42 protein-coding genes are annotated in these 43,166 nt (G+C 29.2%); 16 read left to right on the top strand and 26 right to left on the bottom strand.

The genetic code is table 11. The features are described from left to right. Nucleotides 1–102: 102 nt before the first annotated feature. From L8W68_RS05965 to L8W68_RS05940, 6 genes are all read right to left on the bottom strand, one after another. Nucleotides 103–2,211: a polyribonucleotide nucleotidyltransferase gene (locus tag L8W68_RS05965; RefSeq protein ID WP_263675370.1), complete on the bottom strand. Its 2,109-nt coding sequence runs from the start codon at nucleotides 2,209–2,211 to the stop codon at nucleotides 103–105. A 133-nt stretch (nucleotides 2,212–2,344) separates the two neighbouring features. Further along, on the bottom strand, nucleotides 2,345–3,001 hold the full coding sequence (locus L8W68_RS05960) for a phosphoribosyltransferase family protein (RefSeq protein ID WP_263675368.1): 657 nt from the start codon (nucleotides 2,999–3,001) through the stop codon (nucleotides 2,345–2,347). Beyond that, the gene (locus L8W68_RS05955; RefSeq protein ID WP_263675376.1) at nucleotides 3,001–5,037 is read right to left on the bottom strand and encodes an LPS-assembly protein LptD; all 2,037 of its coding nucleotides are present in this window, start codon (nucleotides 5,035–5,037) and stop codon (nucleotides 3,001–3,003) included. Before L8W68_RS05955 ends, L8W68_RS05960 begins: the two co-directional genes overlap by 1 nt. Next, nucleotides 5,027–5,485 (bottom strand): RDD family protein, encoded by a 459-nt coding sequence (locus tag L8W68_RS05950; protein WP_039617840.1) that lies wholly within the window; start codon nucleotides 5,483–5,485, stop codon nucleotides 5,027–5,029. The genes L8W68_RS05955 and L8W68_RS05950 overlap by 11 nt, the downstream gene beginning before the upstream one ends. Next, nucleotides 5,482–6,732, bottom strand: a complete 1,251-nt coding sequence (purD, locus tag L8W68_RS05945) for a phosphoribosylamine--glycine ligase (protein WP_263675367.1) — start codon at nucleotides 6,730–6,732, stop codon at nucleotides 5,482–5,484. The genes L8W68_RS05950 and purD overlap by 4 nt, the downstream gene beginning before the upstream one ends. 262 nt (nucleotides 6,733–6,994) lie before the next feature. Next, on the bottom strand, nucleotides 6,995–8,434 hold the full coding sequence (locus L8W68_RS05940) for a hypothetical protein (RefSeq protein ID WP_263675365.1): 1,440 nt from the start codon (nucleotides 8,432–8,434) through the stop codon (nucleotides 6,995–6,997). A gap of 112 nt (nucleotides 8,435–8,546) precedes the next feature. Between L8W68_RS05940 and L8W68_RS05935 the strand changes: the two genes are divergently transcribed. Beyond that, nucleotides 8,547–9,098 carry a class I SAM-dependent methyltransferase gene (locus L8W68_RS05935; RefSeq protein ID WP_263675364.1) on the top strand — a complete coding sequence of 184 codons (552 nt, stop codon included), beginning with the start codon at nucleotides 8,547–8,549 and terminating at the stop codon, nucleotides 9,096–9,098. Here L8W68_RS05935 and guaA read toward each other — a convergent pair whose 3' ends face one another. Continuing rightward, nucleotides 9,099–10,634 carry a glutamine-hydrolyzing GMP synthase gene (guaA, locus tag L8W68_RS05930; RefSeq protein WP_263675363.1) on the bottom strand — a complete coding sequence of 512 codons (1,536 nt, stop codon included), beginning with the start codon at nucleotides 10,632–10,634 and terminating at the stop codon, nucleotides 9,099–9,101. A 9-nt stretch (nucleotides 10,635–10,643) separates the two neighbouring features. Further along, on the bottom strand, nucleotides 10,644–12,002 hold the full coding sequence (nhaD, locus tag L8W68_RS05925) for a sodium:proton antiporter NhaD (protein ID WP_263675362.1): 1,359 nt from the start codon (nucleotides 12,000–12,002) through the stop codon (nucleotides 10,644–10,646). 134 nt (nucleotides 12,003–12,136) lie between these two features. Between nhaD and L8W68_RS05920 the strand changes: the two genes are divergently transcribed. The 3 genes from L8W68_RS05920 to L8W68_RS05910 are packed head-to-tail and all read left to right on the top strand — an operon-like array spanning nucleotide 12,137 to nucleotide 15,415. Beyond that, nucleotides 12,137–12,610 carry a hypothetical protein gene (locus L8W68_RS05920; RefSeq protein WP_263675361.1) on the top strand — a complete coding sequence of 158 codons (474 nt, stop codon included), beginning with the start codon at nucleotides 12,137–12,139 and terminating at the stop codon, nucleotides 12,608–12,610. Continuing rightward, the gene (uvrC, locus tag L8W68_RS05915; RefSeq protein WP_263675360.1) at nucleotides 12,603–14,396 is read left to right on the top strand and encodes an excinuclease ABC subunit UvrC; all 1,794 of its coding nucleotides are present in this window, start codon (nucleotides 12,603–12,605) and stop codon (nucleotides 14,394–14,396) included. The genes L8W68_RS05920 and uvrC overlap by 8 nt, the downstream gene beginning before the upstream one ends. Next, complete coding sequence (locus L8W68_RS05910; RefSeq protein ID WP_263675359.1) at nucleotides 14,393–15,415, top strand: hypothetical protein; 1,023 nt, start codon at nucleotides 14,393–14,395, stop codon at nucleotides 15,413–15,415. Before uvrC ends, L8W68_RS05910 begins: the two co-directional genes overlap by 4 nt. On the opposite strand, the gene L8W68_RS05905 is transcribed toward L8W68_RS05910, so the two are convergent. Genes L8W68_RS05905 through L8W68_RS05895 form a run of 3 tightly spaced genes read right to left on the bottom strand, consistent with a single transcriptional unit; the run spans nucleotide 15,402 to nucleotide 17,877 of the window. Further along, nucleotides 15,402–15,977 (bottom strand): recombination protein RecR, encoded by a 576-nt coding sequence (locus L8W68_RS05905; RefSeq protein ID WP_263675375.1) that lies wholly within the window; start codon nucleotides 15,975–15,977, stop codon nucleotides 15,402–15,404. The genes L8W68_RS05910 and L8W68_RS05905 overlap by 14 nt on opposite strands. Further along, nucleotides 15,977–17,209, bottom strand: coding sequence for an ArsS family sensor histidine kinase (locus tag L8W68_RS05900; RefSeq protein WP_263675358.1), 1,233 nt, complete (start codon nucleotides 17,207–17,209; stop codon nucleotides 15,977–15,979). Before L8W68_RS05900 ends, L8W68_RS05905 begins: the two co-directional genes overlap by 1 nt. Beyond that, the gene (locus L8W68_RS05895; protein WP_039617824.1) at nucleotides 17,206–17,877 is read right to left on the bottom strand and encodes a response regulator transcription factor; all 672 of its coding nucleotides are present in this window, start codon (nucleotides 17,875–17,877) and stop codon (nucleotides 17,206–17,208) included. Before L8W68_RS05895 ends, L8W68_RS05900 begins: the two co-directional genes overlap by 4 nt. 113 nt (nucleotides 17,878–17,990) lie before the next feature. Here L8W68_RS05895 and dnaJ point away from each other — a divergent pair, with 113 nt between their 5' ends. After that, a complete protein-coding gene (dnaJ, locus tag L8W68_RS05890) occupies nucleotides 17,991–19,112 on the top strand; it encodes a molecular chaperone DnaJ (protein ID WP_263675357.1) in 1,122 nt (373 codons plus the stop codon). Here dnaJ and L8W68_RS05885 read toward each other — a convergent pair. Genes L8W68_RS05885 through gatC form a run of 8 tightly spaced genes read right to left on the bottom strand, consistent with a single transcriptional unit; the run spans nucleotide 19,109 to nucleotide 25,336 of the window. Further along, nucleotides 19,109–19,891, bottom strand: a complete 783-nt coding sequence (locus L8W68_RS05885) for a shikimate dehydrogenase (RefSeq protein WP_263675356.1) — start codon at nucleotides 19,889–19,891, stop codon at nucleotides 19,109–19,111. The two genes, dnaJ and L8W68_RS05885, sit on opposite strands and share 4 nt — an antisense overlap. Then, nucleotides 19,888–20,694: an SPOR domain-containing protein gene (locus L8W68_RS05880; RefSeq protein ID WP_263675354.1), complete on the bottom strand. Its 807-nt coding sequence runs from the start codon at nucleotides 20,692–20,694 to the stop codon at nucleotides 19,888–19,890. Before L8W68_RS05880 ends, L8W68_RS05885 begins: the two co-directional genes overlap by 4 nt. A gap of 20 nt (nucleotides 20,695–20,714) precedes the next feature. Beyond that, entirely contained in the window at nucleotides 20,715–21,260 is a 546-nt protein-coding gene (locus L8W68_RS05875; RefSeq protein WP_263675352.1) for a DUF1882 domain-containing protein, read from the bottom strand. Then, on the bottom strand, nucleotides 21,257–22,498 hold the full coding sequence (locus tag L8W68_RS05870) for a serine hydroxymethyltransferase (protein WP_263675350.1): 1,242 nt from the start codon (nucleotides 22,496–22,498) through the stop codon (nucleotides 21,257–21,259). The genes L8W68_RS05875 and L8W68_RS05870 overlap by 4 nt, the downstream gene beginning before the upstream one ends. Beyond that, nucleotides 22,499–24,001 (bottom strand): lysine--tRNA ligase, encoded by a 1,503-nt coding sequence (lysS, locus tag L8W68_RS05865; protein WP_263675349.1) that lies wholly within the window; start codon nucleotides 23,999–24,001, stop codon nucleotides 22,499–22,501. A gap of 11 nt (nucleotides 24,002–24,012) precedes the next feature. Then, a complete protein-coding gene (locus tag L8W68_RS05860) occupies nucleotides 24,013–24,468 on the bottom strand; it encodes a Fur family transcriptional regulator (protein WP_043019516.1) in 456 nt (151 codons plus the stop codon). Next, a complete protein-coding gene (locus tag L8W68_RS05855; protein ID WP_263675348.1) occupies nucleotides 24,458–25,027 on the bottom strand; it encodes a CvpA family protein in 570 nt (189 codons plus the stop codon). The genes L8W68_RS05860 and L8W68_RS05855 overlap by 11 nt, the downstream gene beginning before the upstream one ends. A gap of 21 nt (nucleotides 25,028–25,048) precedes the next feature. Then, nucleotides 25,049–25,336, bottom strand: a complete 288-nt coding sequence (gene gatC, locus L8W68_RS05850) for an Asp-tRNA(Asn)/Glu-tRNA(Gln) amidotransferase subunit GatC (RefSeq protein WP_263662245.1) — start codon at nucleotides 25,334–25,336, stop codon at nucleotides 25,049–25,051. 151 nt (nucleotides 25,337–25,487) lie between these two features. Here gatC and L8W68_RS05845 point away from each other — a divergent pair, with 151 nt between their 5' ends. The 6 genes from L8W68_RS05845 (at nucleotide 25,488) to pyk (ending at nucleotide 30,889) form a co-directional block, all read left to right on the top strand. Further along, complete coding sequence (locus L8W68_RS05845) at nucleotides 25,488–26,033, top strand: hypothetical protein (protein WP_263675347.1); 546 nt, start codon at nucleotides 25,488–25,490, stop codon at nucleotides 26,031–26,033. Further along, nucleotides 26,030–27,025, top strand: coding sequence for a hypothetical protein (locus L8W68_RS05840; RefSeq protein ID WP_263675346.1), 996 nt, complete (start codon nucleotides 26,030–26,032; stop codon nucleotides 27,023–27,025). Before L8W68_RS05845 ends, L8W68_RS05840 begins: the two co-directional genes overlap by 4 nt. A gap of 1 nt (nucleotide 27,026) precedes the next feature. Then, nucleotides 27,027–27,359 carry a hypothetical protein gene (locus L8W68_RS05835; RefSeq protein ID WP_263675345.1) on the top strand — a complete coding sequence of 111 codons (333 nt, stop codon included), beginning with the start codon at nucleotides 27,027–27,029 and terminating at the stop codon, nucleotides 27,357–27,359. Continuing rightward, the gene (locus tag L8W68_RS05830; protein ID WP_263675344.1) at nucleotides 27,346–27,969 is read left to right on the top strand and encodes a type III pantothenate kinase; all 624 of its coding nucleotides are present in this window, start codon (nucleotides 27,346–27,348) and stop codon (nucleotides 27,967–27,969) included. The genes L8W68_RS05835 and L8W68_RS05830 overlap by 14 nt, the downstream gene beginning before the upstream one ends. A 109-nt stretch (nucleotides 27,970–28,078) precedes the next feature. Then, nucleotides 28,079–29,425 (top strand): FAD-dependent oxidoreductase, encoded by a 1,347-nt coding sequence (locus L8W68_RS05825; RefSeq protein WP_263675343.1) that lies wholly within the window; start codon nucleotides 28,079–28,081, stop codon nucleotides 29,423–29,425. Between the two features lie 12 nt (nucleotides 29,426–29,437). Then, entirely contained in the window at nucleotides 29,438–30,889 is a 1,452-nt protein-coding gene (pyk, locus tag L8W68_RS05820; RefSeq protein WP_263675342.1) for a pyruvate kinase, read from the top strand. A 7-nt stretch (nucleotides 30,890–30,896) separates the two neighbouring features. Here the strand turns inward: pyk and gmhA are convergent, their stop codons facing one another. Genes gmhA through L8W68_RS05800 form a run of 4 tightly spaced genes read right to left on the bottom strand, consistent with a single transcriptional unit; the run spans nucleotide 30,897 to nucleotide 34,278 of the window. Beyond that, entirely contained in the window at nucleotides 30,897–31,457 is a 561-nt protein-coding gene (gene gmhA, locus L8W68_RS05815; RefSeq protein ID WP_263675341.1) for a D-sedoheptulose 7-phosphate isomerase, read from the bottom strand. Further along, nucleotides 31,447–32,820, bottom strand: coding sequence for a D-glycero-beta-D-manno-heptose-7-phosphate kinase (gene rfaE1, locus L8W68_RS05810; protein ID WP_263675340.1), 1,374 nt, complete (start codon nucleotides 32,818–32,820; stop codon nucleotides 31,447–31,449). The genes gmhA and rfaE1 overlap by 11 nt, the downstream gene beginning before the upstream one ends. Continuing rightward, on the bottom strand, nucleotides 32,813–33,766 hold the full coding sequence (rfaD, locus tag L8W68_RS05805) for an ADP-glyceromanno-heptose 6-epimerase (protein WP_263675339.1): 954 nt from the start codon (nucleotides 33,764–33,766) through the stop codon (nucleotides 32,813–32,815). Before rfaD ends, rfaE1 begins: the two co-directional genes overlap by 8 nt. Beyond that, on the bottom strand, nucleotides 33,763–34,278 hold the full coding sequence (locus L8W68_RS05800) for a D-glycero-alpha-D-manno-heptose-1,7-bisphosphate 7-phosphatase (RefSeq protein WP_263675338.1): 516 nt from the start codon (nucleotides 34,276–34,278) through the stop codon (nucleotides 33,763–33,765). The genes rfaD and L8W68_RS05800 overlap by 4 nt, the downstream gene beginning before the upstream one ends. A gap of 129 nt (nucleotides 34,279–34,407) precedes the next feature. Between L8W68_RS05800 and L8W68_RS05795 the strand changes: the two genes are divergently transcribed. Further along, nucleotides 34,408–34,713: a c-type cytochrome gene (locus L8W68_RS05795; protein WP_087700117.1), complete on the top strand. Its 306-nt coding sequence runs from the start codon at nucleotides 34,408–34,410 to the stop codon at nucleotides 34,711–34,713. A gap of 11 nt (nucleotides 34,714–34,724) precedes the next feature. Here the strand turns inward: L8W68_RS05795 and ccoS are convergent, their stop codons facing one another. Both ccoS and L8W68_RS05785 read right to left on the bottom strand, forming a co-directional pair. Next, nucleotides 34,725–34,934: a cbb3-type cytochrome oxidase assembly protein CcoS gene (gene ccoS / locus L8W68_RS05790; protein ID WP_214099529.1), complete on the bottom strand. Its 210-nt coding sequence runs from the start codon at nucleotides 34,932–34,934 to the stop codon at nucleotides 34,725–34,727. Beyond that, nucleotides 34,931–37,276: a heavy metal translocating P-type ATPase gene (locus tag L8W68_RS05785; protein WP_263675374.1), complete on the bottom strand. Its 2,346-nt coding sequence runs from the start codon at nucleotides 37,274–37,276 to the stop codon at nucleotides 34,931–34,933. The genes ccoS and L8W68_RS05785 overlap by 4 nt, the downstream gene beginning before the upstream one ends. 174 nt (nucleotides 37,277–37,450) lie before the next feature. Between L8W68_RS05785 and rho the strand changes: the two genes are divergently transcribed. Continuing rightward, nucleotides 37,451–38,755, top strand: a complete 1,305-nt coding sequence (gene rho / locus L8W68_RS05780) for a transcription termination factor Rho (protein ID WP_039617780.1) — start codon at nucleotides 37,451–37,453, stop codon at nucleotides 38,753–38,755. A gap of 2 nt (nucleotides 38,756–38,757) precedes the next feature. Then, nucleotides 38,758–40,290, top strand: coding sequence for a DNA polymerase III subunit gamma/tau (locus L8W68_RS05775; protein WP_263675337.1), 1,533 nt, complete (start codon nucleotides 38,758–38,760; stop codon nucleotides 40,288–40,290). Here the strand turns inward: L8W68_RS05775 and L8W68_RS05770 are convergent. Further along, nucleotides 40,287–42,383 carry a TonB-dependent receptor domain-containing protein gene (locus L8W68_RS05770; RefSeq protein ID WP_263675336.1) on the bottom strand — a complete coding sequence of 699 codons (2,097 nt, stop codon included), beginning with the start codon at nucleotides 42,381–42,383 and terminating at the stop codon, nucleotides 40,287–40,289. The genes L8W68_RS05775 and L8W68_RS05770 overlap by 4 nt on opposite strands. A 158-nt stretch (nucleotides 42,384–42,541) precedes the next feature. Here L8W68_RS05770 and exbB point away from each other — a divergent pair, with 158 nt between their 5' ends. Then, nucleotides 42,542–42,973, top strand: a complete 432-nt coding sequence (gene exbB, locus L8W68_RS05765; RefSeq protein ID WP_263675372.1) for a TonB-system energizer ExbB — start codon at nucleotides 42,542–42,544, stop codon at nucleotides 42,971–42,973. Beyond that, nucleotides 42,966–43,166, top strand: a 201-nt coding sequence (locus L8W68_RS05760; protein ID WP_263675335.1) for a biopolymer transporter ExbD, incomplete at its 3' end; no start/stop codon positions are given. The genes exbB and L8W68_RS05760, both read left to right, overlap by 8 nt.

Below are 43,166 nucleotides of genomic sequence, written 5' to 3'. Positions count from 1 at the left end.
CTGAGCTAACGAGACAATCAAAAAATGAAATTATGCCAAAAGAATATTCTTTTGTCAAGATATAATATAAAATTTTGAGCATATTTTTTAATATGCTCAAAATTAGGCTAAATCTAAAGAAACTTTTCCATTTTTAATTTCTGCAACTTTAACTTTAATTTCATTGCCTACTTCTAACTTTTCTTTAATCTTAGAATTATGCAATAAACCATCCACGCCTTCTTTAAGTTCTACAAAAACTCCAAATTCTACAACTTTTTGAACTTTTCCTATAAATTCTTCTCCGATATCAAATTTAGACATTTCTTTTCTGTCGCGTTTTTTATTAGAACCCTTAGAATGGAGTAAATTTAATATATATTCTTTGCTTTGAGAAATTAAATCATGATTAATTCCTGCTATCTTAACTTCGCCTTTATCTCTATCTAAGTCGATATTAACTTCAAATTTTTCGATGATTTCTTTTATAGTTTTACCGCCTTGACCTATAATATCAGGGATTTTGTTTGGATCTACATTAAAGATCTCAATCTTTGGTAAAATAGCCTCATTAACAATGATATTTCTATCAGCTTCTTCCATTAGTTTTAAAATATACTCTCTAGCTTCTTTTGCTTGATACAAAGCTTCTTTTAAAACCTGTTGCTCTATACCACCAAGTTTTATATCCATCTGCAAAGCAGTGATTCCATCATAACTTCCTGCTACTTTAAAATCCATATCTCCATCATGATCTTCAAGCCCCATGATATCGGTTAAAATAGCATATTTTTCATCTTCAAAAACAAGCCCCATTGCCACACCTGCTACTAGTTTTTCACTTTTTACTCCTGCAGCTCTTAAAGCCAAAGCACCACCACAAACAGTAGCCATAGAACTAGAACCATTACTTTCTAAAATTTCAGATACCAAACGAATAGTATGAGCATAATCTACATCTACGCTAGGATGTAAAGCTCGTTTTGCTAAATTTCCATGCCCTAGCTCTCTTCTACCAGGAGCTTTTATAGGGCTAGCCTCACCTACAGAAAACCCCGGAAAATTATAATTAACCATAAATTTTTCACAAATTGGATTTTTTTCTGTTAGCAAATCTGACATTTGCGCATCATTATCATTTCCTAAAGTTGCAACAACTAAAGCTTGGGTTTGTCCTCTAGTAAAAAGACAAGATCCATGAGCGCTTGGTAAAATATTTGTTTCTATATCTATTTTCCTAACATCTTTCAAATCTCTACCATCTGCTCGTTTATTTTCATTAATAATTTGACTTCTAATAAGTTCTCTTTTACATACATGCAAAGCTTTTTCAATATCTTCAAATTTCCATTCATTTTCAATAGCTATTGCTTCACTTTCAATTTCTTTTGCAATTTGTAAAATTTCACTTGCCCTTTCACTTTTTGCCATTTGATTAATAGCAATTTTAAGTTTTGTCATATAAGTATTTTTTATATAGTCAATAATTTGAGCATTATCTAGCTCTATTTTAAACTCAAGTTTGGAATTTTTTCTATAAGCAGCAAATGTTTTTTCATATTCATTGGAGCCACGTAAAATTGCATTACCTGCAAAGTCTAAAGCTTTTAAAGTATCATCTTCACTTAACTCATTCATACAATGTTTATTGTTTTGCTTATTTGCCAAAGCTCTCATTTCTATCATTAAAAGCTCGTCTTTAACACCTGCTACATAAAGATCTAGGGTACTATTTTTTAGCTCACTGTTACTTGGATTTAAAACAAATTCATTATTTATACGACCTATTCTTACACCACAAACTGGCGCTTTAATAGGAATATCACTTAAATATAAAGCAACACTTGCGGCATTTAAGCTCATTACTTGTAAATCTACTTCAGGATCAGCAGAAAGAACCATAACTACAATTTGGGTTGGATAAGCATAGCCTTTTGGAAAAAGAGGTCTTAAGCTTCTATCTATAATCCTTGCACTTAAAGTTTCATTATCACCTGGTTTGGTTTCTCTTTTTACATAGCCACCTGGAATTTTACCTGCTGCATAGGCTTTTTCTATATATTGCACTGTAAGAGGTAAAAAATCCTCTTCTACCATTTTTTCTTCTCTTGCTACAGTTGCTAAGACTACTGCATTTTTTTCTTGCATTAAAACTGCACCTGCTGCTTGTTTTGCCACTTTATCGGTATCAAATATTTCAAGATGATTATTGATATTTATTTCATGTCGCATGATTTTTCCTTTAAATTTTTATCATAGACAAAACCAAATAAGCTTTTTAAATTTTAAAAATTAAAACTTAAAAAGCCTGTTTTTATTTTGCCTATAAATTTATATCTAAACAACAAATTGTCTAGATATAAATTTACTTTTTTAAAGGTAAATAATATTTACTTTCTTCTAAAATATCTAAAATTTCATAGGCTTGCAAAATCGTTTTATTTTTAAAATAGAACTCAATATTCACAAAATGATCAATCTTTTGCACACAATAAACCTCATCTACAAAAACACTAATATAATCATACACGTCACTTGGCATTAAGGCAGTGGCATAAATAATACTATTTACTTCTTCCTTTAGCAAACTTTTAATACATGAAGAAGCAGTAATTCCGCTTTCACAGCCCTCATGTAACATTAAAATATTTTTTCCTTTTAAGTCTTTTAAAAGATTTCCTTTTCTGTAACGATATACATTTTTTAAAATTTTTTCTTCATAAGTCCTGTTTGCCTCACCGTAAATATAATCTAAGCTTATATCAAAAGCTTTAACTAAAGCCTCATTATAAACAAGCTCCTTTGTCTCACTAATCATAGCTATTTGACACTCATCATTATTAGGAGCTTTAATTTGCTCTGTAAATAAAAAATCATACGGAATTTCTAATTTTTGTGCTAGCGCATCAACAAAAATTATAGATTTTAAAGAAGGTGTAATAATAATATAATCTTTTAATTTATTTAGTGGTAATATATCATACAATCTAGCAAGCGCATCTTTTTCATCTTCAAAAAGCATTATATGGACCTTTCATTTTCTTCTAGAGAAAAATCATAAGAAACTCCGCCCAACGGATAAAAATTAAACATAAAATATACACCGCTTTGATCTTTAGCGCTAATCCCTCCACTAGTAAGCTTAGGTGAAATATCCTTACGATACATCAAAGAATAATTCCAACATTTTCTTTGATAGGTATAACCTACTTCCCATTTTTCAGGATCTTTGTTTAAATCAAACCACAAACCACCAAATATTTGATAGTTAGTATTTATATCATACTGAGCTTTAGTTCCTAAAAAATTATATTTTTCATTTTCATAAATTCTATAAGCATGGTTTAGACTAACTTTCCACTCACCATAATCAAACAAAGCCTCACTAAATACTTTATCAAAGCGATTATCCACCCCTGAATATTCTGCTTCATTTCTCAAGCTTATATAATCATTGTAAAAATATTCTATAACATTATCAAAACCGCCAAAACTACCTTTCTTGGTGAAATATTTAGCCTTTAAACTATGATATAGCTTTTTTTTACCTAAAGTATTGTAAAAATACTGATACACTGAAAAATTAAACTGCTCAGGATCATTTTTTAATTCTATAAAATCTTCAGTAATTTTACCTGATTTGGCTCCAGGTATAAAATAATTAGCACCTAAATATAAAGTGTGATAAAAATTTTCATATGGCTTAGAAAGATCTGTATATAAAGAAAAATTATGTGAATTTTGAAACAAATGTTCTTGATTTTTAGCATCTGTATTAGAATAATTAACAAAATTTGCATATACTCTTTCAGTAAAAGTAAAATTTAAAAAATCATCCATAAAACTCGTATGATAGATTAAAGGCAGATCAAAATCTAATGTTTTAGCATAAATACCTGTATGTCTATAATACCTATGAAAAGAAGCGTCTAAACTATATTGTATATAATTATCAAAAAAACCATTTAAATATCTATGATATTGAAAAGATGGATATTCTTGCATGGTATCTTTATTGCTAATTTTAGAAGTGTCTATATAATACTTTGCATAAGCACCATAATAATTATCATCATCAGATAAAAAATAATTTATTTTTGAGGTAACTAAAGAAGCTTCAGTTTTTGCACTAGAACTTAAATTCATATAATCCACATCATTTAAATAAGTAGCATCAACCCACAAGCCTTCTTGAAACTCATCGCTCAAAAGACTTTTAAACAAAGCTTCACTTGAATATTTGATTTCTAAACCATAATGTTCTTTGTTTTTTAAATTTTCCTCTCTTTTGTAGCTTGATTTTTCTCCAAAAATACCACCGCTAATTTCACCTTGAGAATAAGGACCATCAATAAATCTTAAAGTTGAGTATAATCCATAACCTCTTTTTGTTCTAATCTGAGGCTCAAATTGAATATCTGCATTATCATCAATAACATAATAAATTGGCTGGTTGTAATACAGCCCTTCACTTTGCTTTAAAACTACCTGAGGGATTAACAAACCACTTTTTCTTTTAGTATCTACACTAAAACCAAAATAAGGTAAATACATCACAGGAGTATTTTTTACATACAATCTTGCATTATAAAGATGTAAAAAATTACTTTCTTTATTTAATTTTCCTTCATCAAAACGAATTTCCCAATCAGGATTTTCTACATTACAACTAGAAACAACTGACTTTTTAGTTGTAACAAATTTATCATTTAAATCAGCTTGATGACATTGCAACCAAACCTCTAAATCGTTATTTGAAAAAAATAAATTTTTAAAAGCTGTTGTGTTATCTTTAAGATTAATTTTAGTATAAGTAGAATTGGTTCTTTCTTTTTGCCCTCGTAAGATATTTACATCACCAAATAATTCTAAATCTTTAGTTGTTTCATTAAATTTAGCCTCACTTGCGGTGATTAAATACAAATCAGAAACTACAACTACATTATTTTTTGCTTCTATAATATCATTTTTTTTTACAACATCTAAAGCATAAATGTCTACCTTAGAAGCATACAAACTCCCTACGCAAGCTAAAGAAAGTAATATTTTACGCAAGATCTATCACCACTGTTTTTGCTGCATAGTCATGCCAAGTTTTCAAAACAATATTACTCAAAGCCCAAGCAAAACCTAAACCATACAACATATCGCTAATTTGTCTTACACCTGCCCTTAAAGCACTTTGGGTAAAATTTGGCTTATCTAGTAATTCTTGGTCAATCACCATAATTTTCAAAAGCATTTTCCCTAAAGTTGCACCGTATAAATAAGTAAATAAACTATGATAAGCAAACTGCAAAATCAAAATTCCACCAGCAAAGCGCATTAAAAGATTATGAATTTCATCATAAGTTTGCATAGAATTAATTTTATCAAGCAAAATAATACTTACAATAGCTAAAATTACAAAACTATCAATAATATAAGCTAAAAATCTTTTTTTAAAACTTGCTATTTTTAGCTCTTCTTTTTCTAGTTTATCAAATAATTCTTGATTTGCACTCATTTAAGAACCTGAAAAGCAATATCTTTTCTATATTGTTTTCCTTTAAAATGAACATTTTCACAAAGCATATAAGCGTTTTTTTGAGCTTCCTCAATGCTTTTTCCAGTTCCCACACAAACTAATACACGACCACCACTAGCATACAATTCATCATCTTCCAAACTTACACCAGCATAAGAAATATGAGAATTTTGCGGGACATTATCTATCTCGATCAAGGCTTTTGGTGAGTCCTTGTAAGGATAATTTTTACTTGCACAAACCACACCCACAGCAAATTCATTTTTAATTTTTATATGAGTATTAGCAAGATTTTTGTTCACGCATGCTAAAAATAAATCCAAAGGATTTTCTATCAAAGGCATCAAAACCTCACACTCAGGATCACCAAAACGCACATTATACTCTAAAACATAAGGTTTATTATTTACAACCATTAAACCTATAAACAACACTCCAACAAATTCAGCACCTTCTTCTTTCATACCTTTAAGAGTTGGTGCCACTATATCTTTTTTTACCTGCTCTAACAAATTCTCACTTGCTAAAGCACTTGGGGCATAAGCTCCCATGCCACCTGTATTAGGTCCTTTATCATTATCTAATAATCTTTTATGATCTTGTGCAGCAGGCAATAATATAAAATCATTTCCATCACAAACTGCAAATACACTTAACTCAAAGCCATCAAGATATTCTTCAATCACAACAATCTTTCCAGCTTCCCCAAAGCTTTCTCCACTTAGCATATTTTTAGTAGCTTCTAAAGCTTCCTCATGACTTTGAGCAATAATTACCCCTTTACCCGCACATAAGCCATCTGCTTTTACCACTATAGGAGGTGTTAAGGATGTAATAAATTTCTTAGCTTTTTCATAATCTGTTGTATTTAAAAATTTAGCTGTTTTAATTTTATATTTTTTTAAAAAGCTCTTCATATAAGATTTTGAGGCCTCTAGCATAGCAGCGGCTTTAGTAGGACCAAAAATAGCAATATTGTTTTCTTTAAAAAGATCTACTATACCCTCTGCTAAAAAATTTTCACTTCCAACTATACAAAGATCAATTTCAGATGCCTTTGCATAAGCTGTAATCACCTTAGGATCTTTCATATTAAGATTAGTTCCTATTTTAGCAGTAGCACCATTTCCTGGAGCAAAATAAAATTCTAAATTATCATTTGTTTTTTGAAGAGCCAAAGCGATAGAATACTCTCTTGCACCGCTTCCTAATATTAAAATTTTCATTATTTTCCTTAAAAGTGTTGCAAAAACCCAAATGGCCGGAGTATAAGTGTCTGACCCTCAAAAAGTCAAAGTATGCCATTAGGTGATTTTTAAAGGCTGCAGCTTCTCGCTTTTTTCAAAACTCAAACGAAGTCACAGAACACGGTAAATCACACATCACAGCTTATAATTAATGTGTTGGATCCTCTTTAATACCATATCGAACCATTTAGGCAATATAATTATAACTAAGAAAACTTAAAAATAGGGTTTAAAAGGATTTTTATAAAATTTTAAATTTAGTTTTAGAATCTTTTTTTAAGAAATATTTCCCTTCTAAGATAACATCAGCAACAGGTGCCCATATAGTCTTTTCATCTACATAAACTATATCAAATTCAGTATTTTTCATTAATCCTTGATAATTTACTTTTTTAGGTGCATGCTTAACTACATAATAAGGATTCATTGCAAAAATTTGAATCTTCATGCTAACATACAAATCAGGATTAGAAGTAACTACTAAAAAACTCTTTTCACATTCTTTTCGAACCTTTTTAACATAAGAAAGTAATAATTGATCATTTGGGTTTAATGCATGTTTATTTAGCCTATTTAAATAAAGCTCAGCAAAAGAAAGCGTGCAAAAAGAAATTTCACTTGCTGTTTTAAAATAAGAGTTTTTAATACTTGTTGATTTTAAAGATTTTTTCCAAATTTCTATATCTAATTTTGTAGCACAAATATTCAAACCTTGCTTAATTTTTTCAAAAAGCTTTTCTCTTGCCATATTAAAACTATTACTAAAAATAGTAAAATTTTTTTCATAAAAAGACTTTTTCATTGCCTCTAATTTTTCTACGCTTTTTGTAAAATAGTCAGCTTCATTTTTAATTTCTATTAATTTTTGTTTTTTACTTTGTATTAACTCTTCAAATTCTTGGCGTTTTTTACCATTTTCAGATTCTAATCTTGCTTGTTTTGATTTTATATCTGTAATTAAAGTACTCATCTGACGATCTAGTGCTAATTTTCTATTTTTCCTATTATCAATCGAAGCTAAAAGTGCTTGATAATGACATTGATGAGATAAAAACACCTCATCATACAAACGCTCCATATTGATATGTTTTTGCTTATCTTTCATATCTTTATATGCCATTTCAAGGTGCACTATGATATTTTTCATCGCAGAAAAATCAGCTTGATTAATAGTATTATCCGAAAATAATAAAGTATCTAAAGCCTTATACAAAAAACGCTTCATAGCAAAAAAATCAATAATATATGGCACCTCATCTGTGTTAATGTCTTTTACTGCATTAATTGACAAGGTTTCATTATAAAAATATCTTTGAATGGCTTGTGGGATAGTTAAATTTAATGTGATTTTATCAAGATTATCATAATCTGTTTCTCTATAAAGTTCTTGAACATAGGCATCACGTCTTGTCAGTCTTAAATCTTCTAATTCATCATCACTATCTGTTTTCCAAAAATCTCTTTCTTTGATAAAATCACTATCTGCAAATTCTTGAAATTTAGAAGGTCTTAAATCGGTAATATGCTTTCCATCGGATCTAAATTCAACAAACATACCAACTGTTGGCATGCTTCTTTTATCATGCCATGCATGTTTATTAAATTCAAAAAATGTTTTTGCTAGATTGATTACTGTTCCTCTTCCAGTAGCATCCACATAAACCATTATTTTTCCGTGCATATCCAAATCCTTGATCTAAAGAAAAATTCAATTCTTATTTTAACTTTGTTTTCATAAATTTACAATTATATTTTAAAATTTCACAAAATAAACATCTTTAGGTATTTTATTTATGTTTTTATATCAATATTTTAAAAACCCAAAACAAACAGGAGCATTTTGCGCAAGCTCCAAAAAATTAAGCAAACTTATAACTTCTCATGTTCAACATGCAAAAAATATCGTTGAAATAGGGCCTGGTACGGGAAGTTTTACAAAGTATATCCTCAAACAAAAAAGCCATAATGCAAGATTTTTTGCCGTTGAAATCAACCCTCACATGGCAAAAAAATTAAAGCAAAATATAAAAAATATAGATATAGAAGTTAATTCAGCAGAATTTTTACCAAATATGTTAGAAAAAAGAGCGATCAGCAGTGTTGATTTGATTATCTCAGGAATTCCTTGGGCTTTATTAAATTCCAAAGAGCAAGATTTACTGCTAAAATCTATTCATGATGCTTTAGAGGAAAACGGTTGTTTTGCAACATTTGCTTATATACTCCCAACACCAAAAGGAAGGGCTTTTAAGAAAAAACTTTTTGCTACTTTTAGCAAGGTAGAAATTTCACCTATCATTTGGCAAAATCTCCCTCCTGCTTTTGTTTATTTTTGTACTAAATAATCATTCCCATTCAATCGTTGCTGGTGGCTTGCTAGAAATATCATACACCACACGATTGATTCCTTCTACTTCATTAATAATACGGCGTGAAATATTTTCTAATAATTCATAAGGTAAATGAGAAAAAGTTGCAGTCATACCATCGCTTGCATTAACAACACGCACACAAACTGCATTATCATAGGTTCTATTATCTCCCATTACACCAACACTTTGCACGTTTAAAAGCACACAAAAAGCTTGCCATGTCTTATCATACCAACCACTGCTTTTTAATTCTTCAATCAAAATCACATCTGCTTTTTTTAAAAGCTCCAAGCTAGGCTCATTTACCTCGCCCATTATACGTATAGCAAGGCCTGGTCCTGGAAAAGGATGACGATAAACTACATCTTTACTTAAACCAAGCTCCATTCCTAAAGCTCTTACCTCATCTTTAAAAATTTCCTTTAAAGGCTCGATGAGTTTTAAATTCATCTTTTCAGGCAAACCACCCACATTGTGATGAGATTTTATAGTCTTACTAGCTCCTACAACCGAACTTTCGATAATATCAGTATACAAAGTCCCTTGTGCTAAATATTTTACATCTTTATGTTTTTTAGCTTCTTCTTCAAAAACTTCTATGAAGGTATTTCCTATGATTTTTCTCTTTTGCTCAGGATCTCTCACCCCCGCTAAACGACTTAAGAAAATTTCTCTAGCATCAATACTAATTAGATCAATACCCAAGGTGTGTCTAAACATATACTCAACTTGTTCTTTTTCTCCGCTTCTTAAAAGACCATTATCAACAAAAACAACTACTACTTGATCTTTTATCGCGCTTGCTAGCAATGCAGCCACTACGCTACTATCGACTCCACCACTTACTGCACAAAGTACTTTATCATTTCCTACTTCTTCTTTGATTTTTTGTGCTTGAGTTTTTGCAAAAGATCCCATATTCCATACACTATCACAATTACATGCGTATTTTGCGAAATTTTTTAAGATGCTTTTTCCAAACTCACTATGTTGAACTTCAGGATGAAATTGTAAAGCAAAAAATTTACGCTTCTCATCTCCAAATACGCAAAAAGGACTATTTTCACTAGTTGCTAAAACCTCAAAACCTTGTGGTAAATTCTCAACCTTGTCAGAATGGCTCATCCATACTGTTTGCTTTTTAGGTAAATTTTTAAACAAGTCGCTATCATTTTGAATATCTATAGTTGCTTTGCCATATTCTTTATGACCTGCTGGGGCAACATTTGCTCCAAAATGATGTGCCATAAGTTGCATACCATAACATATTCCTAAAACTGGTATATTTAAATCAAAAACACCCTTATCGCAAAAATAAGCATCATTTGCATATACACTAGCTGGCCCACCACTTAAAATAATACCTTTAGGCTCTTTAGCTTTAATCTCATCTAAGCTCACATTAAAAGGTAAAATTTCTGCATACACACCTTGCTCTCTTAATCTTCTAGCAATGAGTTGTGTATATTGTGAACCAAAGTCCAAAACTAAAATATCTGCTTTTTTCATCTAACTCCTTTATAAATTTAACAATTGAAATTGTACATACCAAACTATAATAGATATTATATAACCAACCAAAATCGTCCATGCGTATTTTAAATGAGCATTAAAAGTATAAATTCCTTTCATTTTACCCATTACTCCTACTCCAGCAGCTGAACCAAAACTAATCAAAGATCCCCCTATTCCCGCTGTAAGAGTCACTAAAAGCCATTGAGTATCATCCATACTTGGGTTTGCTTTTAATACCGCGCTCATAACCGGAACATTATCTACAATAGCAGATAAAAATCCTACTCCTATATTAATACTAGTAGCTCCAAATTTTGCATAAAGATCAGAAGCATAAGCAAGCCAACCAACAAAATGCAAGGCACCCACAGCAGATAAAATACCGAAGAAAAATAATAAAGTATCCATCTCAATACGCGTCATATAATGAAAAATATTTAAATCTTTTTTACCTTGTTTTCTGTTGAAAAAATACATATACAAACTAAGCAATGAAAGGCCAAAAATCATACCCCACATTGCAGGTAAATCACAAATACTATGAATAAATACCGCCAAAGCTATAGTTAAAAAACCAAGCACAATAAAAACTTTACCGCCTGGTTTAATTTCTACTTTTTCTAAATTATCTTTGTGGAAATTTGGCTTAATATCAGGCACATAACGCGATAACAAATAAGCAGTAAGCAACCAACCAATAAAAGAAGCAGGAAAAAGAGCAAAAAATTCAAAAAACGTGGCTTTTTTTGCTGTCCAAACCATCAAAGTAGTAATATCACCAAAAGGCGACCAAGCTCCACCAGCATTAGCTGCTACTACAATATTTATAGCACCTGGGATTAAAAATTCTTTATTATGTTTATCTATGGTTAAGAGCACAGTAGATAAAATCAAAGCGGTTGTAAGATTATCTGCAATTGGAGAGATAAAAAAAGCTAAAATACCTGTTAGCCAAAATAACTTTCTATAAGTATAACCCTTGCTTACAAGTTTGTATTTTAAAGTTTCAAAAACTGATCTTTCTATCAACGCTTCTATAAAAGTCATAGCAGCTATTAAGAAAAAAACAATTTGTGCAATTTCTAAAATAAGATGATTAACACTTTCTTCAAGTATTTGCGTATCTAAATCGTTCATTACCATATATATACCTATGATAACAAAAGATAAAGTACCTATAAACAAAGCAGGCTTAGTTTTGTTGATATGATATTTTTCTTCTGCTGCGATAAAATAATAACCTAATATAAAAATTATTAAAATACCTATACCCAAAGCACTAAAAGCCAAATTTAACTCATGAGTTTGACCTGCTAATAAAAAGCTAATACTAAAACAAAGTAAAAAAAGTATTCTACTCATATTTCACTCTCCAAAGATTGGAATTTTTTTATTTCCTTTACGCTGCCATTATTATCTTTTATTTCATAAAATGGAGCAGCTTTATAACCACATGCACTTAAAAATATTAATAAAAAAAATGTTACAATAATTAAATGGAAGTTAAAAACGAAATTAAAACAAGTCGTGATGTTATTAATATATTTGTTAATTCTGAAAAATATAAACATTATAGACCTTTAAAAGCACTTTTGCAATATAAAGAGTTTTTAAATTTGTTTAATCATAATCACCAACAAATGATTACTAAACTCTTTATAAAAAATAATACTTTGATTATTTTAGTTAAACACCACATTGCGTATATGGAGCTTAATCACGATAATACCAAAAAAATGATTAAAAGTCTCATAAAAAACTATACTTTAGCTAAACCAATGAGTAATTTTGCAAAGGTAGAAAATATAAAAATACTTAGCGATAAAAACTTTATATCTAAAAATAGTATTTTTGCTGATCATAAAAAAACTCATCTAGAGCTTTCTAATGGAAATTTTAAAAATCATTTTGAAAATCCTATTTTATATAATAAATTTGAAGAACTACGAAAGCTTATAAAAAATGCTTGAAAATGAACTCAAAACCTTGCCAAATTTACCAGGTGTGTATCAGTATTTTGATATACAAGGTAAGCTTTTATATGTAGGTAAGGCCAAGAATTTAAAAAATCGTGTTAGAAGTTATTTTAACTTCACTCCAAATCTTTGCCTAAATCCTAGCAATAGCTTAAGAATTCAAAAAATGATTAGCCAAACACATCATTTAGAATTTATCACTACAAAAAGTGAGGCCGATGCTTTAATACTAGAAAATTCTTTTATAAAGCAACTTCATCCAAAATACAATATACTATTAAGAGATGATAAAACCTACCCTTATATTTATATAGATTTAAATGAAGATTTTCCAAGATTTGAAATTACAAGAAAAATTATCAAAAAAAATAAAATAAAATATTTTGGTCCCTTTTTTAAAGGAGCAAAAGAGCTTTTAAATGCTTTGTATTTATCTTTTGAACTAAGACAAAAAAAATCTTGTAAAGAACTTTGCCTTTTTTATCAAATCAAGCGTTGTAAAGGACCATGCGAGCAAAAAATTTCCAAACAAGATTATGAAAAAATTGTCCAAAATGCTACTCAAGCTCTTTTAAATCCCTTATCTTTAACAAAAAATTTAGAAAACAAAATGCTTGAATATGCAAAAAATGAAAACTACGAAGAAGCAGCTATTATAAGGGATCAAATCAAAACAATAGAAGATTTAAGCGTAAAAATACAAATAGACCTTGCAAAATTAGAAGATTTTGATGTTTTTGCCATATATCATGAAGTAAATATACTCTCTATGGTACGTTTTGTTATAAATAATGGTAGAATAATTAGCTCAAACCATAAAGTGCTAACCCTAAATCATCAAGATGAATTTGACCTAAATGCAGTATATAAACAATACATATTAGAAAATTACACCCAAGATAGCCCAATAAATTCAACCCGAATTTATACACATGAAGAATTTGAAGATATGAACCTTTTGCAAAATTTACTTAGCGAGAGATTTTCTAGAAAATTTCATCTTAAGACTCCAAAACTTGGTGAAAAAAAAGCCTTGTGTGAACTTGCGTTGGAAAATGCAAAAATAAATATACAAAAACACTTAAAAAGTGATGATTATTTATTTTTAAAAGAATTAAAAGAATTTTTTAACTTGCAAAATTATCCTAATTATATAGAAATTTTTGACAATTCTCATATGCAAGGTGAGGCAAATGTCGGTGCTTTAGTAGCCTATAAAGATGGGAAATTTGATAAAAGTTCTTATAGGCACTACCATTTATCCTATAAAAATGATTACGATCAAATGCTTCAAACCCTTAGCAAAAGAGCTATGTCATTTGATAAAAATCCTCCGCCTGATTTATGGTTAATTGATGGGGGAGATGCTTTATTAAAACTAGCCAATGATATCATCAAAAGTTCTGGGGCAAATGTAGATATTTTAGCGATTTCTAAAGAAAAAATAGATGCAAAAGCTTATAGGGCAAAAGGAAGTGCGAAAGATAAAATTTATACCCAAGAAGGTAAAATTCAACTTTCAACCGATGATAAAAAATTACAATTTTTGCAAAAATTACGTGATGAAGCACATCGCTTTGCAATTAGTTTTCATCAAAAAACAAAAAGAAAACAAGATTTGCAAAGTTCTAGATTAATACAACTTGGAATTTCCCAAGGATATATTAAAAATTTTTTAGATTATTATGGTAGTTTTGATGAAATTAGCAAAGCTAGTTTTGATGAATTAAAATCACTTTCCAATGCAAAAATAGCTAAATTAATCAAGGAAAATTTATGATATTATTTATTAGTCTTTTGACTTTAATTTTATGTTTTTTAAATTATTATTTTTTATATCCTATCGATCAAAAACTATTCTTCATTTATACTTTTATGAGTATTTTGATTTTTATCATTGCATGTGTTTATATAATCTTAAAAAATCAAAAAATCAAAAAAAATAAAATTTTAACTCAAGAAATTGAAAAATATTTTTCTTTGCCAAAATCAAATTCTTTAGAAGAATTAAAAGAAAATTTAAAACTATCGTTTGATTTAATCAATAAACAACTACAAGATCAAAAACTACAAAATCAACTTGCACAAAAAGATTTTCAATATCTTATTCAAGGTTTAAATTACTTACAAACAGATAATTTATGCACACTAAAACCAATTTTACAACAATATCACCACAATAAAATTCCCATAAATGATTGTTTTGAAAATATACATGTAGGTATCATAAACGACAATGTTATTGAAAATTTTCTTTTGCAATGTATATTATCAAATATAGGAATTAGTAGTGAAATCACAAATGATTACAAAGAAAAGAATTTTAGCTTTATTATCTCGAAAGAAAAAGTTGGTGATATTTTAAATTTTACTTTTACTAAAATTTGCGCTGAAGATATTATTAATTTTTTAAATGCCAATTTCACACAAGAAACTTACAAAAAAAGAAATTCTTATAATGTTTTGATTTTTAAATCTACTAGTTTTGAAAACGATCTTATTTTAAATATAACCAATCAATTTTACCAAAACAACCAAGCTGTAAATAATTTAAGTGATTTTAAAAAAGCATTACAATTAAATTTCAAATTGATTTTAATAGATTATGAAGTTATAAAATTTGATCTTGCATATATTAGTCAAATTTTGCAAGAATATAAAATAAAAAATCCACAAAATACCATTTTACTTTTTTCCAAAGATAGAGTTAAAAACTGTGATTTTACCAATATAATCTTAAATGATATTAACAAAAATGAATGGTTGGCATTATTAAAAAAATATATTAGTCAAGCTTAGTTCTATGACTTATAGCTTTATGCAAAGATATAAAATCAACATTTTCCAAACTCACACCACTTGGGATGCCTTGAGCTATTTGAGAAAAACTCAAATTTAAATCTTTTAATTTTTCTTCTATAAAAAAAACAATAGCATCAGAATTTAAGCCTTGCGTGAAAGCAAAAAATATTTCTGTGGTTTTATTATGCTCAATCATGCTTCTTAATTTTATAATGTTTTCTTCACTTGTATCATCAAGTACAAAATAAAGCCCATCATAACTTCCACTATCTTCTAAAACCAAAACATCTTTAGAATCTTGAACTATACAGATAATATTATGATTTCTTTCTATATTAGAACAAACTTCGCATAATTCATTTTCACTTAAAGCACCACATTGTGTGCATTTTTTTATCATTCTTATGGATTCTTCAATATGATAAGCAAGTTTAGAACCCAACAAAGGATCTTTTATACAAACATGATATGCAAGCCTTAAAGCAGATTTCTTTCCTATGGTAGGCAATGCAGAAAAAGCAGCTACTAACTCATTAAATTTTTCTAAGCCCTTCAAAATTATTTCAACCTTGAGAAAACAATTTTAAAAGTATGATAGCCATCTTCATAACTATAGGTTAGATTATAACCATGAAGATTGCAAATATTATTAATAATATAAAGTCCTAACCCCATTCCTTCTACTTGGGTATTATGCTCTCTTACAAAAGGTTTTAAATAATAATCAAAAGTTTTTTTAAGCTGAATTCCCTTATTTCTAACAATAATATAATCTCCAGAACATATAATCTCGCAAGCTTTATCAACCGAGTATTTAATAGCATTATCAATTAAATTTTTAAGCATTAAAGAAAAGAGTTCTAGATCAGCAACTATCATAGTATCCTCTTTATAAGTAATCTTTACTTTTTGATAAAAATCATCTCTCATTAAATAATCTTCAGCCTGCTCTAAAATCAAACTCAGATGATAAGTTTGCAAATTAAGCTGACAATTTCTTGATAAAACTTTTTCAATTTTTCCAAATTCATCTATTAATAATTCAAGTCTTTCAAAAATCGCCACCAAACGATCTTTTTGCTTTTGATTATCTAGCATTTCACAAACTATTCTACCTTTTCCAATAGGTGTTTTAAGCTCGTGCATAATCATTCTTAAGAAAAACTGTCTTGATTTTACAAGTTCTTGAATTTTATTGATAGCATGATCAAATTCAAAAGAAATTTCAGAAATTTCATCATTAATCTGAGAATATTCAGATAAAGGTTCAATTTTACCTGCGCTAATATTTTTAATTTTCTTTTTTAAAATTTTCAAAGGCATTAAAGATCTTAATACTGAAAAATATAAAAATATAATCAAAATCAAGCTAAAAAAGAAACTCAATAAAAATAAATACTCAAGACGCGCAGAAGCGTTTAACTCATAAAGATGTTTTGTGTTAAGTTGCTCTACATAGAAAAAAATTTGATTATGATAAATAATAGAAGAAAAGCTTCCATACAAGGAATTAACCCTAAGTACTTTTTCACCTTTGGCAACAATATGTTTTATATTACGCTCATTTTCAACTAATTTAAAAGATTTAGAAAGAAGATACTCATGTATTGAAAAACCTTCTTTTCTTTCTAAATTATATATTATCTTTTCTACAATTTCTTTTTGTCTGCTTTGCTCATTAGTTAAATAAGAATCTATCTGAACCTTACCTAAAAGCACAAATAAGGCACAAACAAATAAAAATGCTGTTGCAAAAAGGACCGTGATCTTAAGGTTAATAGTTACTTTCATCCTATTAATTTGTATCCTATTCCTCTAACTGAGAAAATGTGTTTTGGTGCTTTTGAACTATCGCCAATCTTGGTTCTAAGCCTACCAATAATTACATCTAAACTCTTAGAATCTTTATCTTTTAAACTCTTACAGTGATATACAAGTTGCTCTCTACTAACTGAAAATCCATGTTGTCTTATCATATAACTTAAAATTTCATACTCAGCAGGTGTTAAAACTAAAACTTCATCATTGTAGCTAATCTCATGTCTTTTTTCATCAATTTTAAATGCTGAATTGATGATTTTCTCAGGAGTTTCATTTACGCGTTTTGAACGACGAATCAAACTCATAATTCTTGCATGCATTTCTTTTGGATCATAAGGTTTTGGTAGATAATCATCCGCACCTATTTGAAGTCCTACAATTTTATCACTCAAATCACTTCTAGCTGAAGAAATAATAATAGGAATACTATATTTTTCCCTTATTTCACGACAAACTTCAAGACCATCAAGTCCAGGTAAAGTTAAATCAAGAATTAAACAATCATAGTTTTTTATACCAGCACTCATTCCTAAATACGGATCTTCATAATTAGTAACTTTTATATTAAACTGGGCCAAATATTCTGCCAAAAACTCTGCAAAATCTGGATCATCTTCGATCATTAAAACATTAATCATCTCTACCCCTTTAGTGAAAATATGTTACAAACTTAATATTATAACACATAATTTAACTATTCATTTATTTTTTTGCTAAAATTACAATATTAATTTTTCAAGAGAGGAAAAAAGTGGAACTTAACTATTATGAAATACTAGAAATTTCTCAAACATCAGACAAAGAAACCATAAAAAAAGCTTATAGAAAAATGGCGTTAAAATATCATCCTGATAGAAACCAAGGAGATAAAGAAGCTGAAGAAAAATTTAAACTTGTCAACGAAGCCTATGAAGTTCTTAGCAATGATGAAAAAAGAAGCATATATGATAGATATGGAAAAGAAGGGCTTAAAGGGCAAACAGGTGGATTTAATGGCTTTGGTGATGTTGATTTAGGAGATATATTTTCAAGCTTTTTTGGAGATAATTTTGGTTTTGGAGGCTCAGCACGCAAAAAGGAAAAAGGAAATAAATATCCTCACGATTTAAAAATAGCGACAAAAATTAGCTTTAAAGAAGCTGTTTTTGGTTGCAAAAAAACAATCGATTTTACCTATAAAAGCTTTTGTAAATCCTGCAAAGGAAGTGGCTCAGAAAATGGAAAATTAGATACTTGTCCTCATTGTGGAGGAAAAGGGCAAGTTGGTGTTAGACAAGGTTTTATGACCTTTGTGCAAACTTGTGATCATTGTAAAGGTAGCGGTCAGATTATCAAAGATAAATGTAAAACATGCCATGGTAATGGTTATGAAGAAATTAAAGATCGTATAGAGCTTGATATACCAGAAGGTATAGATAGTGGCATGAGTCTTAGAGTACAAAACAAAGCTAATGAGCTTCCAAATTCTTCTCAAAGAGGTGATTTGTATATCAAAATTATCGTAGAAGATGATGATAAATTTATCAGACATGATGATGATATCTATACCATAGTACCTGTATTTTTTACCCAAGCTGCTCTAGGAAAGACTATTAAAGTTTCTACCATAAGAGGAGAGGCTGATCTTAAACTTCCAGTAGGTGCAAAAGATAAACAAAAATTTGAATTAGCTAATGAAGGTGTTAAAAATATTCATAATGGAAAATTAGGCTCACATATTGTACAAATTGAAATAAAATTTCCAAAAACACTTACTGATGAACAAAAAAATCTACTATTACAACTTGAAAAAAGCTTTGGCTTAGCAGATGAAGAAGCTTTTATAGAACAAGAAAGCTTATTTGATAAAATCAAATCTTGGTTTAGTCACTAAGGAAGTTTTAAAGCCATCTCCATGGCTTTATAAATTTCTTCTATTTTTTGACACTCTAAAAATAACTCAAAAGCAAAAACACCTTGCCATAAAAGCATTTGCATGCCATCTTTTATTGTCAAGCCATTTTCTCTTGCTAAATTTAAAAAAGGTGTATTTTTACCATAAATCACGTCAAATGCATATTTGGCATTTAGAAAAAAACCTTTTAAAATCTCTTCTTGACAAGGTAATTTTTCATCATTTAAACCCGCACTAGTTGTATTAATAATCAAATCAAATTTTTTACTTAAATCAAGTTGGGCATATAAAAAACATGGGTAATTGGTTAAATTTTCAAATCTAGCACTAGAGCGATTTGCTATTGTAACTTCAATTTTTATAAATTTTAAAGCATAAGCTAAAGCTTTAGCCGTACCCCCAGCACCCAAAATCAAAGCATTTTTGATAAGAGAAAAATCTTCAATCGCTTTTAAAAATCCTAGATAATCTGTATTATAAGCATAAATTTTGTTATTTTTATTTAACAAAGTATTAGCAGAGCCTATATGCATAACACTTTCATCTTTAAAATCAGCTATTTCACAAGCTACTTCTTTAAAAGGTATGGTGATATTAGCACCATCTAATTTTTGAACAATTTCTTTTAATTTTGTTTTATCTTTTAGATGATATCTTGTATAAACTGCGTCTTCTTTGAGAGCTTGCAAGGCATTATTATGCATTCTTGGAGATTTAGAATGCATAATAGGATCGCCTATAACCGCAAAAGTTTTCATTTTACTCTAAATGTAAAAGCACCTTTTGCTATTTTAGAACGTACTTTTTCTAACTCAGCCTTTAATTCACTTTCTTTATAAGGCCCAACTAAAACTTTTGTTAGCTCTTTACCATTTACTGTTGTTTTATAAATTTTATAATCATATCCATTTTCTTTAAGTATATTTAATTCTTTTGATTTAGGATCTAAACTATTTAAAGAAAAAACTTGAATATAAGCACCTGCAGGAAGTTGCGTTTGAACACTTGGGGTTTTTATACTCTCAAACAATTCATTTGTATTGCTTTGCTCTGGAGCTTTTGGTTTTTCAACTACATTATTTTTTGGTTTTTCAGAAGGTTTTTGAATTGGTTTTTCTATGGATTTTTCTACAGGCTTAATCTCTTCTTGTTTTTCTTCTACCTTAACTGGCTCTTCTTTTGATTCTACTGTAGTAATTTGATCTAACACACTATTGCTTGGAACTTCTTGCTTTTCCTCTATAGTAGTATTTGTATCGTTCAAAGAACTTTCTTCTTTTAATTTTCTAGCTAAAGCTTCAAATTCATCTTCTTCTTTAGTACTATCTGTAATAGGTAAAGAATTAAAGTTATTTTCATAAGTAGCTTGCTCTTGCGGCTCTGATGGCATTTGTAATGTTTTTTCTTCACCTGGATCATTGATTAGTTTCATTGCTATCATAACAACTAAAAATACAATGATTAAAATAATTGATCTAAGCAAAATTTTTTTAAGCTTTTCGCTTTTATTGTTTTTTTGCAAAATAATATCATCAAATTCATTTTTGTTATTTTCTTCCATTTTTTCATCCTTTCAAGAAATTACATGTGTTTAGACCAAGAGGCACCACGTTCTTTTTGATAAACTTCATAAGGCAGGGTTAATATATTAAATTCTCTAGGTATATCCATACTAGGAAAAACCTTCCACTCTACTGGCATCTTTTGAGAAAAAAGTAAAGATAATTTTGAGCCTAAAGAGCAAGCCTCGTTAAAGGTTGTATGTCCTTTATGAATATACAAATGCAAGTGATTATTAGTTCTTGTTCTATAAGCGGTAAAATTAATAAAACCCTCTTCTCTTAAAACAAGTTGCGCTCTATGCCAAAAACGCTCCGCATTGAAACCATTATAATCAAATACAATATTTTCAACCTTATCAAAACTATTAATCAAAGAATGCGCCACGATTATCTTTTTTTCCATATGCTCTTGTATAACACTAGCAGTTAATGGAGCATTGATTTTCTCAAATTTATCAAAGAAAATCCTACCCTTGTATTCATATTTATTCACTATAGTATCACGCTTTATATAATAATGGCTTGTAACCATTTTAATTAAAGCTAAATCCATTGTTGTAATCAAAATAAAGCCCTTTCATAAATAATAAAATTACTTGCTAAATCCTTTAGTTTAACCTTGATTTCCTCTTGTAGTTTAGTATTTTGTATATCATCTAAAATATCAGCTATATAATTTGCAACAATAGTAATTTGCTCTTCTTTAAAACCTCTAGCTGTTAAAGCTGCTGTTCCAAGTCTTAAACCACTCGTTACAAAGGGGCTTCTAGTTTCACCTGGAACAGTATTTTTATTAGCTGTAATACCTGCTCTTTCTAACGCTAAATCTGCATCTTTACCACTAAAATCTTTATTTAAAAAGCTTAATAAAATCAAATGATTATCAGTACCACCACTGACTAAATCATATTTTCTATCTATTAAAACTTGTGCCAAAGTAGCAGTATTTTTAATGATTTGCTTAGCATAAATTTTCCACTCATCACTCAAATTATATTTGAACCCAACTGCCTTAGCAGCAATTACATGCATTAATGGACCACCTTGAATACCTGGAAAAATTGCAGAATTGATTTTTTTGGCAATTTCTTCATCATTACACATAATAATCCCGCCTCTTGGACCTCTTAAAGTTTTATGTGTAGTAGAACTTACAACATGAGCATAAGGGAATGGACTAGGATGTTCACCTGCTACAACCAAACCTGCAATATGCGCAATATCAGCAAATAAGTATGCGCCAACCTCATCTGCTATTTCTCTAAATTTGGCAAAATCAATCACTCTAGGATAAGCACTAGCACCACAAACAATAAGTTTTGGCTTAACTTCTTTTGCTATCTCTCTAACTTTATCATAATTAATTCTTCCATCAAGCTCAACTCCATAAAAAAAGCTTTCATAAACTTTTCCAGAAGAACTTACTTTAGAACCATGAGTTAAGTGTCCTCCATGGCTTAAATCCATACCCAAAATTCTATCACCAGGATTTAATAATGCCATATACACACCTTGATTTGCTTGTGAACCTGAACTAGGTTGTACATTGGCAAAATTACAATTAAAAAGTTTTTTACATCTTTCTATAGCAATCGTCTCAATCTCATCTACAAATTCACATCCACCATAATATCTTTTACCAGGATAGCCTTCTGCATATTTATTTGTTAAAATGCTACCCATTACCTCCATAACTTCTGGTATGGTAAAATTTTCACTTGCTATCATTTCAAGACCATCGCATTGTCTTGCTAACTCTTTTTGGGTTAAATCAAAAATTTCTTTATCAAAATTTTCCAACATTTACTCTCCTTTTATCTCATTTTTAAGTGGTCTCATAGCTGGGAAAAGCACTACATCACGAATTGATTTTTTATTAATTAAAAGCATAACTAATCTATCTATTCCAATACCTTGTCCTGCAGTTGGTGCCATAGCATAGCCTAGTGCATTAACAAAATCCTCATCCATTTCACATGCTTCTTCATCACCTGCATTTTTAGCTTCAATTTGTTTTAAAAATCTCTCATATTGATCTAGCGGATCATTAAGCTCATTAAATCCATTTGCAATCTCTCTACCTGCGATAAACAACTCAAATCTTTCAGCAATATCTGCATCTTTATCACTTCTTCTAGATAAAGGACTTATGGAAATAGGAAAATCTATCACAAAAGTAGGATTAATTAGTTTATCTTCAACATAATTATCAAAAAGTTCAGCTTGTAAATGACCTAATTCTAATTTTTCATTGGCTTCAAAGCCATCTTTTTTTAGCTTTTCTAAGATTAATTCTTTATTATTAATAAGCTCATCATCTAAACCACCATATTTTTTTAACGCATCTTTATAAGTAATTCTTTCAAATGGCTTAGAAAAATCAATTATTTTTTCATCAAATTCAAGTTTTTTGTCTAAATTTAATTTATCCAAAAGCATAGCAAAAAGCTCTTCTGTTAAATCCATCAAATCATGATAATTATGATAAGCCCAATAAAACTCAATTGTAGTAAATTCAGGATTGTGCGTTAAATCCATCCCTTCATTTCTAAAACATCTATTAATCTCATAAACTGCCTCAAAACCACCTACAATCAAACGTTTTAGATATAATTCTGGAGCTATTCTTAAAAATCTTTCCACACCCAAAGCATTGTGATAAGTCACAAAAGGCTTTGCATTTGCTCCTCCTGCAATAGGATGCATCATTGGTGTTTCAACTTCCAAAAATCCTTTATTATCAAAAAAAGATCTAATATAAGAAACAATTTTAGAACGCAAAATAAAATCTTTTCTCACTTCACTATTCATAATCATATCAAGGTATCTTTTTCTATATCTTTGCTCGATGTCAGTAAGTCCATGATATTTTTCCGGTAAAGGCACTATGGCTTTTGTAGCTATTTGAATTTGTTCCACATGAAGACTAAATTCTCCTGTTTTAGTCATAAAAGGAAAACCTTTAACCAAAACAATATCCCCTACTTCAAGATATTTTTTTAAAATAGCAAAGTATTCTTCCCCTAAAATATTTTGATTAAAATAAATTTGTAAATTATCTTGCTCATCTTCTATATTAGCAAATACTGATTTACCAGCTATCCTAAGAAGCTTTAATCTTCCTGCTAACACCCCATGAGCATTTTCATCGCGCTGATTTTCCATATCTTTAATGTAAGCAAATTTACTTTTATATTCATTTATGCTCATTTCTTTTTTTAAAAAATGCGGATAAGGGTTGATTCCTAGTTCTTTTAATTCTTGTGCTTTTTGAATTTTTTGTTGTTCTAAAATATTATCAAACATTAAATATACCTTTATTTTTTACTACATTGTGGACATAAGCCATAAAGTTGCATTAAATGTCCTGTTAATTTAAAATTATATTCTTTTGCTATTAACATTTGTTGTTGCTCAATAATAGAATTTTCAAATTCTACAATCTCTCCACAACTTTTACAAATTAGATGATCATGATGAGGCTTATTTGCAAGTTCAAATTTCTTTCCTGAAGCACCAAAAGATATAGAAGTAGCCATACCTGATTCTTCTAATAAATTTAAAGTTCTATAAACTGTCGCAATACCTACATTTAGCTCAGGATTTTTTTGCTTAATTTCCACATATAAACTTTCTGGAGTATAATGCATATCGCTATTATATAAGGTTTTTAAAAGCACTTCTCTTTGTTTGGTATATTTTAGACCATTATCTTTAAGTGTTTTTTTAAAACGCTCAAGCAAAACATCATATTCTATATTTTCAATTTGCATTATTTACCTCCGAATTTAGACTTAAATTAGAATCTATAATTTGTTCTTGTATTTTATCTAAACCATTTTGAGTAAAATCCGTATTCATTATAAAATCACCTGTTTGTCTAAGTAATTCTAATGTATAGCTATTTTTAGCATATTTTTCCAAGCTTGAATTTAAAAATTCTATATTATTAATACAAGCTACCAAAATAGCAAAAATCAAAAATATTTTAGCACTACCAAACAAAAATCCACCAATACGATCTATAAAACCAAGACCACTCATACTAAACATTTTTGATAGTATATTTCCCAAAGCCATACAAGCTATCCATATCACGATCAATAAAACTAGAAATCCCGCAAAAATTGCAAGATTTTCATTTTCAATTGCATAAAAATTATTATTAATAATTTCTGCTACTTCTTTAGCATATCTTGAAGCAAGTAAAACCCCACCAACTATACCCAGTAAACCAAAAATTTCTTTAAACAAACCACTTACCAAGCCTTTTAAGCCCAAAATCACAGTTAAGCCCAAAACAAATACATCAAACCACGAAAAATTTTCCATCTACGCTAAACTCCAAATATTTTATTCAATTATTTTAGGGACTATAAAAAATCCATCTTGAGAATTTGGAGCATGCTTACTAATTACATCAAATACTTCAGATTTTCTACTTTCATCTAGTCTAAATGGCGTTCCACCTTTTGTGGTGCTTGTCATAGCCTCCACATCATCAAGTTTTAATTCATCTAATTTTTCTACAAAATTAACAATTTGACTTAATTGTTCTTCTAATTCTTGTCTTTTCTCATCGGCAATTTTTAAAGCACTTAGCTTTTCAAGTTTAGTCAATAATTTATCATCAATTTGCATGATTTACCTTAATTTTAATTTATATCCAAGAAAACTCTTTTTTTTAGATTAAAAATTATAACATAAAATCATTTATTTTTTCATTTTTATATGTTACAATTATAGACTTAAAACAATAAATAATGTTTATTCTTGCTAAAAAAGGGAAAATATGGCTTTAAAAGAAAACTTAAAAGCAGTCCAAGAAGAATTAAGCTCTCAAGAGCAAATGATGGAAAATTTTATTAAATCTGAGCGCTTTATAAAAAAATACAAATACTACTTCATTACGATTATCGTGCTTTTGGTTGCATATTTTGGTGGAAGTTATTTTTATAATCTAAAACAAGAAAGCAATATTCAAGAAAGCAATATAATTTTTAATAATTTATTAAAAAATCCTTCAGATCAAAAATTACTTGAAGATTTAAAACAAAAAAATGCAAATTTATACACCATATTCATCATGGGGCAAAACAATCAAGATCTTAATCAAACTTTAAGTCTTAATATAGATCCTTTGTTGAAACAAATAGTACTTGCTCAAAATAATCAAAAGTCAGAATTTTTAAAAGATTATAATACCCTACTAGCAGGTTTTGAATTTCTAAAGCAAAATGATTTTAAAAATGCAGATATAGAATTTAATAAAATACCTATAAATTCTCCTTTATGGCAGATTATTACAAGCTTAAAACATTATCAAGGAATAAAATGAAACACTTTTATTTATTTATTATAACTTTAATATTTTTTAGCGCTTGTGGCACAAAAAGGGAATATTATCAACCAACACAAACAGAACAACTTCCTTATAACTCACATAATATTAATGGTAAGATTATCAATTTCAATAACAATATAGCACAATTAAATAGCAATTCCTTTATAGATTCCACGGGGAATATTATTAATTTTAAACTAGATAAAAATTATCATATTTTAAATATGCAACAAGAAGAAGTTCTTATTGGCGATAATAATGGAAATTTTAAGATTTTAAATTTACAAGGAGATGAATTATTTTCTCATAAATTTAATGAAAGCGTAGTAAGTGCAAGTATAGATGGAGATGATATAGCCTTGGTTTTAGCTAGCAATACCTTAGTATATGCAAATAAAAATCTTGGTATTAAAATGCTTCAAAATCTTGGTACAGCTTATGCTCAAGATAGTCGTTATGCTAATCCTTATTTTTTAAATACTATTATCATATATCCTATGCTTAATGGAAAATTAGCCATACTCAATAAAAGCACATTAAAAGTTAGTAAAGAAATTTTGGTAAGTAGTGAAGAATTTTTTAACAATATCATCTACCTTCATGTAAAAAATGATACAATGGTTGCTGCAACTGCACAAAAAATCATCGTTGTTACTCCAAATAGAACTTTATATCTAAATGAAAATATTAAAGAAGTAAATATCAATGATAATGAAATTTTCATACTTACAAAAGATGGAAGAATTCTTAAAAATGATTATAATCTTAGAAAAATCGATGAAATAAAATTTCAATTTGCTCTATTTTCCAAAAGCACCTTATACAACAACTCTTTATATATTTTTGAAAAAACAGGTTATTTAATCAAATTAAATACCAATTTAAAAGATTATACAGTATATAAACTAAGTGAAGCTGTTGATAAAAAAAGTTTTATGGCAAATGGTAAATTTTTCTTTCAAAACAAATTTTTACAATTAAACTAAAATGAATCAAGAACTTAGTGATATTCTTATAAAGCATGGAATTATTTTAAAAAACACTGAGTCTTTAGATATTCATGTTTTTAGTAAAAAGAAAAAAATAACTTGTATTTATGGAGAAAATACAAGTAAGCAATACTGCTTAATTTTATTTTCTTTTGCGAAAAGTAAAATTTTAACAAAAGAATGTCTAGAATTTGAAAGTATTTTTCAAAATATAAACCAAACTCTAAATTTAAATTTCAAAAATTATTTTATTTTTCATCATGCTTTGATTTGCTCAAAAGCAAAAGAATATTTAACTACCAAAGGAATTAAAAGTTATGCTTTTATGTGATATTGGCAATACAACCGCAAGTTTTTTAAACGAGCAAAAATTTCATTCTATGAGTATAGAACAGTTTTTACAATATGAGCCAACACAGAAAGTATTTTATATCAATGTTAATCCAAATTTAGAGCAAAGATTGAAACAAAATCCCTTATTTATTAATCTTGCTCCATATTTTAACTTTGATACTATTTATGATAATTTAGGGGTCGATAGAATAGCAGCTTGCTATACTATAGAAGATGGTGTTGTAGTTGATGCAGGCTCTGCAATCACTGTAGATGTTATCTCTAATTCTATTCATCTTGGTGGATTTATTCTTCCTGGTATTGAAAGTTACAAAAAATCTTTTTCTAATATTTCATCACGTTTAAAATATGAATTAAATACCCAAATAAATTTTGATGCTTTTCCCCAAAGAACTGTTGATGCTTTAAGTTATGGTGTATTTAAAAGCATATATTTACTCATAAAAGATAGTGCATATGGTAAAAAATTATATTTTACCGGCGGTGATGGACAATTTCTTGCAAATTTTTTTGATTATGCTATTTATGATAAATTTTTAATTTTTAGAGGCATGAAAAAAGCTGTTTGTGAAAATTTTATACTTTAAAATTTATTTCTACGCCCCTACTCTTAAAATTATAAGCTTTATTTAAACTCAAAACAACTATATTTTGATATCATTAGCAAAAGTAAATATACAAAAGGAATTGATAACAATGGATCAAAAACATTTTGATACCGTAGTAATTGGCGGTGGGATTTCTGGTGCTGCGGCATTTTATGAGCTAGCTAGATATACAAATATTCAAAATATTGCTTTATTAGAAAAATATAATAATGCCGCAACTTTAAATAGTCATAGCACAAGCAATTCACAAACTATCCACTGTGGCGATATAGAAACAAACTATACCTTAGAAAAAGCAAAAAAAGTTAAAAAAACTGCAGATATGATTGTTAAATACGGTCTTTTGCAAAATGCACAAAATAAATTTATGCACTCACACCAAAAACTTGCACTTGCAGTTGGAGACAAAGAATGCGAGTATATGAAAAATAGATATGAAGAATTTAAAGAATTATATCCTTATATTAAATTTTACACTAAAAATGATATTAAGCAAATAGAACCTAATGTTGTCTTGGGTGAAGATGGCAACAATGATAGAGCAGATAATATAGTCGCTATGGGCGTAGAAGAAGGTGAAATTTATACTACAGTGGATTTTGGATTAATGAGCCAAAATCTTATAGAACAAGCTTGCAAACAAGGCAAAAATACCCATGTAGCTTATAATCAAGAAGTTGTTTTTATAGAAAAAAAAGATGATATTTTTTATATAAAAACAAGAGATTTTAAAGAATATAGTGCAAAATCAATTATAGTAAATGCGGGAGCACATTCTTTATTTTTAGCACATAAAATGGGTATAGGATTAGATAAATCTTGCTTTCCTGTTGCAGGAAGTTTTTACATGGCAAAAAGAAAAATTTTAAATGGTAAAGTTTATATGGTGCAAAATCCAAAACTCCCATTTGCTGCGTTACATGGTGATCCTGATTTATTAGCCAATATGAATACACGCTTTGGCCCTACTGCTTTAGTTATTCCTATGTTAGAAAGATATCATGGTTTTAAATCGTTACCTGAATTTTTCAAAACATTAAATTTAGATATGAATGTAGTTAAAATTTGTTTTAATCTTTTTAAAGATTCTACTATTAGAAATTATATTCTTTATAATTATTTGTTTGAAATTCCTTATATTAACAAAAGACTTTTTGTAAAAGATGCCAAAAAAATAGTTCCTAGTTTAAAAACAGATGATATTTACTATGCCAAAAACTTTGGCGGAGTACGCCCTCAAGTGCTTGATAAAAAAGCAGGAGAATTAATGCTTGGTGAGGCAAGTATCACTGAAATTCCAGGTATAATTTTCAATATGACACCAAGTCCAGGTGCTACAAGCTGTCTTGGCAATGGTTATAGAGATGCAAAACTTATTTGTCAATACTTGGGTGCTAATTTTAATGAGGATTTATTTACTAGCGAACTACTATAAAAAGGATAAGAAATGTTAAAAAAAACAAAAATAGTTGCAACGATCGGACCAGCAAGCGAAAATGAAGCTACAATAAGACAAATGATTATTAATGGGGTAAATGTTTTTCGTTTAAACTTTTCACATGGAACCCATGAGTATCATAGTCAAAATCTAGCTACTATTAGAAAAGTAGCAGCTGAACTTAATGCAAGAATTGGAATTTTACAAGACATTAGTGGACCAAAAATTAGAACCTTAAAAATTCCAGAAGCTTTTGAATTAAAAAATGGAGATAGACTAGACTTTTACAAAGATACTTTTGAAGGAGAAAAACTTTCTAATGAGCATTATAAAGTCTGTATTAATCACCCTGAAATTCTTTCAATGCTAAAGGTAGGAGAATACATCTATCTTTGCGATGGTTCCATCAAAACCAAAGTAGTGCAAGTTGAAAAAGATTTTATCCAAACCCAAGTAGAAAATAGCGGGGTGCTTAGTTCAAACAAGGGAATTAATTTTCCAAATACAAAAATCAATATCGATGTTATCACCCAAAAAGATAAAGACGATCTTGCGTGGGGTATTAAGAATGATGTTGATTTTTTAGCCATCTCTTTTGTGCAAAATGCTCATGATATTGATGAAGTTAAAAAAATACTTGATGAAAATAATGCCAAAATAGCTATTTTTGCAAAAATAGAAAAATTTGATGCTGTTGAAAATATTGATGAAATCATAAATTGCAGTGATGGTATAATGGTAGCAAGAGGAGATTTAGGTATTGAAGTGCCTTATTATAGGGTGCCAAATATACAAAAACTCATCATTAAAAAGGCTAACGAGGCCAATAAACCTGTCATCACTGCTACTCAAATGCTTTTTTCTCTTGCAAAATCCAAAACTGCCACAAGAGCTGAAATTTCAGATGTTGCTAATGCCGTGCTTGATGGCACTGATGCGGTTATGCTTAGCGAAGAAAGTGCAGTGGGGATTGATCCAGCAAATGCAGTTGATATTATGACTCAAACTATCATTGAAACAGAAAAAAACTATCCTTATGAAAAATTTGAAAATTTTAAATGTTTTAATGAAACTGATATCATTGCTAAATCAAGCACACAACTAGCAACTGATTTAAATGCAAATGCAATTTTTACCATTACAAGCAGTGGTGCTTCCGCAGTTAAAACAGCAAGATATCGTCCAAAAATGGATATCATAGCTATTACTCATTCTAAAAAAGCTTTAAATTTTTTAAGTATAGTTTGGGGAGTTCAACCTGCTATATTGATAGAAAAGCATGAAAATTTAACAGAACTTTTAAGCAATTCTGTAAAACTTGGGGTTGAAAAAGGCCTTATGAAAAAAGATGGGGTTTACACTCTTACTGCAGGATTTCCAGTAGGTGTTGCAGGAAGTACAAATTTAATTAGAATTTTACAAAAAGATCAAATTGAATATTATTTAAGTTTGGGAAAATAACCCAAACTTAATATTCTTCTTCTATCAAATCACATAAACAATGAATGATTAAAATATGCATTTCTTGAATTCTAGCCGTATCATTGCTTGGAATGACTATATTATATTCACATAATGCATTCATCACTCCACCACCCTTTCCGCTAAGCCCTATACATTTGGTACCAACTTCTTTAGCTTTTTCAAAAGCTTTGATTACATTTGGACTTTTTCCACTAGTAGAAATTCCAATCAATACATCTTTATTGCTAGCTAAAGCTTCAACTTGTCTTGAAAAAACAAATTCAAAACCATAGTCATTTCCTATAGCACTTAAAGCAGAAGTATCAGTGCTTAGGGCAATAGCAGCTAAAGCCTTTCTTTCTTTTTTATATCTTCCGCTAAGTTCAGCTGCAAAATGTTGGCTATCTGCAGCACTTCCACCATTTCCACAAATTAAAATTTTCCCTCCATTTTTCAAACATACTTTTAACTCTTGAGCAACCATAGCAATTTGCTCTTTTAAACTCAAACTTTGTTCTAAAGTTTTTTGATGTTGAATAAATTCCTTTTCAATTTTATTTATCATTTGCAATCCTATTAATTATATTGGTAGTGCTAAATCCATCTTCAAAGTCAATCAATTCTACTTTTTTTACTAAATTTGAACCCACTACTTCTTTATCTTTATAATCAGCTCCTTTAACTAGCACATCGGGTTTTAAAAACTCTATTAATTCATAAGGAGTATCCTCATCAAAAATCACTACATAATCTACAAAATACATACTCGCAAGCATACATGCACGTTGGAACTCTAAATTTATAGGTCTTGAGTTTCCTTTTAGTCTTTTTACGCTTTCATCTGAATTTAAACCTACAACTAAAATATCTCCTAATTTTTTAGCTTTTTCAAGATATTTTATATGACCATAATGCATAATATCAAAACATCCGTTGGTAAAAACTACTTTTTGATCTTGTAGCAATTTTACAAGCTCTTCTTTACTTTTAATTTTATCTTCAAAAGAAGCTTTTTTTAGATTTTTGATCTCTTCTAAACTTACACTCACGCTTCCCACTTTTGCTACCACAACAGCTGCTGCATCATTTGCTAGCTCGCACGCTTTTATAATATCAACTTTTAAAGCCAAAGCATAAGCAAGCATAGCTATAACACTATCTCCAGCTCCTGTTACATCATAAACCTCCAAAGCTTTTGCAGGAATAATATGTAATTTTTCATCAAAAAGTGCTATTCCTTCTTCAGATAAAGTTATAATAGAATAAGTTAGATTTAAATCATCTTTTAATTTTTTCAAAGCTTTTTCTAAATTATCAATTTTTTCTACACCCAAAGCTTGAATAGCTTCTTTTTTATTTGGAGTTAGCAAGGTCGCATTTTGATATTTGCTAAAATCGCTTCCTTTTGGATCAATCAAAATAGGTAAATTTAAAGTATTTGCATGCTCTATCAAAGCTTTTGTTACTTTTGAAGTTAAAGCTCCTTTGGCATAATCGCTCAAAACAATTGCATCATAATCTTTTGCGATTTTTTTATACTCTTTGATAATTTCATCTTCTAATTTAGTGTCAAAATCATTTTCATCATCAAGCCTTAAAACTTGCTGAGAATGCGATAAAACCCTGCTCTTAAGAGGGGTTTTTCTATCTTTTTCTACTAATAACTTTGCATTTAAATTCTCTTTTAAAAACCTCCCGCTCTCATCATCACCCACAAGTCCTAGAGCAAAAACCTCAGCACCAAGACTTTTTAAATTTGCATACACATTACCAGCTCCGCCTAGTCTTTTATCTTCTTTTTGTGATTTCATCACCATTACAGGAGCTTCTGGGGAAATTCTAGTACAATCGCACCATATATAATGATCCACCATAAAATCCCCAACAACTAAAATTTTTGGCTTTTTAGAACTTAAAAAATCAAGCATTTACTTCCTTTTCATAAAGCCTTTTAATCTCATCTAAATAATCTTTTATTCCCTCTTCAAGACTAAATTTAGCTTCATATGAAAAACTCTCATCTAATTTTGCTTGAGTATGAAATTGATAAGCGTTTTTATAAGGATTAGGAATATACTCACAAGGATAATTAGTGTTTAATTCTTTTTGTAAAATATCAACTATATCTTGAAAAGTTCTTGCCTTACCTGTAGCTACATTATAAATTCCACTTTTTGCTTCTAAAGCTTGTAAATTTGCACTCACAACATCTTTAATATACACAAAATCACGATAAATTTGATCGCTTCCTTCAAACAAACGCGGGCTTTTACCCGCTAAAATTTGATGTCCAAATTGCAAAATCATAGAAGCAGTGCTATTTTTAAAAAATTCTCCCTTGCCATATACATTAAAATATCTAAGCCCAACTATATGCATTTTATCAAAGTATTTTTTTGCTAATTTATCCATCATTAGCTTTGAAAATGCGTAAGGATTTTTAGGGGCTTCACTTAAATTTACAGTTTGCGGGCTTGGAGCATCTCCATAAACTGAAGCTGAACTTGCATAGATTAATTTTGCATTAAGTTCTAAGGCAAGCTCTATAAAATCTTTAAAAGTATTTAAATTAGTCTTTAAAACTTTGTTTTGATCATAAACAGTTGTATCTGAAATTGCGGCCTTATGAAAGATCGCATCGGGTTTAAAATCTTTTATAACTTTTAAAGTTTTTTCATCATTAATATCACCCACATAAAGCTCACCTTCAAAATCTAAAATATTTTTAAAATGACCAAAGCTTTCTAAATTTCCATTTTCAAAAGTAGCATTTGAGCGCATTTTATCTACAATCAAAACCTCATGTTTATCCTGAAGTTCTAAAGCAAGAGCAGAGCCTATAAAACCTGCTCCACCCGTTATCACTATTTTCATTTTTTATCCTTTAAATAATGCAAAAGTTCTTTTAAATTTTTAAAGACCTTATAGTTTTCATCATCATTATAATTTTCATTAATCAAAAATAGATTTTTTATACCAGCATTAATTCCAGCTTGCATATCACTTAAATTATCCCCTATAAAAAAAGATTGTGAAAAATCTATATTAAATTCTTTTTGTGCTTTTAAAAGCATGCCAGGTTTTGGCTTACGACATTCACAATTTTCTAAATGCGGGCAGTGATAAATTTTTTCTATTTTAATGCCTTTTTTCAAAAACTCACCTAGCATATACGAGCTTAAAATTTCAAAATCTTTTTCACTATAATAAGCCCTTGCAATACCTGATTGATTAGTAGCTACAAAAATTAAAAAATTTTGCTTTTGAAAAAATTCACAAAGTTCAAAAATACCATCACAAAATTCAAAATCACTAATCTTATGAACGTATTTTTTATCTATATTAATAATCCCATCTCTATCTAAAAATAACGCCTTTGTTTTCATAAAAAAATTATAATGAATTTTTTTTAAGATTTTATAATTTATCAAGTAAAAAAGTTTTTTAAGCGACTTTAAATAAAAAAAGCTTATAATTAAACACATTTTATTTTCAATTTATATAGGAGTGATACAATGAAAAAGCTACTTGTTTTATCAGCTTTAGCATGTCTTGGTGTTTCAGCTTTTGCTGCAGATGGTGCTACACTTTATAAAAAATGTGCAGTATGTCATGGTGCTAAAGCAGATAAAGTTTACCTTAACAAAGTTCCTGCTTTAAATACTTTAACTGCAGCTGAAAGATTACAATACATGAAAGATTATGCAGCAGGTAAAAGAAATGCTTATGGTCAAGGAGCGATCATGAAAATTAACCTTAAAGGTTTAACAGAAGCAGATTTCAAAGCAATTGAAGATTATATTGAAAGCTTAAAAAAATAATTCAACAGCCTTTATGGCTGTTTTTTGTTCTTTTCCAAAGCTTCTTTTTTTCTTTTTTCTAAAATCACCGCATCGTTTAACGCATCTTCGCTATCATTTAAAGTAGTAAATTTATAATCATCATCAAATTGTTTATTCTTTATACCCCAAAGCAAAGCGCAAATTGCTAAAAACAAAGCAACCAAAGAAACACCTATCATCATCATTAAAACACCGTTCATTTTTTAATCCTTAGAGCATTTAAAATTACTATTATACTACTAAAAGACATTGATAAAGCCGCAATTAAAGGATTAATCAAACCAAAAAAAGCCAAAGGCATACTCAAAGCATTATAAAATAAAGAAAAAGCTAAATTTTGTTTAATAATTTGATAAGTTTTTTTAGCTATTTGTATGGCTTTTTGTAAGCTTTTTAGGTCATTTTTTAACAATATAATATCACTATTTTCCATAGCAAGTTCAGAACCTTCTTTTAAAGAAACCCCAACACCTGCATAAGAAAGCGCTAAAGCATCATTTACTCCATCTCCTACCATTAAAACCTTACCTGTTTGATTTAAATTAGCTATTATTTGCATTTTATCTTCTGGCATACATGCGGCTTTGAAATTATTTATTTTTAATTTTTCAGCTACCTTACTCACAGCAGATAAATTATCACCACTTAACATATAAATTTGCATTTTGCATTCTTTCATAAATTCAATCAACTCTTCAGAGCTTTCTCTCATACTATCTTCTAATTCAAAAACTGCTAATACAGTTTTATTTTTAGCAAATATAAAATGCGTAGTTTGAAATTCTTGTACTTGCATATGATTTTCTTTGAAAAATTTCTCATTTCCTCCCAAAAATTCATCTTTACCCAAAAAGGCTTTATAACCTCTTGCTTGAAAATTTTGAATTTTTTCAAATTCTATTCTGTTATCGATTTTTTCATCTAAAAATTTCAAAATGCTTTTAGCCACTGGGTGGTTAGTTAGGTGTAAGAAATTTAATAACTCATTTTTATCTAACCTTTCATCTAAAAAGCTTTTTTTAACTTCTAAACTAGCCTTTGTTAAAACCCCTGTTTTATCAAACACAGCCACATTGCACTTACTCAAATCCTCCACAACACCTGCTTCTTTAAATAAAATTTTTTCTTTCAAACCAGCACTAATTGCTACTAAAGAACTCACCGGAGTAGCCAAAGCTAAAGCACATGGGCAAGCTATAATTAACACAGAAACCATGCGTATCATAGCTTCTTCAAAACCCAAATTTAATACAAAAAAAGTAAAAGCAAAGCAAAGTAAAGCACAAGTTAAAATAATAGGTGAAAAATACTTACTTACTTGCTGTACCATTTTTTCTATTTTGGCTTTTTTAGTACTTGAGTTTTCGAGTAAATTAATAATCCTAGCTAATTTAGAATCCTTATAAAGTACATTTACCTTATATAAAGCATTCCCACTTAAAACTAAAGAAGCAGAATAAATCATATCATCTTTTTGCACATCAAGCGGTAAGCTCTCTCCACTTAAACTAGACATATCCAAGCTAATATTACCACTAATGCACACTCCATCTATTAAAACCCTATCGCCTTCTTTTAACTCTACAATATCTCCTATTTGCACTTCTTCTATATCAATATTTTCTATTTTGTTATTTTTTAATACCCTTACTTCACTACTAAAAAACGATCGTAAATGATCAAGCGTATCAAGAGCTTTTTTCTTGCTTAAAAGCTCTAAGTACTTTCCTATAAAAACAAAACAAATAATCATCGCTACAGAATCAAAATACACTTGTGAAGCTCTTGAAAACATCGCCCACACTGAATATATATAAGCTAAACTTGCTCCACTAATTACCAAAGTATCCATATTAACACTTTTAAATTTCAAAGCATAATAGGCATTTTTATAAAAGATCGAGCCTGTGTAAAAAAGCACAGGAGTGCAAAGTAAAAATTCAGCAAAATGTAAAATATCCTTAGTATCAGCTTCCATGCCACTAAAAAACCCAGCATACTTAGCTACAGATATCCACATGATATTCATCACGCAAGCTATAGCAACTATTAATTTTGCATAAAAATCTCTTTTGGTTTGAGTTGCTCTTTGTTCATTTTTTGTAGGCAAATACACACTAGCTTTATAACCTATGCTTTCTATACTTTGGATAATTTTTGCTAAATTTATGCTTTTTTCATCAAAAACAATTCTAGCTTTATGAGTAATAGAGTTAATATCAACTTCTATCACCCCTTCACTTTTAATGAGAATTTTTTCATTAAGCCAAACACAGGCAGCACAATGAATTTCTTCTATAAGTAAAAAAATCTCACTAAAACCTTCTTTGGTTTTTTGTATGTATTTTTCATAATCTTTGACATTATGTTCTATTATCGCAGGAGTTAGGGTTTGGCTACCAAGTTTTTCATAAAATTCTTCCAAATTATTTTCTTGTAAAATCTCATAAACACTCTCACAACCCTTACAGCAAAAATAATTTCCATTTTTTTCTATCATTTGATCTTGTCTGAAACTTAATTGACAGTGTTTGCATTTCATATTATACTTTCTTTGATAATTTTTACAATATTTTATCATTTTTTTAAAATCACTATTTTAAAAATTATTTACAAAGCTATATTATAATTTTAAAAATTTGACAAAGAAGCATTTTTTTGAATAAAATCTCTTATTCATTATTAAATACTACATTTTCTACATTTTAGAGGATATATGGAAAATACAAAAGAAAAAAAACAACATCAAAGAACACACATTCCGGTGGAAGGTTATAAGATAGAAGACTTAAAGTTGCTTGATCTAGAAAGCTTAGTTAAAATTGCCAATGAAGCAGAAATAGAAAACCCAAGAGAATTTAGAAGACAAGATCTTATTTTTGAAATTCTAAAAGCACAAACCAAAAAAGGTGGTTTTATACTCTTTACAGGGATTTTAGAAATTTCACCTGAAGGCTATGGCTTTTTGCGTGGAATGGATTCAAATTTAAGCGATAGCGTAAATGATGCTTATGTATCAAACTCACAAATTCGCAAATTTGCTCTGCGCGTTGGGGATATAGTTACCGGTCAAGTTAGAGAACCAAAAGACCAAGAAAAATACTATGCTTTATTAAAAATTGAAGCAATTAATTATCTTCCATTAAAAGAAGCTAGAGAAAGACCTTTATTTGACAATCTTACTCCAATTTTTCCAACTGAAAAAATCAAATTAGAATACGATCCTTTAAAACTAACAGGTAGAATGCTTGATTTATTTGCCCCTATAGGAAAAGGTCAAAGAAGCTTAATCGTAGCACCTCCAAGAACCGGTAAAACTGAGCTAATGAAAGAATTAGCCACTGCTATTGCTAAAAATCACCCAGAGGCTCATTTGATTGTGCTTTTGGTAGATGAGCGCCCCGAAGAAGTTACAGATATGCAAAGATGTGTCAAAGGCGAAGTTTTTAGCTCAACTTTTGACTTACCTGCTTATAATCATGTTAGGGTAGCTGAGCTTGTTATAGAAAAAGCAAAAAGGATGGTAGAAACAGGCAAAGATGTCATTATATTACTTGATTCTATTACAAGATTAGCAAGAGCTTATAATACTGCTACGCCAAGTAGTGGTAAGGTTTTAAGTGGCGGGGTTGATGCAAATGCCTTACATAAACCAAAACGCTTTTTTGGTGCAGCTAGAAATATAGAGCATGGTGGCTCATTAACCATTATAGCAACTGCTTTGATAGAAACAGGCTCAAGAATGGATGAAGTGATTTTTGAAGAATTTAAAGGAACAGGAAATAGCGAAATCGTTCTTGATAGAAATATTTCAGATAGAAGAATTTACCCTGCAATTAACATCATAAAATCAGGCACTAGAAAAGAAGAATTGCTCCAAGGTGTTGAAAAACTTCAAAAAATTTGGGCAATTAGATCAGCTATTTCACAAATGGATGACATAGAGGCTCTAAAATTCTTATACTCTAAAATGCTAAAAACTAAAAGCAATGAAGAGTTATTATCTATCATGAATGAGTAGTAATGCTTCAAGCTCTTGCTGTTAAATACAGACCAAAAAATTTTAATGAGCTTGTAGGGCAAAATACTGTTTCTACAAGCTTAAAATATGCTCTTGAAAATAATCGCTTAGCACATGCTTATTTGTTTTCAGGACTACGCGGAAGTGGAAAGACTTCAAGTGCAAGAATTTTTTCAAGAGCTCTAGTATGCGAAAATGGACCAAGTGCTAATCCTTGTGGAGAATGCTCTCAATGTTTATCTTCGCTTAATGGTTCTAATATAGACATTATAGAAATGGATGCTGCAAGCCATAGAAGCTTAGAAGACATTCAAGAGCTTATCGAACAAGTCAAATACGCTCCATCTTTAGCTAGATTTAAAATTTTTATTATCGATGAAGTACATATGCTTACCCCACAAGCTGCAAATGCTTTACTTAAGACCTTAGAAGAACCACCAAGTTATGTAAAATTTATACTAGCAACAACCGATCCTTTAAAACTTCCTGCCACAGTTCTTTCAAGAACACAGCATTTTAGATTTAAGCAAATTTCTACCCATGATATCTTAAATCATCTTGAGTGGATTTTGGAAAAAGAAAATATTAGTTATGAAAAAGAAGCTTTAAAACTTATTGCAAGGAGTGGAAACGGATCTTTAAGAGATACCCTAACCTTACTAGATCAAGCCATAGTATATTGTCAAAATGATATACAAACGCAAAAAATCACTGCAATGCTAGGCTTTTTAGATCCAGCTAAAATTGAAGAATTTTATCAAGCCATTTTAGCCAATGATAAAGATAAAGTTCTTGAATTTTTAAAAGATTTTGAAGACTATGAGGCAAGTAATGTCATTGATGAGATGATATTTTTTCTAAAAGAAGCATTTTTTGCCAAAAATAATCTTTTTTCTATGCTAATTTATGAAAGATTTTTTAGAATTCTTTCACGCGCTAAGACTATGTTAAATTCTAGTGATGATGATAGTTTTGTGCTTTGTGTTATGGCTTTCATGCTTATAGAAGCAACTTATCTAAAAAGCATTGATGAGGCTATTAAAGATTCAAAGCAAGATAACACGCTAAGTCTAAAACAACAAGAAACTCCTTCTATTCAACAAACCCCTAAAGAAGAAAAACTTAGTCCTTATGAAAATCTCTTAAAAGCAATATATAAAAGAGATTATGACTTAGCTGAAGTTTTTAAAAAAACCACTCAATTTATTTCTTTTGAAGATGACATTTTAAGCATTAGCTCACACGCTAAAGATGATGATAGAATGGTTTTAAACAATGGTTTTAAATTAATCAAAACATTACTTCATGAGCTTTTTGGAGAAAAAGCACAAATTAAAATCCAAAAAATAGAAACCATAGATACTCAAAAACTGCAAGATATATTCAAAACTCCTATAAAACAAGAAGTAAAAAACACACCAAATTTAAATGAGCATTTTGAAAATTTTAAAAAAGACGCTAAAAAATACAATCCTAAAGACGAAACCAAAGAGGCTCTTAATAAGCTCTTTGGTTCTCCGACAATACAAAATTAAAAACTACCATTGATTGAAATATAAATTCTTCTTCCCTCTTCTATACGGTTATAAGTATTTACCCAAGTATCTTCATCATCTTTGTTTTTATAAGAATCCCAATCATTTGTGAAACTTTTATCAAAAAGATTATAAATTGCTGCATTGATGTTCCAATTTTTATTGATATCATAACGCACACCCATAGAAGCTAAAAAGACATCTTGATAATATTCTCTATTAATATTTGTATTGCCCATATAACGATCTATTTGCCACTCACCTTTTACCCATGGAGTGAATTTATTAAAGATATTATAACTTGCTTTTAACATGATATTGTGTTTTAAACTATCCACTTCTGGCTTTCCTATCACAGCTTTATTTTGTGCATCTTTTACTTCGCTATCAAGATAAGTGTAAGCTAAATCTAGATTTAAATGTTCTATAGGGGTAATCCCTGCTCCAAGCTCTATGCCTTTGTATTCAACCTTGCCATGATTAATCGCTTGATAACATGTATCAGCTTCACATTTTCCAATACCCGAAATCATACTATTTTTGCTAAATTCTTGACTAGAAATTTTATCTTTAAAATTTGTCAAAAACCCAGTAGCTGAAATATAAAATAAATCATTATTATAAACAGCGGCTAATTCATAATTAAGCGATGTTTCTTCTTTTAAATTTGGATTTCCATACATAGGATATTTACCCTGTCCACTATAATTATAAGCACCTGCTATCAATCTATTAGCATATGGAGTTCTAAAGCCCGTTGAAACACCACCCTTTAAAGTAAGTTCGCTAGTAGGATTATAAACCAAATAAGCCCTTGGTGAAATATTATTTCCAAAAATTTCATGATGATTATATCTTGCACCAAAAGTAAATCTTAAATCATCTCTTATACTATACTCATCTTCTGCAAAAAGAGCTAATAAATATTGATCAAAATTTGTAGGATTAGCGATTTTATCTTGCATTTTTTCAAGTCTATATTCACCACCCACGCTTAAAATATGACTTTGACCTAAAGGAATAACTGATCTTGTATCTACGATAATATCTTCAGCAACTATATCTCTATTTTGTCCTAAAAATGGTTGTGTTTTTTGACCAACTACCTCACGACCATCATTACTTACACGGTTATACTGCAAGGTAGAAGTAATCGAAAAGTCTTCATATATCCCCTCATGGCTTAAATAAGTTACCAACTTATCTACTTGCATAGTATCTATATAACCACCTGTTAAAGAACCATCATTTTTATCTGTTGGTTTTGTTAATGCACCGAGTTGGCTTTTTTTATTATCATAATGATTTCTTGAAAAATCGATATCAAATATCAAGGTATTATAATCATCTACTAAATAATTTAACCTAGTTCCTAAATTAAAATTATTAGCTTTTGTAGGACTTTGAGCTTGATCGCCTTGCACTCTTTGTCCACTACCATTACTAAATTCAACATTCGACTGTTCTCTGTAAAACTCTCTAAAACGTAAGGTTAATCCTAGGCGATCATTCATCAATGGACCACTTGAATATATACTTGTACCATAAGTATTGCCCCATTCTCTATGTGCATTAAAAATACCATCTAAACTGACCGATGTTTCCCACTTATCACTTACTTTTTTTGTGATGATATTTACAACACCACCTAAAGCTTCAGAACCATATAAAGTACTCATTGGTCCTTTGATTACTTCTATTCTTTCTATGCTAGAAATTGGAGGTAAGAATGAATTTGAAATTTCATTAAAACCATTAGGTCCTACTTCTCCGCCTATACCTTGTAGCCGTCCGTCAATTAAAATTAAAGTGTATCCGGTAATACCTCTCATGGTGATATTATAAGAGCCTGTTTTTCCCTTGCTAGCAAATAAATCCACACCAGGAATATCAGCAATAGCTTCGGCAACATCTCTATAAGGCTTACTTTCTAAATCTTTTTTACTAATCACATTTATAGTAGCAGGGGCTTCTTTGATATCTTGAGAAAAACCCGAAGCACTTACTATGGAACTATCTAATAAAACTTCTTGTGATAAAGCATTGCAGACCAAAAAACTAGCAACACAAAACGATAAACAATGTTTTTTCATTATTTCCTTTCACGATAAATAAAATTTTCAAAGTTGGAATATTATGATAATAATTATTAATTTAAAATAAATTTTTGTATCAATTATGATAATTGTTATTAATAAAAAATTTAATTTTTAGCAATATAATCACAAAAAAATTTTAAGATGAGGGTATGATGGAATTTTTAAAAACTTATATTGACTTAATTATATTTATTGTTTTAGGGGTAATGGCATTTATTGCTATATGGTGTACTATAGAACGTATCTTGTTTTTTAGAAAAATTAAGCTAAATGATTATCAGTGTCAAGAAAAATTTGATGATGCAATTAGTGAAAACCTCACCATGCTTTATATTATTTACACTAATGCTCCTTATGTAGGACTTTTGGGAACTGTAGTGGGAATTATGATTACATTTTACGACATGGGTGCAAGTGGGAATATTGATGTTAAATCTATTGTTATTGGTTTATCATTAGCTTTAAAGGCTACAGCATTAGGAATTTTAGTTGCCATTCCTTCTTTGATGGCTTATAATGGATTACTTAGAAAAATATCAACCTTGAGTAATACATATCGTATCTTTAAGGATAAAAATGCTTAAATTACCAAAAAATGAAGGCTTAAACATTATTCCTTTTATAGACATAATGCTTGTTTTACTAGCTATTGTTTTAAGCATATCCACTTTTATCGCACATGGTGAAATCAAAATCAATCTACCTCAAAGTGAAAATTCAAATTCCATAAACGAAAATAAAGATAAAGTAAGTATTTTAATCAATAAAGAAAATGAA

Origin of the sequence: Campylobacter sp. FU_497 (genome assembly GCF_025772425.1) — a bacterium.
Taxonomy (GTDB): domain Bacteria; phylum Campylobacterota; class Campylobacteria; order Campylobacterales; family Campylobacteraceae; genus Campylobacter_D; species Campylobacter_D lari_C.
Note: the sequence above shows the minus strand (reverse complement) of the source record. Positions and strands in the feature narration are given on the sequence as shown.

Excerpts from the sequence above, each read along its gene's own strand:
- L8W68_RS05795 (WP_087700117.1), top strand. The coding sequence starts at position 34,408 with ATGAAAAAGCTACTTGTTTTATCAGCTTTAGCATGTCTTGGTGTTTCA.
- ccoS (WP_214099529.1), bottom strand. The coding sequence starts at position 34,934 with ATGAACGGTGTTTTAATGATGATGATAGGTGTTTCTTTGGTTGCTTTG.
- L8W68_RS05940 (WP_263675365.1), bottom strand. The coding sequence starts at position 8,434 with ATGCACGGAAAAATAATGGTTTATGTGGATGCTACTGGAAGAGGAACA.
- exbB (WP_263675372.1), top strand. The coding sequence starts at position 42,542 with ATGGAATTTTTAAAAACTTATATTGACTTAATTATATTTATTGTTTTA.
- L8W68_RS05895 (WP_039617824.1), bottom strand. The coding sequence starts at position 17,877 with ATGATTAATGTTTTAATGATCGAAGATGATCCAGATTTTGCAGAGTTT.
- L8W68_RS05870 (WP_263675350.1), bottom strand. The coding sequence starts at position 22,498 with ATGTTGGAAAATTTTGATAAAGAAATTTTTGATTTAACCCAAAAAGAG.
- nhaD (WP_263675362.1), bottom strand. The coding sequence starts at position 12,002 with ATGAGTAGAATACTTTTTTTACTTTGTTTTAGTATTAGCTTTTTATTA.
- L8W68_RS05825 (WP_263675343.1), top strand. The coding sequence starts at position 28,079 with ATGGATCAAAAACATTTTGATACCGTAGTAATTGGCGGTGGGATTTCT.
- L8W68_RS05950 (WP_039617840.1), bottom strand. The coding sequence starts at position 5,485 with ATGAGTGCAAATCAAGAATTATTTGATAAACTAGAAAAAGAAGAGCTA.
- L8W68_RS05845 (WP_263675347.1), top strand. The coding sequence starts at position 25,488 with ATGGCTTTAAAAGAAAACTTAAAAGCAGTCCAAGAAGAATTAAGCTCT.
- L8W68_RS05935 (WP_263675364.1), top strand. The coding sequence starts at position 8,547 with ATGTTTTTATATCAATATTTTAAAAACCCAAAACAAACAGGAGCATTT.
- gatC (WP_263662245.1), bottom strand. The coding sequence starts at position 25,336 with ATGCAAATTGATGATAAATTATTGACTAAACTTGAAAAGCTAAGTGCT.
- uvrC (WP_263675360.1), top strand. The coding sequence starts at position 12,603 with ATGCTTGAAAATGAACTCAAAACCTTGCCAAATTTACCAGGTGTGTAT.
- L8W68_RS05770 (WP_263675336.1), bottom strand. The coding sequence starts at position 42,383 with ATGAAAAAACATTGTTTATCGTTTTGTGTTGCTAGTTTTTTGGTCTGC.
- L8W68_RS05880 (WP_263675354.1), bottom strand. The coding sequence starts at position 20,694 with ATGGAAGAAAATAACAAAAATGAATTTGATGATATTATTTTGCAAAAA.
- L8W68_RS05835 (WP_263675345.1), top strand. The coding sequence starts at position 27,027 with ATGAATCAAGAACTTAGTGATATTCTTATAAAGCATGGAATTATTTTA.
- guaA (WP_263675363.1), bottom strand. The coding sequence starts at position 10,634 with ATGAAAAAAGCAGATATTTTAGTTTTGGACTTTGGTTCACAATATACA.
- L8W68_RS05885 (WP_263675356.1), bottom strand. The coding sequence starts at position 19,891 with ATGAAAACTTTTGCGGTTATAGGCGATCCTATTATGCATTCTAAATCT.
- pyk (WP_263675342.1), top strand. The coding sequence starts at position 29,438 with ATGTTAAAAAAAACAAAAATAGTTGCAACGATCGGACCAGCAAGCGAA.
- L8W68_RS05960 (WP_263675368.1), bottom strand. The coding sequence starts at position 3,001 with ATGCTTTTTGAAGATGAAAAAGATGCGCTTGCTAGATTGTATGATATA.
- rfaE1 (WP_263675340.1), bottom strand. The coding sequence starts at position 32,820 with ATGCTTGATTTTTTAAGTTCTAAAAAGCCAAAAATTTTAGTTGTTGGG.
- purD (WP_263675367.1), bottom strand. The coding sequence starts at position 6,732 with ATGAAAATTTTAATATTAGGAAGCGGTGCAAGAGAGTATTCTATCGCT.
- L8W68_RS05840 (WP_263675346.1), top strand. The coding sequence starts at position 26,030 with ATGAAACACTTTTATTTATTTATTATAACTTTAATATTTTTTAGCGCT.
- L8W68_RS05785 (WP_263675374.1), bottom strand. The coding sequence starts at position 37,276 with ATGAAATGCAAACACTGTCAATTAAGTTTCAGACAAGATCAAATGATA.
- L8W68_RS05855 (WP_263675348.1), bottom strand. The coding sequence starts at position 25,027 with ATGGAAAATTTTTCGTGGTTTGATGTATTTGTTTTGGGCTTAACTGTG.
- L8W68_RS05920 (WP_263675361.1), top strand. The coding sequence starts at position 12,137 with ATGGAAGTTAAAAACGAAATTAAAACAAGTCGTGATGTTATTAATATA.
- L8W68_RS05775 (WP_263675337.1), top strand. The coding sequence starts at position 38,758 with ATGCTTCAAGCTCTTGCTGTTAAATACAGACCAAAAAATTTTAATGAG.
- L8W68_RS05900 (WP_263675358.1), bottom strand. The coding sequence starts at position 17,209 with ATGAAAGTAACTATTAACCTTAAGATCACGGTCCTTTTTGCAACAGCA.
- L8W68_RS05800 (WP_263675338.1), bottom strand. The coding sequence starts at position 34,278 with ATGAAAACAAAGGCGTTATTTTTAGATAGAGATGGGATTATTAATATA.
- L8W68_RS05860 (WP_043019516.1), bottom strand. The coding sequence starts at position 24,468 with ATGCAAATTGAAAATATAGAATATGATGTTTTGCTTGAGCGTTTTAAA.
- L8W68_RS05965 (WP_263675370.1), bottom strand. The coding sequence starts at position 2,211 with ATGCGACATGAAATAAATATCAATAATCATCTTGAAATATTTGATACC.
- L8W68_RS05830 (WP_263675344.1), top strand. The coding sequence starts at position 27,346 with ATGCTTTTATGTGATATTGGCAATACAACCGCAAGTTTTTTAAACGAG.
- L8W68_RS05910 (WP_263675359.1), top strand. The coding sequence starts at position 14,393 with ATGATATTATTTATTAGTCTTTTGACTTTAATTTTATGTTTTTTAAAT.
- lysS (WP_263675349.1), bottom strand. The coding sequence starts at position 24,001 with ATGTTTGATAATATTTTAGAACAACAAAAAATTCAAAAAGCACAAGAA.
- rfaD (WP_263675339.1), bottom strand. The coding sequence starts at position 33,766 with ATGAAAATAGTGATAACGGGTGGAGCAGGTTTTATAGGCTCTGCTCTT.
- gmhA (WP_263675341.1), bottom strand. The coding sequence starts at position 31,457 with ATGATAAATAAAATTGAAAAGGAATTTATTCAACATCAAAAAACTTTA.
- rho (WP_039617780.1), top strand. The coding sequence starts at position 37,451 with ATGGAAAATACAAAAGAAAAAAAACAACATCAAAGAACACACATTCCG.